Source organism: Aeromonas sp. 130281, assembly GCF_056642115.1.
In genome coordinates this window covers 513,069-569,945 of the sequence record NZ_JBWVQS010000002.1, presented here as the reverse complement: position 1 = coordinate 569,945, position 56,877 = coordinate 513,069, and the positions used below count along the sequence as shown (strand labels likewise).

Sequence of the window (56,877 nt, the reverse complement as noted above, 5' to 3'; positions counted from 1 at the left end):
CCCGCCTGCCCCTGTCGGCGCTCAAGGCCTTTATTTGAGTCCATTTGAAGCCGTTTTTTGCCCATCTTGGCAAACGATGGAAAAACGATTTCCCGCCGCCAAACTCCAGAGGGGAACGACGGCAGGGAGATGTGACCGGGGGCGCAAAACTCTGGTAGAATACGCCCCGTTTAAACGAACTGGTAACTTCGACTAATGACAGACAACAGCCAAATCAAGGTGATCGTCGGCATGTCCGGCGGCGTGGATTCTTCCGTCTCGGCCTACCTGCTCCAGCAGCAGGGTTATCAGGTCGAAGGCTTGTTCATGAAGAACTGGGAAGAAGACGACACGGACGAGTACTGCTCCGCCTCCCAGGATTTGGCTGATGCCAAGGCCGTCTGCGACAAGCTGGGCATGAAGCTGCACACCATCAACTTCGCCGCCGAGTACTGGGACAACGTGTTCGAGCACTTCCTGGAAGAGTACAAGGCAGGGCGCACGCCGAACCCGGACATCCTGTGCAACAAGGAGATCAAGTTCAAGGCGTTCCTGGAATTTGCCGCCGAAGAGCTGGGCGCCACCTACATCGCCACCGGCCACTACGTGCGCCGTGACGACAGCACGGGCCGCCCACGCCTGCTGCGCGGTCTGGACACCAACAAGGATCAGAGCTACTTCCTCTACACCCTGAGCGAAGCCCAGGTGGGTCAGAGCCTATTCCCGGTCGGGGATCTGGAGAAGCCGGAGGTGCGCCGCATCGCCGAGCAGCTCGACCTCATCACCGCCAAGAAGAAGGACTCCACCGGCATCTGCTTCATCGGCGAGCGCAAGTTCAAGGACTTCCTGGCCAAGTTCCTGCCCGCCCAGCCCGGCCCCATCGAAACCGTGGATGGCAAGGTCATCGGCGAGCACCAGGGGCTGATGTACCACACCCTGGGCCAGCGCAAGGGGCTCGGCATCGGCGGCATGAAGGATGCGACCGAAGAGGCCTGGTACGTGGTGGACAAGGAGGTGGAGCGCAACACGCTAGTGGTGGCGCAGGGGGAGCATCCCCGCCTCTACTCCGACGGCCTGATCGCGAGCCAGCTGCACTGGGTGGATCGCACCCCGATCCGGGCGCCGCTTCGCTGCACCGTCAAGACCCGTTACCGCCAGCAGGACATCCCCTGTCTCATCCAGCCCATCGACGATGAGACCATCAGGGTCATCTTCGACGAGAAACAGGCTGCGGTGACCCCGGGCCAGTCCGCCGTCTTCTACGACGGGGAAGTCTGCCTGGGCGGCGGCATCATAGAACAGCGTTTCAGCCATCCGGTTTGAATCCTTAACAGAAGGCAGCAGACGTGAGCGACAAATTCCAAGACAGAACAATGGCTTTCGCTGGCATCTGCCAGGCGGCCTATCTGGTGCAGAAGGTAGCCCGTGACGGCACCTGTGACGAGGCCTCCCTGCGCGAGAGCCTGCAAAGCGTGCTGGTGACCAATCCCAAGCAGCCGCTGGAAGTGTTCGGCAGCCACCTCGCCATCCGCGACGGTTACCGCGCCCTGGTGGAGCAGCTGGGGGCCGACGGCAGCCAGAAGAACGCCGAGCTGACCCGCTACGTGGTGAGCCTGATTGCGCTGGAGCGCAAGCTGGCCAAGCGCAAGGACATTCTCAACATGCTGGGGGAGCGGATCGGGCAGATCGGCCGCCAGCAACAGCATTTCGATCTGCTCGACGAGCAGATCCTGGCCAACATGGCGAGCATCTACAGCGATCTCATCAGCCCCATAGGGCCGCGCATCCAGGTGGCGGGCACCCCGCTGTTCCTGCAGCAGCCCCTGGTGCAGCACAAGGTGCGCGCCCTGCTGCTGGCAGGCATCCGTGCCTGCGTGCTGTGGCGCCAGCTTGGCGGCAGCCGTACCCAGATCATCTTCGCTCGCAAGAAGATGGTGGAACTGGCCAAACGTTTCTAAGAATCGGCTCGAGCTCCGTCGTGAGAGGCCGGAAGCAAGGTGAAGAGCAGCGCAGGTACCGGAGTTTATGTCGATAAATAAGGATGCCGAGCAGCACATGAGCCTTGATAACGGTCTCGTAACAGGAGCGCGAGTTGATGAGAATCCCCCACACCAATCATCAGGAGTTCACCCCATGGAGCTGTCCGCGCTGACTGCTGTTTCCCCGATTGACGGTCGTTATGGCGACAAGGCCGATGCCCTGCGTCCCATCTTCTCCGAATTCGGTCTGCTGCGTTTTCGCGTCGAAGTCGAGGTGCGCTGGTTGCAAAAACTGGCCAGCCACGCCGGGATCCCGGAAGTCCCTGCCCTGAGTGCGGCCGCCAATGCCGTGCTGGACGGCATAGTCCTGAACTTCAACGAAGCGGACGCCGCGCGCATCAAGCAGATCGAGCGCACCACCAACCATGATGTGAAAGCGGTGGAGTACTTCCTGAAAGAGAAGGTGGAAGTGAACCCGGAGCTCGCCGCCGTCAGCGAATTCATCCACTTCGCCTGCACCTCTGAAGACATCAACAACAACTCCCACGGCCTGATGCTGAAGACCGCCCGCGACGAGGTCATCAAGCCCTATTGCGAGAAGCTGATTTCCGAGCTCAAGCGCCTGGCCGTTGAGTACCGCGACATGCCGCTGCTGTCACGCACCCACGGCCAGCCGGCGACCCCGAGCACCATGGGCAAGGAGATGGCCAACGTCGCCTATCGCCTGGAGCGCCAGTACAAGCAGATCATGGCGGTGGAGATCCTCGGCAAGATCAACGGTGCCGTGGGCAACTACAACGCCCACGTGAGCGCTTACCCTGAAGTGGACTGGCACCAGTTCTCCGAGGAGTTCGTGACCTCCTTGGGCCTTTCCTGGAACCCCTACACCACCCAGATCGAGCCCCACGACTACATCGCCGAGCTGTTCGACGCCATGGCCCGCTTCAACACCATCCTGATCGACTTCGACAGGGACGTGTGGGGCTACATCTCCCTGGGTCACTTCAAGCAGCGCACCGTGGCCGGCGAAATCGGCTCCTCCACCATGCCGCACAAGGTCAACCCCATCGACTTCGAGAACTCCGAAGGCAATCTGGGTCTGGCCAACGCCGTATTCCAGCACCTGGCCTCCAAGCTGCCCATCTCCCGCTGGCAGCGTGATCTGACCGACTCCACAGTGCTGCGCAACCTGGGGGTGGCCGTGGGTTACTCCCTGATTGCCTATCAGGCGACCCTCAAGGGCATCTCCAAGCTGGAAGCGAACGCGGACGCCATGGCCGCCGATCTGGACGCCAACTGGGAAGTGCTGGCCGAGCCCATCCAGACAGTGATGCGCCGCTACGGCATCGAGAAGCCCTACGAGAAGCTCAAGGAGCTGACCCGTGGCCGCCGCGTGGATGCCGAAGGCATGCGCACCTTCATCGATACCCTGGAACTGCCCGAGGCCGTCAAGGTCGAACTGAAGAAGCTGACTCCGGCCAACTACCTCGGTCAGGCCCAGCGTCTGGTCGATCTGCTGAAGTAAGCGGCCAAACCGAACCGGCGGGGGCTCTGTCATGACGGCAGGGCCCCCGTTGATTTTGGCCCATTCGATAGCGTCACAGGCTATCGGGCCATTTCAGAGCCCTTGCCCAAGCCCGATTTGGGCAAGATCTCTCACAAGATACGAGAAGCACCATGTACGAACTCAATCTGGATATTGCCCACTTCCTCGAGCACTACTGGCAGAAGCGCCCGCTCCTCATCAAGGGCGGCTTCACCGACTTTCAGGATCCCATCAGCCCGGACGAGCTGGCTGGGCTCGCCATGGAGGAGGTGATCGAATCGCGCCTGGTGACCCGCTTCGACGGCAAGTGGGCCGCCGAACACGGGCCCTTCGAGTCTTATGACCACCTGGGGGAAGAGAACTGGACTGTGCTGGTACAGGCCTGCAACCACTGGGCCCCCGAGGTGCACGAGCTGGCGCTGCCGTTCCAGTTCATCCCGGGCTGGCGCTTTGACGATGTGATGGTGAGCTTCTCCACCCCTCACGGCGGCGTCGGCCCCCACATCGACAACTACGACGTCTTCATCACCCAGGGCCAGGGCAAGCGTCACTGGCGGGTCGGCGATGCCAAGCCCCTCGAGGAGTTTGCCGCCCACGCCGCCCTGCTGCACTGCGAGCCGTTCGAGGCGATCATCGACGCCATCATGGAGCCGGGCGATATCCTTTACATCCCGCCCGGATTCCCCCACGAGGGCTACGCCATCGAGCCCTCCCTGAACTTCTCCGTGGGCTTCCGGGCTCCTGATGCCAAAGCGCTTATCTCCTCGTTTGCCGATCACCTGATCGACAACGATCTGCGCACCGAGCGTTACGGCGACCCGGACCTCAAGCCCCGCGCCCGTCACGGCGAGATCCAGCCCCATGAGCTGCACCGCCTGCGGGAGCTGATGCAACAGGCCCTGGATGACGAGACCCTGTTCAAGGAGTGGTTCGGCACCATGATCTCCGAGGCCAAGCACGATCTGGACGTGAGCCCCATGGAGCCTGACTACAGCGCCGAGGAAGTGGCCGACCTGCTGACCCAGGGCGAGCCCGCCATCAAGGTGCCGGGCCTGCGCTCCGTCTGGTTCAGCGGCGAGAGCCGTACCTGCTACATCGACGGCGAGGCCTGGACCCTGCCGAGCGAGGATGCGGCCGCCATTTCGCTCTTGTGCGACAAGGACATCATCACCCAGGCCGACATGGTGGAACTCGCCGATCAGGCCGGTTTCCTGCAACTGCTGACCCGTCTCATCAACCGCGGTTACTGGTTCTTCGGCTAAGCCTGCGCAAAGGCGCGTCCCCTGGGTGGGGGACGCGCCTGGTCGAAAGCTGGTGCCTCTCCTGCGTGGTGGCGGTCCAATGACTACACTGGGTGACGGCCAAAGGGGGAAAGGGGCCCTGCCCCGTCGCCGGCGCGCTCATCCCTTGTTTGTCATTTAACTACATGGGATCGGGTCATCGACGGGGGCGAAAAATGGGAACCAAATGGCCTCACTCGCGGAAAATCAATTATTTTAGCCCCTAAAATCAGCTGTGAGCGAAAACGTTATCTTTCAAATTGAGGCGTTTTTAGCTCAAAACGTTGTTTCTGGATCATAAAAAGTATCCAAAAACTGGTGTATATTGCACGGCGGAAACTCCTTAACCATGAAGACTGACATGAAAAAGACCAAAATCGTCTGCACCATAGGTCCCAAGACCGAATCCAAAGAAATGCTCGGCAAGATGCTCGACGCCGGCATGAACGTCATGCGCCTGAACTTCTCTCACGGTGATTACGAAGAGCACGGCACCCGTATCCGCAACCTGCGTGAAGTGATGGCCGAGACCGGCAAGCACGCAGCCATCCTGCTGGATACCAAGGGTCCGGAAATCCGTACCATGAAGCTGGAAGGTGGCAACGATGTCTCTCTGGTCGCCGGCCAGACCTTCACCTTCACTACCGACCAGACCGTGGTTGGCAACAAAGACAAGGTCGCCGTGACCTACGCCGGCTTCGCCAACGACCTGCGCGTCGGCAACCGCATCCTGGTTGATGACGGCCTGATCGGTCTGGACGTCATCGAAATCACCGAGCGCGAAGTCATCTGCAAGGTGCTGAACAACGGTGATCTGGGCGAGAACAAGGGCGTCAACCTGCCGGGCGTCTCCATCAAGCTGCCGGCCCTGGCCGAGAAAGACAAGCGTGACCTCATCTTCGGTTGCGAGCAGGGCGTGGACTTCGTTGCCGCCTCCTTCATCCGCAAGAAAGAAGATGTGCTGGAAATCCGTGAGCACCTGAAGGCCCACGGTGGCGAAGCCATCCAGATCATCTCCAAGATCGAAAACCAGGAAGGCCTGGACAACTTCGACGACATCCTGGCTGTCTCCGACGGCATCATGGTTGCTCGTGGCGACATGGGTGTGGAAATTCCGGTTGAAGAAGTGATCTTCGCCCAGAAGATGATCATCACCAAGTGCAACAAGGCACGTAAAGTGGTCATCACCGCCACCCAGATGCTGGATTCCATGATCAAGAACCCGCGTCCGACCCGCGCCGAAGCTGGTGACGTGGCGAACGCCATCCTGGACGGTACCGACGCCGTCATGCTGTCCGGCGAATCAGCCAAGGGCAAGTACCCGCTGGAAGCCGTGACCATCATGGCCACCATCTGCGAGCGTACCGACGCCGTGATGCCGTCCAACCTGTCTGCTGCCAACGACAGCAACAAGCTGCGCATCACCGAAGCCGTTTGTAAAGGTGCGGTCGAGACCTCCGAGAAGCTGGACGCCCCGCTGATCGTGGTTGCCACCGAAGGCGGCAAGTCTGCCAAGGCCATTCGCAAGTACTTCCCGAAAGCCTGGATCCTGGCCATCACCACCAACAAGAAAACTGCTGCCCAGCTGGTCCTGACCAAGGGTGTGGTTGCTCACGTGGTTGACAGCATCGCCTCCACCGACGATTTCTATCGCATCGGCAAGGAAGCGGCACTGCAAAGCGGCATGGGTCTGAAGGGTGACGTGGTCGTCATGGTCTCCGGTGCCCTGGTACCGAGCGGTACCACCAACACCGCCTCCGTTCACGTACTGTAATCAGTCCTGAACCATTGAAAACGGCGCCTTGGGGCGCCGTTTTTTTTATCTCTCCCCCCTGCTGCCTCCCTCGCGCCGGTGCTAGAATCCACGCGGATTTCCCCCCAGTGGGAAACCTCCCGAATCTCGCATAATCACCCGGACGTTTTATGCCCTCAATACAGTTCAGAAGAGCCTCGGCCACCCTGTTGCCGCTGCTCTGTTTACTCATCAGCCTCTGCGCACCGCAAGCCATGGCGCAGGATCTGCCCCAGCGCGCCACCGTACAGCGGGCGCTCGATGCCCTCGGCAAGTCAGAGACCCTCACCGTCAGCCAGCAGGCGGATCAGAAGTTGCTGACCGACACCCTTGCCCTGCTCGACAGCATCGAGAAGGAGCAGGCCAAGGCCAAGGCCCTGGCACAGCGGGTTCGCTCCCTGCCCGGCGAAATGAAAGAGATAGGCGCCAAGATAGACTCCCTGGCCCAGGACAAGGGTCCTGAGCAGCTCAGGAGCGAATACGCCAGCATGAGCCTGGCGGAGCTGGAGAGCCGTCAGCCGGAGGTGCTGGCCAACATGCAGGATGCCCAGGAGGCCCTCGGCACCATAGGCAGCCAGATCACCAGCCTGCAGACCCTGCCGGAGCGGGCCCAGGCCAACATGAGCCGCGCCTATCAACGCAGCCAGGAGATCCGCACTCGTCTGAACTCCGGGGACGGCGTGAGCAGCGCCGAGAAGATGAAGCTCAATACCGAGCTGGCGTTGCTGGACTTGCAACTGGCCAACCTGCAAAAGGATCTGGACAACCGCACCAGCATGCAGGATCTGGCGGTCAAGCAGCGCGACTACCAGAGTGCGCGCCTCGCCCATGAAGAGCAGAAACTGCAGGCCCTGCAGGAGCAGAGCAGCGCCAAGCGCCTCGGCGACACCGAGAAGGCCGCCGAGCAGACCGGCGAGCTGGTCGCCACCCAGAACAACCCGCTGGTGCAAAAAGAGCAGGAGATCAACCACCAGCTCAGCCAGCAGCTCATCAGCGCCACCACCAACCTCAACCTGCTCGCCCAGAAAAACCTGCAGGCCAAGAGCTGGCTGGAGCGCGGCACCCAGACCGAGCGCAACCTGAACGAACAGGTGCAGATGCTCAAGGGCAACCTGCTGCTGTCACGCATCCTCTATCAGCTCTACCAGCAGCTGGAGGCTGCCCCCTCCACCCTGGTGAAGAACCTGGAAGAGCAGATAGCCGACCTGCACCTGGCCCAGTTTGAACTGAGCCAGCAACGGGATCAGCTGTTCCAGAAGGGCCAGTATCTGGACAACCTGATCGCCAACAGCAGGGAGACCGTCAGCGAAGAGGACAAGGCCATCCTGGTCAAGCTGATCGACACCCGCATCAGCCTGCTCGATCAGCTCAACCGCCAGATGGATGCCCAGCTGACCAACGCCATCAGCCTGCAGCTCACCCAGCAGCAGCTGACGCGCATCTATGCCTCCATCGAATTCACCCTGCAACAGCACATCTTCTGGGTCAGCAGCAACAAGCCCATCGATGGCAAGTGGTTCATCAACTGGCCGGGCCATGCCTACAAGCAGGCCTCCGACTGGGTGCTCAAGCCGGACTGGCAAGGCTGGGGCGACATGCTGCTGGCGGTCTCCCTGTTGGCCCTGCCGCTGCTGCTGGTGGGTGGCCTGCTGCTGTGGAAACGCCCGACCCTGGTCAAGCGCCAGCAACGGATCGCCAAGGATCTCGGCCGCTTCCGCCAGGACAGCCAGTGGCACACCCCGCGCGCCCTGCTCTACACCGTATTGCAGCGCCTGCCGGGTACCCTCTTCATCCTGGCCGCCGGCCTGCTGCTGGCCTATTGCGGCCTGCTGAGCCCGCGCCTCATCTTCCAGATCACCCTGAACCTGGCACTGGGCTACCTAGTGTTCAGCGTCTACCTGTCGGTGATGCGCCCAGGCGGCATCGGCGAGAGCCACTTCCGCATCCCGCGGGACGAGCTGCAGGCCAAGCGCAACAGCATGCGTTACCTCTGGCTGCCCCTGCTGCCCCTCATCATGCTCTCGACCAAGGCGGTGGTGGAGCCCTCATCGCTGGGCAACGACGTCATCGGCCAGGCGCTGACCATGCTGCTGCTGGGGCTGACCGCCTACCTGGTGCTGCCCATCTCCCGCGCCCGCATCAAGGGCGAGGCCAGCATGCTGCAGACCATGACGGCCGTCGCCCTGGCGCTGGCGCCGGTGGCCCTGATGGTGCTGGCGGCGCTCGGCTACTACTACACCGCCCTGAAGCTGACCGGTCGCCTGATCGAATCCTTCTACCTCATCATCATCTGGAGCCTGGTCTATCGCACCGCCCTGCGTGGTCTGGAGCTGGCGGCCCGCCGTCTGGCCTACCGCCGCGCCGTCGCCAAGCGCGAGCACAAGCCTTCGGAAGATGCGGAAGGGGGCGAGGCCATCGAAGAGCAGCCCATGGATCTGGAGGAGGTCAGCCAGCAGTCCCTGCGCCTGACCCGCATCATGCTGCTGCTGGTGTTCGGCGTCGCCTTCTACTGGCTCTGGTCCGATCTGGTCGCTGTCTTCACCTACCTTGACAGCGTGGTGCTGTGGCACAAGAGCGAGGGCACGGGTGCCAACGCCGTGCTCTACCCCATCAGCCTGAGCGATGTGCTGACCGGCCTGTTCCTGTTCGGGGCGGCCCTGTCGCTGGCCCGCAACCTGCCAGGCCTGCTGGAGGTGCTGGTGCTCTCCAAGCTGCGCCTCGCCCAGGGCACCGCCTACGCCTTCACTACCATGCTCAACTATGTGCTGATCGGGATGGGCTCGCTCACCGCCCTGGCCATGCTGGGAGTCCAGTGGGAGAAGCTGCAGTGGCTGGCCGCCGGCCTCTCGGTCGGTATCGGCTTCGGCATGCAGCAGATCGTCTCCAACTTCATCTCCGGCATCATCATACTGTTCGAGCGCCCGGTGCGGATCGGGGACACCGTCACCATCGGCACCATCTCGGGCACGGTCAACAAGATCCGCATCCGCTCGACCACCCTCACCGACTTCGATCGCAAGGAGGTGATCATCCCGAACCAGCAGCTGATGATAGAGCGGCTGATCAACTGGTCCCTGTCCGATACCGTCACCCGGGTCATCGCCCGGGTCGGGGTGGCCTATGGTTCGGATCTGGAGCTGACCCGCAAGCTGTTGATGCAGGCGGCCACGGAGAACAGCCGGGTCTTGAAAGACCCTGCCCCCATCGTCTACTTCCTCACCTTCGGCCCCAGCACCCTGGATCACGAGCTGCGCTTCTTCGTGAGCGAGCTCGGGGATCGCAACCCGGCCATCGATGAGCTGAACCGCCGCATCGACGTACTGTTCCGTGAACACGGCATCGACATCGCGTTCAACCAGATGGACGTCCACATCAAGAACCGGCAAGGGGACGAGCAGAAGATAGAGTCCCGCCCGAGCCTGCCGCCGCCCAATGGTGGCAAGCCGGCCTGATGCCGACCTCCTGCCCCTGCAAACAGGCTCCTCATTGGAGCCTGTTTTTTTACCCGGGCTGCCGGCCTTGAAAGCGGGAGCAGGCCCCCAATATAGGGAAGACAACGGAATGTCACCCACGAGGATCTCATGGACTATCTCTACGCCGTGGTGCTCTTTGCCATCTCGGCATCGGTCACCCCGGGACCGAACAACATCATGGTGATGAGCGCCGGCGCCAACTTCGGGATCAGGCGCAGCCTGCCGCTGCTCATGGGGATCTGCGTCGGCTTCACCCTGATGCTGTTGCTGGTGGGGCTGGGCTTCGGCCAGCTGTTCACCCTCTTCCCCAGCCTGCACTTCGTCATCAAGTGTGTCGGCACCCTCTATCTGCTCTATCTCGCCTGGCTGATTGTCCGCTCCGCCGACGAGGTGACGGGAGACGCCTCTGCCCGCCCCCTGGGATTCCTCAAGGGTGCCCTGTTCCAATGGGTCAATGCCAAGGCCTGGGTGGTTGCCACCGGCGCCATCGCCGCCTTCACCAGCGCAGGGGCCGACTTCCATCAGCAGAACCTGACCATAGCCCTGACCTTCTTCATCGTCTCTTTCCCCTGCGTCGGGCTCTGGCTGCTGTGCGGCACCCTGCTCAAGCGCTGGCTGACCAATGCCCTCGCCCGCCGTCGGTTCAACCATGCCATGGCGGCCCTGCTGGCCCTCTCAGTGGTGCCCGTCATCCAGGAGATCCTGAGCCGGCCCTGACGCGACCGCATGAGGCTGTGGATAGCGGGCGCCATCCATGGGACCATGCCTTATCTCCCAGCCCCTCGCGGGCACCCTTTTTCTCTGGAGCGTGCAATGGAACAAGTGGTGTATGTGGCCAACCCGGTGAGCGGGTTGATCCATGTGTTTCGACTCGAGGACGGCGAGCTGGTCCCGCTGCAGGAAGTCCAGACCGGCGGCGAGGTGCAGCCCCTGGTCATCAGCCCGGACCAGCGCTGGCTCTATGCGGGGGTGCGCCCCGACTTTCGGGTGCTGAGCTACCCCATAGCCGCGGATGGCCGGCTCGGGACGCCCAGCTCGGCGCCGCTCGATGGCAGCGCCTCCCACACCTGCACCGATGAAACCGGGCGCTTCTTCTTTGCTGCCTCCTACGCCTTCGACCACCTCAGCGTGTCACCCATGGATGACGCAGGTCGGGTGCTGGCCCCCCACCAGCGCATCGACCGGCTGATGGCCGCCCACTCGGTGACCCTGCTGACAACCAGCCAGGGTCACCAGGAGCTGCTGGTCGCCTGCCTCAAGGAGGATGTCATCCGCCGCTTCACCCTGGGAGAGGATGGTCAGCTGAGCCCCCATCCCCTGGGTGACATCCACACGGCCCCCGGCGCCGGGCCTCGCCATCTGGCGCTGCACCCCACCAACGGCGATCTCTACTGCCTCAATGAGCTCGATGCCACCCTCAACCGCTACCACAGGGAGGCGGATGGTCGCATCGGCGCGCGGGAGAGCCTGGACATGCTGCCCGAGGGTTATCAGGGAGAGCGCTGGGGGGCCGACATCCACCTGACGCCGGATGGGCGCTTTCTCTACACCAGCGAGCGGGCCAGCAGCCTGCTCAGCCTGTTCGAGGTCGACCAGGGGGACGGCGCCCTGACCCTGCTGGGCCACTTCCCGACCGAAGCCTGCCCCCGTGGTTTTGCCATCGACCACAGCGGCCACTATCTGATCGCCACCGGGCAGAAGTCCCACAGCGTGGCCGTGCACCGCATCGCGGCGCAGACGGGCGAGCTCAGCCTCTCGTCCCGCCAACCCGTGGGGGAAGGGGCCATGTGGGTGAGGGTATTGGCGCTGGACAAGCCCGCCTAGCGAGGTTTAAGGCCGCAGAAATGCGCGCGGCGCTCTGATGAGCGCCGCGCAGTGAACACTTGTGTCCGGGCCTTATCTGCTGCCGTTGAGCTCATCGTCAGGCCAGTACTTGTAACCCTGCATGGTGGCCTGCGCCGCCAGCCCCTGCTCGGTGAGCTGGTACATCTTCACCTTCTGGAAGTCGGCATTGGCCGCCTCGCTGACCACCACCTTGCCATCGTCCGCCGACTTGGCGGCCAGATCCGCCTGGGCGCTGGCATCGAACCCTGTGGTGATGAATCTGTCCAGGGCGGCGGCATCGTTGAAGATGATCACGGCCTGGAATTTCTTGATCCCCATGCCGATCCCCATGCCGGCGGTCGCCATCTTCATGTAGGTGTCGCGACCGGTGCGGTTGTCGCGGAGCACCCCATAGCCACTGCCGGCACTCAGTACCAGCAGGTTGTTGTTCACATTGGTGAAGACGGCATAACCCTTGGATCTTGCCACCTCCTGTCTGGTGCTCCCATCCTGACCATACAGGGTGGAGAGGGTCTGCTGGCGCATCTGCTGAATGTGGTTGCGTTGCTCGGCGGGGGTATCCCCCTTGGCACAGCCAACCAGCAGCAGAACGGCCAGTATATGAGTCCATAGACGCATGTCATTACTCCTTCGTGTCTCATGTGCGGGGGCTGAGGGGGCCTCCCGATCCGGAACCGGATCAGAGGGCCATCCGACCCGCTATCAGCGTTCACCGTCCGGTGCCCCGGGGCGCTGGCCAGATACAAGCCCCTCTTCGCGTCAGTATAACCAGCGCCACTGAACTTCTGCTGACCCGGCAAGCAGCGGGGTCCCGCCACTCGGGGCTTTCGGTTGCATGATCCCGCTGCACCGCCAACGGCTGCCCTACCCCTTGGTCACCTCGCCGAGAAACTCGGTGAAGCGCCGCCAGGACTTGGCATCGGCATCGGCGCGGTAATTGTCCGAGCCAAAGACGCTGAAGGCATGGGGGGCGCCGCTGTAGCTGGTCGCCTCGTGCTTCACCCCGGCGCTCTCCAGCTCGGTGATGAGGGCCGCGAACTGGCCAAGGGAGACCGCCTGATCCGCGCTGCCATGCTGGATCAGCAGGCTGGCCCTGGTCTGCTCGTAGTTCTGGCCGGCCGGGGTCTCCAGTCCCCCGTGCACGCTGACGATCCCCTTGAGGCTGGCGCCGCTGCGGGCCAGCTCCAGCACGGCGGCGCCGCCAAAGCAGTAGCCCATCGCCACCGCATTGTCGAGGTGGCCGCCCTGTCTGCCCGCCTCGGCGAGCCCGGCCTGCAACAGCTTGCGCATCCTGGCCCTGTCCTGATAGAGCGCCCCGGTGAGGCGCTTGCGCTCTTCCACGGCGGTCGGCCTGACGCCTGCTCCGAACAAGTCCACCGCGAACACGCTGTAACCGAGGGCCACCAGCATCTCGGCCCGCTTCACCTCGTAGCCCGTCAACCCGTCCCAGTCGTGCACCAGCACCACCAAAGGTGCCTGCTTGTCGGCGGCGGCCAGGTAATAGCCTTCGAAGGGCTGACCGTCGACCTGGTAGCTCACCGCACCGGCCTGGGCCACGCCCCCCCAGATAATCCCCAGCAGGGCCAGGATCCATCTCGTCTTCATGTTCGTCTCCTTGACTGTGAACAACGCCCCTGATTGTAGTCGCCAGGCCGAACCCGATGGGTCAAGGCGCTCGCGGTGAGAGGCCACAAAAGCAAGAGGCCACCCAGGGGTGGCCTCTTGTCATCGGTATGGTGCGTCCAGGATCAGTCCTTGGCCGACTCCATGGCACCCTCTTCGGAGTGCTGGGGCAGGATGAGGTTCAGCAGAAAGAGAGAGGCCACCCAGGGGTGGCCTCTTGTCATCGGCATGGTGCGTCCAGGATCAGTCCTTGGCCGACTCCATGGCCCCCTCTTCGGAGTGCTGGGGCAGGATGAGGTTGAGCAGGATGGCCGCCACCGAGGCCAGGCCGACGCCCGCCAGGGCGAAGTCACCTATCTTCATCTCCAGTGCACCCACACCCACTGTCAGGGTCACGGCGACGATGGCGATGTTGCGGGCCAGCCCCAGATCCACCTTGGACTCCACCAGGGTCTTGAGGCCGATGGCGGCGATGGATCCGAACAGCAGCAGCATGATGCCGCCCATCACCGGCATGGGGATGGAGGTGAGCAGGGCGTTGAACTTGCCGAAGAAGGCCAGAATGATGGCGAACACCGCGGCCCAGGTCATGGTGACCGGGTTGAAGTTGCGGGTGATCATCACGGCACCGGTCACTTCCGCATAGGTGGTGACGGGGGGGCCACCGATGAAACCGGCGAAGCAGACGCCGATGCCGTCACCGGCCAGGGTGCGGTGCAGGCCAGGATCCTTGGTGTAGTCCTTGCCGGTCACACCGCCGATGGCCAACACGCCACCGATGTGCTCGATGCAGGGGGCGATGGCCACCGGCAGCATGAAGAGGGCCGCGGCCCAGTTGATCTCCGGGGTCTCGAAGTGGGGCAGTGCCAGCCAGGGGGCATTGATCATGCCATCGAAGCTCACCTGGCCCATCAGCACGGCGGCCACATAACCGGCGATGACGCCGGAGAGGATGGGGATGAGCTTGATCCAGCCCTTGCAGAACACGGCCGCAATCAGGGTCACCGCGAGCGAGATCCCCGCCAGGGTCAGCGCGGTGGCAGGGGCCACCACCTGCTCGGCCCCGGCACGGCCCATGGCCATGTTGCAGGCCACCTGGGCCACCGACAGGCCGATCACCATGATCACCGGACCAATCACCACAGGGGGCAGCAGCTTGTGCACCAGACCCATGCCGCGCACGCGAATGATGGCCGCCAGGATGAAGTACATGAAACCGGCGGCAAACAGACCGAACATGGTGGAGGGCAGGCCCCAGGTCTGGGTGGCATAGATGATGGGGGCGATGAAGGCGAAGCTGGAGCCGAGGAAGATCGGGACCTGGCGACGGGTGCAGAGCTGGAACAGCAGGGTGCCTACACCGGCGCCAAGCAGGGCCATGGAGGGGTTCAATCCGGTGAGCAGGGGCACCAGAACCATGGCACCAAAGGCGACAAACAGAATTTGCAGCCCGGCGACGCTTTGCTTGACCAAGGAAAACATGGGTATCCTTAATTTTTTGATAACTGACAGGGATAATTGACACTTTTCAGTCATCACAAGACTTTTTCAAGGCATGAGATGCGCCATTTGGCGTCATTCGTTACCTTTCACTGCTTGGGGAGGGCATGAAACTGGCTTTTTAGGCGGGATTCGTTGCTACAAGCATCGAGTATGCGATTTTACGCACTTTTGTGGCCGACGCCAATCGTTTTTCTGGCCGAATGTGATGACAAGGCTTTCAGCCCGGGCCGCCATTCACCGCCTGCTGCGGGCGCAGGTTCGAAAAAGGGTGGCATCCGCCGCCCCTCGCCCCTGTGGTGGCCGGGAGCAAAAAAAACGGGGTGGCAGTGCCACCCCGTCGCGATTCCCGTCCCGTGTCAGACCCGGCGATAGGGCAGATAGACAGGCTCCCACATGTGGCTCAGGATGTGCTGCTGCAGATCCTGGCCAATCAGCGGGTGGGAGGGGTCCCGGCGCACTATATCCTTGAGCACCGCAGTCGCCACGTGTACCGAGATGTTGCGCAGCTCGCTGATCCTCGGGTAGACGGTGCCCCGGGCGAGATCCGCCTCATCCACACACTCCGCCAGCGCGAAGGCCGCCGTGGTGAAGATATCCGGGCTTATCTCGCGGATCTGGCTGACGATGGCGGCCAGCCCCACACCGGGGAAGATGAAGACGTTGTTGCCCTGGCCGATCCGGAACGTCTGGCCCTCATGGTGCACGTCCTTGAACGGGCTGCCGGTGGCGACGATGGCGCGGCCCTGGCTCCAGCGGAAGATGTCTTCCGGCAGCGCCTCGCAGTTGGCGGTGGGGTTGGAGAGGGGGAACACCATGGGGCGCTCGCAGTGGGCCAGCATCAGCTGGATATGCTCCTCCTGGAAGGCGCCACCGGCCCCGCTGGTGCCGAGCAGCACGCTGATGGGCACGTGGCGCAGCACCTCGGTCAGCCCCGCCTTGCCCTGCAGATCCCACTGGGCCAGCAGCAGGCCCGGCTTGGCGTAGCGGCGCTTGTATTCATCCAGCCCCTCGCGGTTGTCGCACACCAGCCCCTGGGTATCCAGAATGTAGATGCGATCCCGCGCCGCCTGCGGGTCCAGCCCCTCGCGGATCATCCCCGCGCAGATCTGATCCGCCACCCCGACTCCGCCGGCCCCGGCCCCATAGACCAGGTAGTGCTGCTGGCCCAGGGTCTCCCCCTTGGACTTGACGGCGCCTATGATGCCCGCCAGCACCACGGCCCCTGTGCCCTGGATGTCGTCGTTGAACGAGGGCAGCGTCTGCTGGTAGCGGGAGAGGTTGTTGAAGGCGTTGGACTTGCTGAAGTCCTCCCACTGCAACACGGCGTTCGGGAAGTGGCGCTTGACCCCGGCCACGAACTTGTCGATGAAGTCGTCGTACTCCTTGCCGCGAATGCGGCGATGGGGCTGACCCAGGTACATGGGGTCGTCCAGCAGCGCCTGGTTGTCGGTGCCCACATCCAGCGCTATGGGCAGACAGCAGGCGGGGTGGATGCCGGCCCCCAGGGTATAGAGGGAGAGCTTGCCGATGGGGATGCCCATGCCCCCCACCCCCTGATCGCCGATGCCGAGGATCCCCTGGCTGTCGGTGACGACTATGATGCGCACCGCCTTGGCGTCCATGTGCCGTGCGAGGGAGCCCATGTCATCGACATTCTTCGGGGTGATGTAGAGGCCACGGGGCTTCTGGAAGCGGTGGCTGAACTCCTGGCACGCCTTGCCCACGGTCGGGGTATAGATGTAGGGAGTCATCTCCTCCACGTGGCGCGACAGCAGGGCGTAGAACAGGGTCTCGTTGCGATCCTGCAGGGCCCGCAGGTTCTGGTACTTCTCGATGTCACTGCAGGCGCTCAGGAAGCCCTGATAGACCCGATCCAGCTGGGCCTCGAAGGTCTGCACCTGGGGCGGCAAGAGGCCGTCGAGCTCGAAGTCGGCCCGCTCCTGTTCGGTGAAGGCGGTGCCCTTGTTGAGATTGCGATCGTTGAGCAGATCGGTGCCTGTCAGTGCAACGGGGCGAAAGTCCTCTCCCTGTGCGTCTTTCCACAGCAGATATTGTCCGGTAGCCATAGTCATTCTCTTTGATTTACATGAAGTTGCCATTCGGCAGGAGAGCAAGACTCAGATTGCAGGGATCATATGACGTTTGGGGATTCGGTTTTGTGAGCTTGGGCATACCCTGCGGCCAAAGCCCCCTCTCCTGCCGGACTCATGGCCGCCGGGCTTGCCCCGGCGGGGCGCTTGGCGCAAGATCGGCAGACATTCGATGCCGCCAGCGCCTTTGCCAGAGCAGACGCTGAACACGCGGCATATCACCTCACAGACCCCTGGAGCCCCATGAGCCGCAGCGACCTCCCCTTCCCCGTCTCCGCCGTGATCCTGGCCGGCGGCCGTGCCACCCGCATGGGGGGCGACGACAAGGGCTGGGTGCCCCTGGCGGGCAAGCCCCTGATAGTCCATGTGCTGGAGCGTCTGCGCCCCCAGGTGGACGAGGTGCTGATCAACGCCAACCGCAGCGAGGATCGCTACCGGGCGCTGGCCCCCGTCGTCGGCGACGCGCAGGCCGACTTCCAGGGGCCGCTGGCGGGCATGCAGGCTGGCCTGGCCGCCGCCCGCCACGACTGGGTGCTGTTCGTGCCCTGCGACGGCCCCGCCCTGCCCCGGGATCTGATGGCCCGCTTTCGCGCCGCCATGACGGCGCAGAGCGAGCTGGTGGTGGCCCACGACGGCCAGCATCTGCAACCCGTGGTCGCCCTGCTCCATCGCGCCCTGCTCCCTTCACTGCAACTGGCCCTGGCAGAGGGAGAGCGCAAGACCGGGGCCTGGTTTGCCCGCCACCGGATGACGGTGGTGCCCTTTGCCGACCAGCCCGATGCCTTCGTCAACCTCAACAGCCCGGCCGAGCTCGCCGCCTACGAGGCGAGCCTGCCGCATCAGGAGCCGCTGGCGGGGGGCGTGCGACCATGAGCGCCCCACCCCTGCTCGGCTTCGTCGCCTGGAGCGGCACCGGCAAGACCACCCTGCTGGAGCGCCTCATTCCCCTGCTCGGCCAGCGCGGCCTGCGGCTCGGGGTGCTCAAGCATACCCATCACCACTTCGACATGGACAAGCCGGGCAAGGACAGCCATCGCCTGCGCCAGGCCGGTGCCCGCCAGGTGATGGCGGCCTCCTCCCTGCGCCACGCCCTGATCTGCGAGACCCCGGAGCAAGAGCCCTCCCTGGAGGCGCTGCTGGCCCGCTTCGACTGGGCGCAGCTCGATCTGCTGCTGGTCGAGGGGTTCAAACATCGCCATTTTCCCAAGATAGAGCTCCATCGCCGCGCCCTCGGCAGGCCCCTGCTGTTCCCGGAGGACCCGGACATAGTGGCGCTCATCAGCGATGCGCCCGAGGCAACGACCCTGCCCCAGTTTCGTTTCGAGGCTCTGGACGCCATCGCCGACTTCATCTGCGCCCGGCTGCCCCGGGATGCCAGCAGCCAGCCCACCTTGCCGCCGCTGCAGCTGCTCGCCCTGGCCCTGGAGGCCATGCCCAATCCGGCGGGGGAGGCTTGCCTGCCCGGCCATCTCAGCCAGGATGCCAACGGCTGCTTGCAGGTGCGTCCGGCAAGTGCTTTCATGCCTTCTGCCCTGCCCCCGGCCAACTGTGTGATCGAGTGCCCTGCCCGATCGGCCATCACCCAGGGTGAACGGGTCCGGATCCGCCTCTTGCCCTGATGGCGAGCGTCAGCCGGCACGGCAACACGAGATGATCAACCTGACATGAGACGACTCCCTTGCGCCTGAACACGCCGCTCTCCCGATTCGATCTGCTGATCTATGGTCGCTACCGCCTGGTCCACGGCCTGCGCATCGCCCTGGCCTTCACCCTCACCTTCCTGCTGACCCGGGAGCTCAAGCTGCCGGAGAGCACCTGGCCCCTCATCACCCTGGTGGTGGTGATGGGCCCCATCTCGTTCTGGGGCAACGTGCTCTCCCGGGCGCTGCAACGGGTGGTCGGCACCATCTTCGGCGCCGCCTGCGGGGTGGTGGCCCTCTATCTGGAGCTCTACTCCCTGCCGCTGATGCTGGTCTGGTGCAGCGCCATCATGTTCCTGTGCGGCTACCTGGCGCTCGGCAAGCGCCCCTATGTTGGGCTGCTCATCGGCATCACCCTGGGGGTCATAGTCGGCGGAGTGCCGGGAGACATAGAGACGGCGCTCTGGCGCAGCGGCGACGTCATCCTGGGATCCATGCTGGCCCTGCTGTTTTGCAGCATCTACCCCCAGCGGGCCTATACCCACTGGCGGCTGCAGATGCACGACAGCCTGCAACAGGCGCAACGGATCTATCACACCCACCTCTCCCCCAATATCCTGGAGCGACCCAGGCTGGCCCAAAGCCACGCCCGCCTGCTCACCAAGATAGTCAGCCTGCGCCCCCTGCTGGCGCCCGCCGTCAAGGAGACCCGTCTCAACAGCACCCTGTTCGAGGCCGTCCAGACCACGATGCGCAACACCTTCTGCACCCTGGAGATGCTGGCCAACACCTACTGGCGCGATCGCCAGAGCCACTTCCTGATGCAGAGCCACCCCGGCCTGCGTGCCTGCCAGCAGGCCACGGAGGCGGTGATCATCCAGCTCGCCCTCATGCTCAAGAGCGGCGACAGCAGCGCCGCCGAGCAGGCCATCGCCCGATTGCAGGCGGCCGCAGCCGAGGTGCAGGCCGAGGTGCGCCCTGGGGCCGACGACGAGGCCACCATCAGCGGCTACCTCTGGCTCAACCTGCAGCTCACCGAACAGATAGCCCACCTCCACCGCCTGCTGGGACTGGTGATGAACCCGCCCCGCAGTCAGGGCAGCAAGGCGGGCTAACAGAACGCCCCGCAATGCGGGGCGTTCTGTCTTTGGTCTCCGGCCCCTCGGGCCATGACGGCGCCGTCGGCTTTAACCGGCCTGTGCCAGGGGCTGTTCCGGGGTGAGGTAGAGGGAGAAGTCCCGGATCCCCGCCTGAAGGGCGGCGAAACAGTCGGGATCGATGGCGCTGCCCAGATGCTCGGCCATCATCTCCAGCGCCTGGGGCACAGGGATGGCGTCCCGGTAGGGGCGCTTGGCGGTGATGGCATCGAAGATGTCGGCTGTGGTGATGATGCGCGTCTCAAGGGAGATCTCCGCCCCCTTGAGTCCCTTGGGGTAGCCCTTGCCGTCCAGCCGCTCATGGTGGGCACCGGCCACCTGGGCCAGCTCCTCGAAGGCGCCGATGCGGCTCAGGATCTCCTCGGTATAGGCGGCATGCAGCTGCACCGCCGCCCACTCCTGCCCATCGAGCTTGCCCGGCTTGTCGAGGATGGCGTTGCTCACCCCGAGCTTGCCCACGTCGTGAAGCAGGGCCCCCCGCTTGAGCCAGCGCCGTCTCGATGCAGACAAGCCCATCTGGGCGGCGAGAATATCGGTGTAGAGTGCCACCCTGCCACTGTGACCCGCGGTATAGGGGCTCTTGGAGTCCACCACCTGACCGAAGGCCGCGGCGATTTCGTCCAGATAATCCTCATTGAGCGCCACCTCCCCCTGACCTGCCGGGTGGTCGAAGACCCACTCGGTCAGCCTGGGATCCATCAGCCCCTGCCAGAACGCCTCGTCGGCCAGCGCCTCAAACTCAGCGACCAGGGCGGGATCAAACCAGCTGCCGCTGCGCTCGCGCAGCTCCCTCTGCGCCGCATCCGGCCCTGCGGCGGCATGAAACACATCCACCACCTGACAGAGCAGGGCAATGCGGGAGAAGAGCGGGATCGCCTCCCCCGCCAGCTGCAGCGGCCGCCCCTTGCCATTCCAGTGCTCATCGAGGGAGAGGATGCCGTTGGCCACCTCGTCACTGAAGCGCAGCTGGCGAGCGATGTCCGCCCCCCGGTGACAGCGGGTCTGGATAAGCTCGTTGGCTATCTGATCGCCGTTGCGAAAGATGTGGAACAGGCTGCGAAAACGGCCGAGCAGATCCGCCTGCAAGCCGGTGTGACCCAGCACGAAGTTGACCACCTCGGAGAGGGAGCCATCCACCAGCTTGAAGTCGCGCTTGAAGTGAAGATCGTCGGTGAGATAGAGCTCGCAGATGCGGGCGGCATTGCTGCTGCACCCCAGATCCTTGAGCAGCAGGGTGTAATAGAGGTCGTGGCGCTGCCGGGCATCCAGTCCCAGCCGCTCCCCCAGACGGGCACCTATCCAGCAGCAGCGGATGCAGTGTCCTCGTGGTTGACCCTCGGTCATGTCCAGGGCATGACTGAGGGAACCAATCAATTCAGCCAACCGCAATCCTGTCACCGCCATAGCCTGCTCTCCCTTAGACATAATGGCGATCTTGCCAGCCGCTTGTTTATACCCTTTTCAGATGGAAAAAGATCGGCTTTCTGAAGAAGTTACACCTCCACCTTGCCTGCACCTGCCTTTTCGTCCAGCTGCTTGCGGGTCAGGGTCGAGACCAGCTTGTCGTCCAGGTAGATGTCCAGCAGCTCGCCGCGCATCTCCCCGCGCATCATGTCGCGATGGCCGTCGATGTAGTGGATCTCCATCTGGGCCGTGCGCTCGTCCGGGTAGCTCACCTTCACCTCGCGCACCCCTTGCGGCAGCATGGCGAGCGGCACCTTGTTGAGGGCCGGGTCCAGATGCTGGTTGACCTTGATCACCGCATCGGCCTTGTGATCCACCAGGGCCGGGGACTTGCCGGTGATGGGGTTCTTGCCAGACCAGAATTCGATGGTGTTGAACACGAACAGATCCGCCGTCGCCGCCAGGCCATAGACGGGGGAGAGCAGGACGAAGACACCGGCACGGCCGTAGCGATTGTCCACCACGCTGAGGTTGCCCTTGGTCACCATGGAGGAGAGCCCCATCTGCCCCATGCAACCGCCGAGCCCCATGCTCGCCACCGTCCCCAGCAGCAGGGCCAGGGCCCTGCCTTTCTGTCGTACTGCCATTGTTCTCTACCCGCTCAATGAAAAATGAGGCGGCAGCCTAAACAAGGGGGCGGGGCGCCACAATTCACAAGGCCGGGGTGGTACAGCCAGGGTTCAGCTTGGTGGCTCGTTCGCTCACTCTTTTGGCGATCTCGCCAGAGGGTGTCGCAACCGCAGGTGGCTCAGATGGAGAGTGCCGAGACCGTCTGGGAGACCCGGCTCGCCTCCTGGTGGATGTCGTTCATCAGCTTGTCCACCTCGCTGATTTGCTGCTTGCCGAGTTCGGCGCTGCCCGCCACCCCGGCCATGTCGTCGGTCACCCTGGCGGTCAGCTCGCGGTTCTTCTGCACCACCTTGGCTATCTCGGCGGTGGAAAGGGAGGTGCGGGCCGCCAGCTGGCGTACCTCGTCGGCCACCACGGCAAAACCCCGTCCCTGCTCCCCCGCCCGCGCCGCCTCGATGGCGGCGTTCAGAGCCAGCAAATTGGTCTGATCGGCGATGGCGCTGATGGTCGAGACGATGGCCTCTATGCTCCTGGACTGCTCGTTGAGCTGGCCGACGAGGGCGATGGCCTGATCCACCTGGGCGGCGATGAGGGAAGAGGTATCGACCACGGCGCGCAGCAGCTCGGCCCCGGCCTCGGCGCTGCAGAGGGTCTCCTGCGCCGTGCTGTGGGCGAGGCGGGCCGCTTCCCGGGTGGCGTGGTTCTGCTCGATGCGGGCCGTGATGTCGCTGGCGAACTTGACGACCTTCACCACCTTGCCGCTCTGATCCCGGATCGGGTTGTAGGTGGCCTCCAGCCAGACGGCATCCCCCCGGCTGTTGTGGCGCATGAAGAGACCGGACTTGAACTGGCCACGGGCCAGCTCCTCCCAGAATCTGGGCTGCTCGCGCAGGAAGGCCTCATCGCAGAAGATCCTGTGATGCTTGCCCGCAATCTCGTTCAGGCGATAGCTCATGGTGTCCAGGAAGTTGGCGTTGGCGTCGATGATCTCGCCGCTCGGGGTGAACTCTATCATGGCCCGGGAGCGGTCCAGCGCCTGGGAGAGCGCCTCCAGATGTTGCAGCCGCTGATGCCGGGCCGTCACATCGCTGGCCAGCTTCACCACCCGGGTCACCCTGCCCTGGGTCTTCACCGGGAAATAGCTCGCCTCCAGCCAGCGGGTCTCCCCCTGCCTGTTCACCCGCTCGAAGGTGCCGGACTGCGACTCCCCCTGGGCGAGGCGGCGCCAGAACTGCTGATAGTCGGTGGAGCCGGTCCAGCCCTCGGGGCAGAGCAGGCGGTGGTGGCGCCCCTGCAGCTCGCCCGCGCCATATCCCATCAGGCTCAGGAAGGGCTCGCTGACCTCCAGGATCTCCCCGTCCGGACTGAAGATGATGGTCGCGGCACTGCCCTTGATCGCCTGGGCGAAGCCCTGCTCTTCCTCGAGCCGGGCTTGACAGGCCTGCAACTGCGCCTTGAGTTTGTGATTGAACATGACACTCCTACCTCGTTGACGATCCGGATCGGCACCACAGCCTCCCCCACTGACTGTATCGGCCCCGCGAGTCTCAAGATGAGTGGTCAGATGACCTTGGACCACGGGGCGCGCAGTGTAGAGAAAAGCAACGCCGCCGCCAAGAGCGCCAGTACGTAAAAGAATCGACTCAGGATCACTGCGCCTCGCTCAGGGCGCCGGACACCACTCCAGGCAGGCCGGGTTGGAAACAAAACCGAGCCGCTCGTAGAGCGGACGCCTCTGCTCGCTGGCGTGCAGCCACAGCTTGCCCAGTCGCTGTTCCCGGGCATGGGCCGCCATGGCATCGAGCAGGACGCTCGCCATGCCCCGCTTGCGCCAGGCCGGCCGGGTATACATGTTGAGCAGATAGGCCTCGCGCCCCGCCAGGTTGCCCGGATAGGGGGGCCGCACGAAGAGCGCCAGGGTGCCGCACGCCACCGCTTCCCCGTCGACCTCCACCAGCCAGGAGCGGGCGCTGCCCTCTTCCTGCGCCCGGGTGAAATAGGCCAGCGTCGCCTGCCAGAGGGCGGGGTCCTCATCGGGCCGGGCAAGCTCCCCCACCTCGCAAAAGAGCGCCATGCGAAGATGCACCAGGGCGGGAATGTCGGCGGCCAGGGCCTCGCGAACCATCATCTGTCTCTCCTTGGGTGACATGACAGGAAGGGGCCCGCAGGCCCCTTCATCTGGCAGCCACGTTAATGGCCGCTGCGCCCCTTTGCAAGGCGCCAGCTGTCCAGCGACAGGGGGCCAGCCCCCCACACCGCCAGGGTCAGCAGCATCCAGCCCCACAGCTGGTGATCGTGAAAGCCCCCCGCCCACAGGGTGGGATAGGAGATGACCGCCATGGCGTTGAAGCCAAACAGCAGCAAGGCGACCGGACGGGTGAAGAGCCCCGCCAGCAGGAAGAGCGGCAGCAGCAGCTCGGTCGCGGTGCCCGCGTAGGCCGCCCACTGCCAGGGCAGCAGGGGCACCTGATACTCGAACTCGAACAGGTAGAGGGTGGAGTCCCAGGCCGTGAACTTGAGCCAGCCGGATCGCAGGAAGACGGCGGCGACCCAGAGCCTGGCCAGTAGCAGCAGGGCGCCGCTGCACCAGGGCAGGATGCGCTCGGCAAAGAGGCCAAGCGGCTTGGTGAGAGTCTGTGTTGTCATGGGGCAAGCTCCAGATCGACCAGCAGATCGAGGGTGATGAGGTGGGTCAGGTGCTCGGCCATGGCCGGCTCCCGGGCCAGCAGGCTGGCCAGCGGCCTGCCCTGCTGGCAGCCCTGCAGCAGGCGCCAGGCGGCGGCATCCAGGGGGATGGGCTCGACCCTGTGGCCGGGGCGTTTTTTCAGGGCCAGCCAGCAGGGGGCATCCAGCTCGCTGACCGTCTCCCCGCCGTGCAGGGCCATCTGCCAGAGCGCCAGCACCGGATGGCGGCTCTCGAGCAGCAGCAGATCGCAGGCGGGATGCAGCACCAGTCGATCCCACTGGGTCGGGGCAAGGGCGGCGAGCCGCTCGGCGGGCCAGCGCCTGGACTCTGGCGCCAGCAGGGCGGCGCGCTCCAGCTGCCACTCGAAGCGGGCCAGCTCCCCGAGCCAGGGCAGAGCCCGGGTGGTGGGCAAGCCTTCGAGCCAGGCGCCAAAACCCTCCCCGTAGTCCATGACGCTCCCCTCCTCCAGGGGCTCGGCCAGCACTAACCCTCGCGCCGCCGCCTCAAAGAAGGTCTCCCCCACCATGGCGCGTACCGCGGGATAGCTGCTGGCGAGCACCTCGGTGAGGCCGAGGATGAAGTTGTTGCGATAGATCTGCAGCAGGGCCTCGGGGGCAAAGCGCCCCGGCTGGATGCGCGCGAGGATGGCGTCATCCTCCCCGAGCAGACCGCTCGCAAAGCAGCTTTGCAGGGAGGCCAGCTCAGACATGGGCGGCCTCCCGGGAGGTTAGCTGCGCCGCGCTCAGTATGGCGTCGGCGCGTCCGGCCTCTTCCAGCAGCACAGGCAAGGGGGGTATCTCCAGATCCCACTCGATCAGGGTGGGGATGGCGCTAAGCCCGCAGACTTGCCGATAGAGCGCCCACACCGGCTCGGCCACAGGGGCGCTGTGGGTGTCGATATAGAGGTGCCCCTGGGGCAACTCCTTGTCGGTAAACCCGGCCAGGTGGATCTCCCCGACCGTCCCGAGCTCGATGGTGGCCAGGTAGTCGGCACAATCCAAGCCGTGATTGACGCTGCTGACATAAAGGTTGTTGAGATCGAGCAGGACGCCGCAGCCGCTGCGCCGCGCCAGCTCCGCCAGAAATTCAGCCTCCCCCATCTCCCCGGGCAGTTGCAGGTAGGAGGAGGGATTCTCGATGAGCAGTTGCCGGCCCAGGGCCTGCTGCACCCGCTCTATCTTGTCGCTCATGTGCGAGAGGGCCTCGCGGGTGTAGGGCATGGGCAGCAGATCGTTGAAATAGCGCCCGCCTATGCTGCCCCAGCTCAGGTGCTCGGAGACCCGCACCGGCGAGATGGCCGCCACCAGGGCCGCCAGCTGGCGCAGGTGCGCAGGGTCGAGCGGGTCGGCGGAGCCAAGCGACATGCCGACCCCGTGCAGGCTGACAGGGTAGTGCCCGGCGAGCTCGGCCAGCACCTCGAAGCCCTTGCCGTGGCGCTCGAAGTAGTTTTCGCTGTGCACCTCGAGCCAGCCTACCCCGGGCAGGGTCTGGCGGATCTCGTCATAGTGGGGGGGGCGTAAACCTATACCGATCAAGGGGTTCATGGCGGGGCTCTCTCAAAAGATGAGGGCCATGATGTGGCGGGCGCCACACCATGGCACAGTGCTTACTTGGGTTGCAGCGACCCGCCAGCGAGCTTCTCGCACAGGCCCTTGGGCACCACCACGAAGGCATCCCCCTGGGCATCCATCTTGGCGGTACCGGCGCAGGAGCCGCCCTTGGTGGCGCAATCGTTCTTGCCCGCCTTGACCACGCCGTAGCACTTCTCCTTGTCGTCCGCCGCCATGACTGGCGCGGCGATGAACTGGGCACCCAGGGCCAGCAGACCCGTCATGGCAGAGGCAATGGCAGTACTCTTTTTCACGTTCATGTCCATATTCCTTATTGTCGTGAGTGGTGTCTCCGGCGCATCTCATCCGGTTACGTCCAATAGAACCGGACGAGGGGAGAAAAGATTTCCCCAAAATTGAAAAAAACCTGAAAAAAACCTGAAAAAAAGCCAACAAAACACCAATAACATATTGTTTTTAATGGATATAAATTTAATCAAAAAATGGGGGATATGCGGCGGCCCGGCCATCCCTTATCAAGGGGCCTTGCGCCGCCCTTGCCAAGGACGCCGGGATAACGCCCACCTTGCTCCGCCACCGCACAGCCACCACAACAAGAGAGGGGCACATGGCCCCTCTCTTTTCCCAGACGAGCGCCTTCCCGAGGCGCTCGCTCACCCCTTGCCCCCGGGCTCAGGTGGTCTTGACACACTTTTGCACGAAGCTGTTCTTGGCCGCCCCGGCGAGCTTCTTGTCGGCGGCTGCCTTCTCGCACTGGGCCGTCTTGTCGGTGGCGGCGTCCGTCTTCACGCACTTCTGGATAAAGCTGTTCTTGGCCGCTCCGGCCAGCTTCTTGTCGGCGGCCGCCTTCTCGCACTGGCTCGCCTTGGTGCTGGCCGAGGCATCCTTGACGCACTTGCCCACAAAGTTGGTCTTGGCGGCGCCCGCCAGCTTCTTCACCGCGGCCTGCGCCTCGCACTCCTGCTGTGCCGCGCTGTGGGCCGTCCCCATACCGAACAAAAATACCGTCATCAGGATGGCAATGAATTTCATCTGGCAAACCCTCGTTGTTGATTTGACTGTGATTCTGGCGACAAAGGGACAAGGCTCAGCGCCCCTCTCCTTTCAGGTTGCACTATAGTCGCCCCGTTTGAAGACAACCAAGCCGCCCCCTGTGTTCCGCCAGAGGCGGGAGCGGGCGCACCTGGGGGAGCGTGACCAGAATGCCCGCTCTTTTAGTCTCTTTTGTGAACAATGGCCCTATAGTGTCTTGAGTCCCTCTACCCAAAGGTGCCCCATGAACGCTCCTCGCCCCCCCAGATGCACACTGTCACTGCCCATCTTCATCCCGGGTCTGCTCTTCATCCTCGGGCTGCTGGCCGTCTGCTCCCTGGCGCCGGAGGCGGCCGCCCGCTTCTTCGGCAGCGGCCAGAGCTGGATAGCCGATCACTTCAGCTGGTTCTATGTGCTGGTGGTCGGCATGTTCCTGATCCTGCTGCTGGTGCTGGCCTTCAGCAGCTACGGCAACATCCGGCTCGGGCCGGACGACGCCAGGCCCGAGTTCAGCTTCACCTCCTGGCTCGCCATGCTGTTTGCCGCCGGCATGGGCATAGGGCTCATGTATTTCGGGGTGGGCGAGCCCATGACCCACTTCGTCTCCCCGCCCCAGGCGACCCCCCTGACCCCGGTTGCCGCCCGCGAGGCCATGGTCACCACCTTCTTCCACTGGGGCTTTCACGCCTGGGCCATCTACGCCATCGTCGGTCTGGTGCTGGCCTACTTCGGCTTTCGCTACAACCTGCCCCTGACCATACGCTCGGGCCTCTACCCCATCTTCAAGGAGAAGATCCACGGCCCGCTCGGCCACGCGGTGGACGTCTTCGCCCTGGTGGGCACCATCTTCGGCATCGCCACCACCCTAGGTTACGGGGTCTTGCAACTGTCGGCGGGGATCACCCGGCTCACCGGCATGGACACCTCGGGGGAGCTGTTCCGCTTTGGCCTCATCGGGGTCGTCATCGCCCTGGCCGGTCTGTCGGCGGTCACCGGGCTCGACAAGGGGGTCAAGCGCCTCTCCGAGCTGAACCTCTTCCTCGCCATAGTGCTGCTGCTGTTCGTGCTGGTGGCCGGCCCCACCCAGTACCTGCTGGGGGCCCTGTCCGAGAACATAGGCAACTATGTCTCCTCCTTGAGCCAGCTCACCTTCCGCACCTTCACCTACAGCGAGACCCGCCAGGCGGGCTGGTTTGGCAACTGGACCCTGCTCTACTGGGCCTGGTGGATCTCCTGGTCCCCCTTCGTCGGCCTCTTCATCGCCCGCATCTCCCGCGGGCGCACCCTGCGCGAGTTCATCCTGGGCGTCTTGTTCGTGCCCACCGCCTTCAACCTGCTGTGGATGACGGTGTTCGGCAACGCGGCCATCTGGGCCAGCCAGCAGGAAGGGGGCCAGACCCTGATCGACTCGGTCGGCAACATAGACACCCTGCTGTTCAACTTCTTTGACCTCTTGCCGGGGGCCGACATCACCTCGGCGCTGGCGGTGATCCTCATCAGCGTCTTCTTCGTCACCTCCGCCGACTCGGGGGCCTTCGTCATCGACAACATCGCCACCCAGGGCAAGGAGGGCTCCCCCATCTGGCAGCGCCTGTTCTGGGCCCTGCTGCTCGGTGTCACCGCGGGCACCCTGATGAGCACGGGGGGGCTGGCGGCGCTGCAATCCATGACGCTCATCGCCGCCCTGCCGTTCGCCTTCATCATGGTGCTGCTCTGCCTCGGTCTGGTGCGCGGCCTCATCGCGGACAAGGAGCACTCGGCCAGGCGCCTCTCCCCCGCCACCGATTTCTGGAACGGCAAGCAGTGGCGCACCCGCATGGATCACCTGCTGAGCCCCTCCACCGAGGAGGATACCCGCAGCTTCCTGCAGGAGACAGCCCTGCCCGCCCTGACCGCCCTGTGCCGGGAGTTCGAGGCCCGCGGGCTCACCAGCCGGGTCGAGCAGGATGCGGATCAGTGCCACCTGCTGGTGCCTCAGGAGGGACGACGGGACTTCTGCTACGGGGTGCGCATCGAGGCCCGCCCCGCCCCCGCCTTCAACCCCCTGGAGGCGACCCACAACCACGATCCCGAGGCCCGCATCTTCGAGCCCATCACCTTCTTCGCCGACGGCCGCGCCGGTTACGACATCCAGTACCTGACCCGGGACGAGCTGAGCGCCGATGTGCTGCGCCAGTACGAGCGCTATCTGGTGCTGAGCCAGGACCAGGGGCAGGATCTGCTGAGCGGCGCCCCCGAACATACCCCGCCCGAAACCGGGGCCTGATGGCGCTGTCATGGGCAAACGGGTAACGCCCTGGCCCGACAGGAGAGCAGGAGCCCAACCCGAGCAATAAAAATCCCCCATCTAGGGGGATTTTTATTGGCAGTCATTTGGCTAGTTGACGGAAACCCACGGCACGCCCCTCTGCCATACCCAAAACTGTAATTGTTGAGCTGGCGCAAAAAACGCAGATCATCCTGATAGTTGCGTCACTTTCTGACTGGTTTGCGTATGAGGCTTGAGGATATGCTGGTCATTCGGCGCCTACAGCACCATCCGGGCCCCGCCCGCTGGTCGATGGAGCGCATTGGAAGCTGTAATCCAGGGGCGGTAGCGTGGATTTTGTCTGCCATCCTCAGGGGCATTGGGACATAGGTTGGTGCTCAACGAAGTGAAGAAAAGCCCAGCAGACGAAAAATGAGTTCTGTAATAATAAAATTTATACACTTCCATCAATCAAATAATTAACCACTAACTTAATGATATAAATGACATTTACCTCATTACTTGTAGGCATATAAAGTAACACAATGACCAGCCCCCTCTAAACAATTAGACAACCTAGCACCACATTGGCCTAAAAACATGACCAAGGATTATTAATGAAAGATATTGACAGGATAAATAATGAGTATCTTAAATATGGATACAAAGAATTTAAACATGATATAAAAAATGGTTTTTTATCATTTCTCTATACCTCTGGGCCTTTTAGAAACGTTGAGATAATAAAATTAAAGACCGAATCAAACACGAATGCCTTTGAATCTGAACTGAAAAAAATGGGATATAACACTTTAGTTATAGAAAAACATTCTGCAACAAATGAGCGACTTTTCAACAGTTTCTTTCATGTATCAGACTATCGAGAAAAGATAACATATGATTATCAATCATACACAAAATCAATAAGCGAGAAGTATAGCGATACACACGCATATGAATATTTAAAAGCGCCATACATTATTGATGGAAATATTGGTGTATCAGACATACCACATGAAATATTATCAAGACTTAACATACCAAAACCAATACTTTTCGTAGTGGAAGCTGCGGCTGGCTTTGGTAAAACCAGTTCCGCTTATGAGTTGGCATCGCAGATAAATAAAATTTCAGAAAGAATACCATTACTTGCTGAACTATCAAAAAATCGACAAGCTAGAATATTTAAACATATTCTCTTGGATGAAATTGATAAATCATTTTTAGGCTTAACATCCGGTCTGGTTAAAAGTGAAATAGAAAATGGTAAAATAATAACCATCCTAGATGGCTTCGATGAACTACTAAAAGATGACAATAAAAATGAAAGTGACTTCGTAAACAAAGAACCTATGCTTGAAACTATTGGTGATTTTTTACATGGCACCGCAAAAATAATATTAACAACCAGGAGAACGATGCTCTTTGATGGTGATGACTTCCATACTTGGGCAGAAAAAAACAATGCTAACTTTCAATTAGTCAAGATACAAATCAATGAACCATTGGTTACAGACTGGCTAAATAAAGAAAGATATGAAATGTTACAGAAAGCTAACGTAGAAATCGATTCTATTGCTAACCCAGTAATGCTTTCATTCCTCAGATATATATCCACTGAACGATTGCAGGATATTTTTTCCAGCCCAGAGAGTTTGGTTGATAACTATTTTGGATTTATACTTGATAGAGAGCAATACAGACAAGACCTTAAAATGCCAGCCTCAAAACAAAATGAGATAATAGATATAGTAGCATCTGACATGATATTAAATGACTATCGTGCCGAAGAAAGAAGCTATATTGTTGAACTCATCAAAATAGAGGGTGAAGATCTAATAGATGAATGCATTGATACATATGCTGCCACCGAAAGACCTACTTCTGATGCTATATCAAATAAACTCGCTAGCCATGCTTTCTTCGATAGAAGCTCAAGAAATCCAACTAAAATAGAATTTATTAATGAATTTGTATTTGGGCACTACGTTTCAAGATTTTTAAATGCAAACACTGAATGGATAAGTGATGATTGGAAGATAATTGGCCCGGCCATACTCTCATTTAGAACAAGATCAAAAGAAAATAGAATTAAACTATGGGACAGATTAAAAACATCTCTAGAGTTTGTCACTACAACGAGAAAATCTAGGACACCCACCTTTCTGTGCCAGCCATTACTCGGCTGGCTAGCTCTCTCATCACACACTGCTCCTCCAAGAACCCGCTAGAGATCGGGTAAGCAAGCGATTTTTACTTGGTGAAACCTGGGACACCCACCTTTTTGAGCCAGCCATTACCTGGCTGGCTATCTCTCTCATCACACACAGCTCCTTCAAGAACCAGCTAGAGAACGGACAAGCAAGCGATTTTCACGTGGCGGGCCGCGTGTTCAGAAAGCAAAATCTGGGACACCCACCTTTATCAGTAAGTCATAACCAGGTCGGTTATCGCCATGGTGATGAATGGAGGGACGAGGAGCCAGGGTCAGAAACGACAATCAGGTCGCTCTGGCGCGAAAAATCCTTATTCAGACAACGCTATGCTCGGCATCGGATGACATGCCGGGGTTTGATATTAAGCGGGAGCAGTGATTCAAACAGGCGGCTGGTGACATCGTTGCTGACCACAGTGCTGCGCAAACTGCTGACAGTGGTCTTTGTCACCCACCACTCTGATGCCCTGGCGCCTGAACAGTGTCACTTGTTTCAACCAACGGGCACCATCAAGGCCCAATCGCGCCAGAATGGGAGCCAGGTGAGCAGGAATATAACCCCGCTTGTCAGCTCTTATAGCGCGACCTGTCCAATCCACCAGCATTAGATAATCGGTAAAGGCATAAGGCAGGCCCTCCGGTTGGGCTTGGCTTGCGAATGGCAGCAACAAAGGTGGCAATGGCGCGTCTGGTTGCTCTCCCTCAAAGCGTTGCTTGATGCTGGTGTAATCGCTCTCCTCAGGTCGGTCCGCCAATGCCGCCCGTATCGGGTTGAGATCAACGTAGGCCATGCAGGCCAGCAGGGCTGATTCGGTGAGCAGAGCCTGACTCTTGAAGCGCCCTTCCCAGAAATGGCCCTTGCAGCCATCTTCCCGATTCGCCTGCCGTGCCAGGTTTTCATTGAGCAGCCGCACAAACCAGCTGATGGAATAAAGCCGCTCCCGCCACTGCCCTATCAGTTGTTGCACCACAGTCCGTTCGGGCTCAATCAGGGATTCGCCCTGATACCAGCGCCGCACCAACAGCGGCCACTGGAACAGTGCCGCCCAACGTTCGGCCACCTCCCGCTCACTCCAACTTGCTGCGGTGTCGGGCTCCACTTTGAGCACCAGGTGATAGTGGTTGCTCATCACCGCATAAGCGCAAATACCGATGGCAAACAGTCGCGACAGTTGACCCAACTTGTCGACCACCCATTGACGACGATGCTCGTAACTCTGACCAGAATGGGCATCTTCCCCGCACAGAAACGCTCGCCGCACGCAGCGGCTGACCACATGGTAGTAACAAAAACCTGGGACACCCACCTTTCTGAGCCAGCCATTGCTTAGCTGGCTATCTCTCTCATCACACACAGCTCCCCCCAAGAACCCGCTAGAGATCGGGTGAGCAAGCGATTTTTACTTGGCGGGCCGCGTGTTCAGACGTGGTAATACCTGACACCAAAAAAATGCCAAGGGGGTAAAACGGGATCTAACGGATTAACAAGGTGGCTGGTGACATCGTTGCTGACCACAGTGCTGCGCAAACTGCTGGCAATGCTCCCTGTCACCCACCACTCTGATGCCCTGACGCCTGAACAGTGTCACTTGTTTCAACCAACGGGCACCATCAAGGCCCAATCGCGCCAGAATGGGAGCCAGGTGAGCAGGAATATAACCCCGCTTGTCAGCTCTTATCGCGCGACCTGTCCAATCCACCAGCATTAGATCGAAACCTGGGACACCCACATTTCTGAGCCAGCCATTGCTTAGCTGGCTAGCTCTCTCATCACACACTGCTCCCCCAAGAGCCCGCTAGAGATTGGGTAAGCAAGCGATTTTTACCTGGTGGCCGCGCGTTCAGACGTGGTAATGCCTGACACCACACAAATGCCAAGGGGGGGGTAAATCGGGATCTAACGGATTAGCAAAGTGGCTGATGGCATCGTCGCTGGCCGCAGTGCCAGGCAAACTGCTGGCAGTGGTCTTTGTCACCCACCACTCTGATGCCCTGGCGCTTGAACAGTGTCACTTGTTTCAACCAACGGGCACCATCAAGGCCCAATCGCGCCAGAATGGGAGCCAGGTGAGCAGGTATATACCCCTGCTTGTCGGCTCTTATCGCGCGACCTGTCCAATCCACCAGCATTAGATAATCGGTAAAGGCATAAGGCAGGCCCTCCGGTTGGGCTTGGCTTGCGAATGGCAGCAACAAAGGTGGCAATGGCGCGCCTGGTTGCTCTCCCTCAAAGCGTTGCTTGATGCTGGTGTAATCGCTCTCCTCAGGTCGGTCCGCCAATGCCGCCCGTATCGGGTTGAGATCAACGTAGGCCATGCAGGCCAGCAGGGCTGGCTCGGTGAGCAGGGCCTGACTCTTGAAGCGCCCTTCCCAGAAATGGCCCTTGCAGCCATCTTCCCGATTCGCCTGCCGTGCCAGGTTTTCATTGAGCAGCCGCACAAACCAGCTGATGGAATGAAGCCGCTCCCGCCACTGCTCTATCAGTTGTTGCACCACAGTCCGCTCGGGCTCAATCAGGGATTCCCCCTGATACCAGCGCCGCACCAATAGCGGCCACTGGAACAACGCAGCCCAACGTTCGGCCACCTCCCGCTCACTCCAACTTGCTGCTGTGTCGGGCTCCACTTTGAGCACCAGGTGATAGTGGTTGCTCATCACCGCATAAGCGCAAATACCGATGGCAAACAGTCGCGACAGTTGGCCCAGCTTGTCGACCACCCACTGGCGACGATGCTCGTAACTCTGACCAGAATGGGCATCTTCCCCGCACAGAAAAGCTCGCCGCACGCAGCGGCTGACCACATGGTAGTAAGGCGTATCTTGCAGGCTGATTTGACGTGAACGGGCAATGGTCATGGCTCACCCCCTGGGCTGTGACCTCTCAAGCCAAGTACACGACTAAACCGCTGTCAAAAAGGTGGGTGTCCCGATTTAAGGTGTAGGGTGTCCCGATTTAGGGTGTACCGCCATCAGGCCACGTACGGGGTGAGCAAGTCATGGCTGCGCAAGTGCTGATGCCCCCAGAAAGCCATCAGCAGTACTAGGGCACCGGCACATAGAACAACGAAGAAACCGGCCCGGACGCCTCCTTCATCCACGACCTGACCAGATACCGCCGCCCCCAGGGCAACCCCGACGTTCAGGCCGGCCAGCAGCCAAGTCATGCCCTCGGTCAGGCGATGCTCAGGGACCAGACGTTCGACCAGGGACATCGCCACTATCATGGTGGGGGCAAAAAACAGTCCGGCGATCAGCACGGCAACCGCCAGCGCGGGAATGCTGCCCACCAGCAGCAGCGGCAGCGTGGTGATGGACGTCGCCAACCCGCCCAACAGCAGCAGGCGATGCAACGGGGTTTGCAGCTTGAGTGCCCCAAACAGCAGCCCCGCCAGACAAGAGCCTATGGCGTAGGCCGACAGCACCAGACTGGCCGCCGCCGGTTGACCCCGTTGCTCTGCAAAGGCCACGCTGACGATGTCCACTGTGCCGACGATGACCCCCATCGCCATCATCAGCGACACCAGCAAGCGCACACTCACCAGCCGGATCACTGTGCCCGAATCTTCGGTGGTGGCGCCTTGCACCTCGATCGGCGGCTCGGTTTCGCGCTGCACGACCAGGGCGGAGACCCCCAGCATCAACAGCAGCGCCGCCGCCATCGGGCCAGCCTGAGGGAACAAGATCACGCAAAGCCCCACCGACAATGGTGGCCCGGCGATGAAGGTGACTTCATCAAGTACGGTTTCCAGCGCATAGGCGGTCTGCAAGCTCGGCTGTTCCCGGTAGATGGCCGTCCAGCGTGCCCGTATCATGGCCGACATGCTTGGCATGAAGCCGGCAAGCAAAGCACCGATGAACAGGGTCCAGTCGGGGGCTTGCCACCATGCGCTGACGAGCAGGAGCAACAAGCCGATGACGCTGATGGCAGTGGTCACAGGCAGCACCCGACCCTGCCCAAGCCTGTCCACCAGCCGTGAAATCTGCGGCGATAACAGGGCATAAGTCAGCACAAAAGCCGCCGACACGGCCCCCGCCAAGGCATAGCTGCCACGCAGTTGCGCCAGCATGGTGATGATGCCGATACCTGTCATGGGCAATGGCAGCCGGGCCAGCAAGCCCGCCAGGGCAAAGCCCTTGCTACCGGGGGCGGTAAAAAGGGTGCGATAAGGGTTGGTCATCTCGATTTCTCCATAGGGTTCTGCTTGTCACGGCATCGCTGTGCCGTGACAATACATACATTGCGTATGAATAAAACATACATACGCACTGAATGTAAACAAAGATACGCATCGTATGTAAGGAGAAGACTATGGCTCGCCGCACCCGCGCCGACATGGAAGCAACCCGCGCCACCTTGCTGGCGACGGCCCGCAAGGTGTTCAGCGAACATGGCTATGCCAGCACTTCGATGGACGATCTCACCGCACAGGCCAATCTCACCCGAGGTGCGCTCTATCATCATTTCGGCGACAAGAAAGGATTGCTGGCGGCGGTCGTAGTGCAGATCGATGCCGAGATGGATGCCCGCCTGCAGTCCATCTCAGATAGCGCCGAGGATCCCTGGGACGGCTTCTGTGCACGCTGCCGAGCCTATCTGGAAATGGCACTGGAGCCCGAGATCCAGCGCATAGTGCTGCGTGATGCCAAAGCGGTGCTGGGGGGAACCACACCGGAAGCGCAGCGCCACTGCATCGCCTCGATGCAGCAGCTAATCCACCGATTGATCCAGCAAGATGTGGTGGTCGAAGCCGACCCTGAGGCGCTGGCATCGCTGATCTACGGCAGTCTGGAGGAGGCGGCGTGCTGGATTGCCGAAAGTGAAGAAGGCAGTGTGCGCCTGGCTCGAAGCGTAGCAGCCCTTGAGTTGCTGCTACGCGGGTTGCGAGTGAGGTAGGGATCTGGGACACACAGCTTTATCAGTGTCAAAAATGTGGGTGTCCCAACTAACCCCTCCAACTAACCCCTCCTCCTCCAACTTATCCCTCCCAACTTTCCCCTAATCGTTTGCAGGCCGATCGCCGGGCTGCTGCACCGCCAGCAGCGTTGTACCGTAGGAGTTGTCCACTGTGCAGCGCCACTGACCGCAGGGCTCTTTGCGAAACACATAGGTGGCGCGGCGGGTTTCATCAATCCAGCCCTCGCCGCCCGGGTAGCGCAGCCGGGTCTCCATGATCACCAGGGCGTTGTCGGCCCCCTCTATCACCTCCATGGCCCCCTGGGTCACCTCAAGGCGGCCGTCAAAGTACTCGGAGATGGCGGTGAAGGCGCGGCGGATGGCGGGAATGCCGCGCACCACCATGCCGGGTTTGACCACCAGGGCTGCGTCCTCGGCGTAGAAGGTCATCAGGGCGTCGAAGTCGCGCCGGGAGATGGCGGCGTCACAGGTCTCGATCAAGGTGCGAAGGGGATGCTGGCTCATGTCGTGCTCCTTGTTTCAGGGTCATTATCCAGGGCGGGGTTTCCCGCCCTCTGCCAGAAATAAAAAATCCCCCGCTCTCGTGATAAAAGCGGGGGATCTTCAGCGTCTCATGGCGACTTAGCCGAGCAGGAAGGCCTTGAGGCGGCCAAAGTCTGCGGGCAGGTTGTGGGAGAGCAGCGGCAGCGCGGCATGCTTGGCAAGCGGGCCCGGCAGCGGCACATCCAGATTCAGGATCTCGTCCACCGACTCCTTGAACTTGGCCGGATGGGCGGTGCAGAGGAACACCCCCACTTCATCTTCAGCCAGCTGCTCGTTCAGCAGATCCCAGGCAATGGCGCCGTGGGGCTCGCACAGGTAATCGAGCTGATGCAGGCGCTGCAACGCATCGCGAGTCTGGGCATCGTCACGCATGCCTGACCCCAGGGTCTCCAGCGCCCAGCCTTCCCGGCGGCACAGCTCTTCCACCCGTGGCCAGTTGTTGGGGCGGCTCACGTCCATGGCGTTGGAGAGGGTCGCGACCGTCTGGTGCGGCTCCCAACTGCCGGTTTTCAAGTAGCGCGGCACTGTGTCATTGGCGTTGGTGGCGGCGATAAAGCGCTTCACCGGCAGCCCCAGCGCCTTGGCGATAAGACCCGCGGTGAGGTTGCCGAAGTTGCCGGACGGCACGCTGATGACCGCCTTGGCGCGATCGGCCTTGGGCAGCTGGGCCAGGGCCTCGAAGTAGTAGCAGACCTGGGCCAGCAGGCGGCTGATGTTGATGGAGTTGGCGGAGTTAAGGCCAATCGCCTTCTTCAGCGCCTCGTCGTCGAAGGCATCTTTGACCAGCGCCTGGCAGGCATCGAAGTCGCCGTCGATGGCGATGGTGCGGATGTTGCCGCCCAGGGTGCAGAACAGCGCCTCCTGCAGCGGGCTTATCTTGCCCTTGGGGTAGAGAATGACCACCTCGATCCCCTCCAGGCCGTAGAAGGCGTGGGCCACGGCGGCGCCGGTGTCGCCCGAGGTGGCGGTGAGTATGGTGATCTTGTCGTTGGTGCGGAAGGTCGCCAGGCACTGGGCCATAAAGCGACCGCCGAAGTCCTTGAATGCCAGGGTCGGGCCGTGGAAAAGCTCGAGGGCATAGGTGCCGTCTTTCAGCTTCACCAGGGGCGCCGGGAAGGTAAAGGCAGCATTGATCAGCTCGCTCACCTTAGACTTGGGCACTTCGTCCCCCAGCAGGTGGCTGATGATACGCGCGGAGCGCTCGGCGAGCGGCAGCGCCAGCAGGGCATCCACGTCGTCCAGGGGCGCGATGGTTTCGGGGAAGAAGAGCCCCTGCTCGCGGCCCAGACCCTGGCGCACCGCCTGGGCGAAGCTCACCTGTTCACTCTTGTCCTTGATATTGTAAAGATTCATAGCTCGCTTCCTGTTACCCGTGCCCCGGCCATGTCGAGTTTGCAAACCCGGGCAAATCCATCTTCGTTCTGCACGAAATGTGCGTCCATCCAATCTTTCATGCGCTCGGCCTGGGCCAGATCCTTCATCACCACGAACACGCTGGGACCTGAGCCCGAGATGCCGGTGGCCAGCGCCCCGTTCTGAGCGGCCTGGGCCCGCACTTCGGCAAAACCTTCAATGAGCGCCGCGCGGTACGGCTCGGCAATCACGTCCTTCAATACGCTCGCCGCCAGCCCCTCCTGCCCGGTGTAGCTGGCATGCACGAAGGCGGCCAGCCGGCGGCCATAGGTGAGGCAATCCTGACGGCGATACTGGGCCGGCAGAATGGCGCGGGCGGCGGCGGTGGAGACCACTGTCCCCGGATAGCAGACCACCCAGTACCACTGCTCAAACACCGGGATACCCTGGCTGATGACGCCGTGCTCTTCCAGCACCAGCTGCATGCCGCCGAGATAACAGGGGGCGACGTTGTCGTAGTGGACGGAGCCGGAGATCTTGCCTTCCATCTCCCCCATCAGCAGCAGCAGGTCGTGTTCATTGAGGGGGGCGCCGTGAAAGGCGTTGAGGCCTTCGAGTGCCGCCACCACGCTGCAGGCGCTGGAACCCAGACCCGAGCCCACCGGCAGGTTCTTCTCCAGCACCATCTCCAGCGGCTTGAGTCTCAGGCCGCGCTTCTCCAGGGCCTCGCCATAGGCAAGCCAGCAGTCATGGAGGATGTTCTTCTTTGGATCATCCGGCAGCTTGTGGGCATAGCGGCCCACGGAGGAGAGGGCAAACGCCACATCGGCCGCCTTCACCTGGACGCGATCCCCGAGCAGGGAGCCATCCACGGGGGCGAGCGCCGCCCCCAGTACGTCAAAGCCCACGCTCAGGTTGGCGCTGGAGGCCGGGGCATAGGCGACCACGCTGCCGCCCTGCGCCATGGCATCTTGTTCAAAATCGGGGTTCATCGCTGAACTCATGTTACAGCTCCTGCTTCCAGTTCTGGGTGCGCAGCACGTCGGCGAAGACACCGGCGGCGGTCACTTCGGTCCCTGCGCCATAGCCGCGCAGCACCAGGGGGATGGGCTGGTAATAGGTGGAGAAGAAGGCGAGCGCGTTCTCCCCGTCTTTTACCTTGAACAGGGGCTCGTCGGCACCGACCGCCTTGATGGCGACCTTGCACTTGCCACCCTCGATGGAGCCGACGTAGCGCAGCACCTTGCCTTCCCGCTGGGCGGCCGCGAACTGATCGCGGAACCAGCCGTCGGCTTCCGGCAGGCGGGCCATAAAGGCTTCCACGTCGCCGCTCACATCAAAGCCCGGCGGCAGTGCCTGCTCCACTTCCACATCACAGAGCTCCAGCGCCATGCCGGCCTCGCGGGCCAGGATCAAGAGCTTGCGGGCCACGTCCATGCCGTTGAGATCGTCGCGGGGATCCGGCTCGGTGAAGCCGTTGCTGCGGGCGATTTGGGTCGCCTCGGAGAAAGCCATGCCCTCATCCAGCTTGCCGAAGATGAAGGAGAGTGAACCGGACAGCACGCCGTCGAAGGCGCGCAGCTTGTCACCTGCCTTGATCAGGTTCTGCAGGTTCTCGATGACCGGCAGGCCGGCGCCCACGTTGGTCTCGTACAGGAACTTGCGGCGGGTCTGACGGGCGGTGCGGCGCAGCGCCTTGTAGTAATCCAGCGATCCGGTATTCGCCTTCTTGTTCGGGGTGACCACGTGGAAACCGGCGGCCAGGAAGTCGGCGTACTGGACGGCAACGGCCTCGCTCGAGGTGCAATCGACGATCACCGGGTTGATGAGGTGACTCTCTTCCACCAGCTTCTTCACCGCCTCCAGGCTGAAGCTGTCACGGGCTTCCACCAGTTGCTCACGCCAGTTGGCGAGGCTCAGACCATCCTTGTTGACCGCCATCTGGCGGCTGTTGGCGATACCGACAACCCGCAGGCCGGTGCCCTGCTCGGCCAAGACCGGCTGCTGGCGGGCAATCTGATCCACCAGGGCCGCGCCGACGCCCCCCACACCGACCACGAAGAGATCGATGAACTGCTGGCTGCCGAAGAAGTTCTGGTGGCAGGCCTTGATGGCTTCCGCCACCTTGCGATCCCGCACCACGGCGGAGATGGAGCGCTCGCTCGAGCCCTGGGCGATGGCGACTATGTTGATGGAGGCCTGGGCCAGAGAGGTGAAGAAGCGCGCCGCCATCCCCTTGGAGGTGCGCATGCCATCCCCGATGAGAGAGATGATGGCGAGATCTGTCATGATCTCGAGCGGATCCAGCAGCTGGTTCTTGAACTCCAGCTCGAACTCGCGCTCCAGCACCTTGCGGGTCTTGTCGCTGTCATAGCTGTGGATACAGAAGCTGACGCTGTACTCGGAGGATGATTGGGTGATCAGCACTATGCTGACCCCGGCGCGGGAGACGGCGGAGAAGATGCGACCGGCCATGCCCACCATGCCCTTCATGCCGGGGCCGGAGACGTTGAACATGCACATGCCGGAGAGATCCGAGATGGCCTTCACTTTCAGGTCATCATCCCCCTGCTCGACGCCGATGAGGGTGCCCGGCCCCTGGGGGTTGAAGCTGTTCTTGATGAGGCAGGGAATGTGGAACTGGGCCACGGGGGCGATGGTTTTCGGGTGCAGCACCTTGGCGCCGAAATAGGAGAGCTCCATCGCCTCTTTATAGGAGAGGGTTTTCAGCAGGTAGGCATCCGGCACCAGGCGCGGGTCGCAGTTGTAGCAGCCTTCCACGTCTGTCCAGATCTCGCAGCATTCGGCATCCACACAGGCGGCCAAGACGGCGGCCGAGTAGTCGGAGCCGTTACGGCCCAGCAGCACGGTCTCGCCCTTGTCGCTGCCACCGGTGAAGCCCGGCATCAGGTAGAGGCAGTCGGAGCGCAAGCCCTTGGCGGCAAAGCGCAGGCGGGAGGCCTCGATGTCGACGTGAGCCTCCAGATAGCCGCCGTCGGTGACCAACAGCTGCTCCGGCACGATGAGATCTAGTTCGAGGCCGCGCACCCGCAGCAACTCGTGCATGAAGGCGATGGAGAGGTTCTCCCCCCGGCTCAGGATGCGGGCCTGGACGTTGTCCGGGCAGAGCCCCAGCAGGCGGATGCCCTGCATCAGGCGCTCCACCTGATCCAGCTCGGCGGTGAGACGAGCCTGCAGCGCCTTGTCATCCAGCGCCGGGTAGGCTGCCTTCAAGCCCGCCAGCAGGCGGGAGAAGATGCCGTTGATCTCGAACAGGGTACTGCTTGCATCCATGCCGCGACTGGTCTGCTCCACCAGGGCGACCAGGTGGTTGGTCACCTTGGCCGGTGCCGACAGCACCAGGGCAACCTGGGATTGGCCGTGGGTGTTCACCGCGATATCGGCGACCCGTAAGAAACGCTCTGCGTCGGCCAGTGACGACCCGCCAAATTTCAACACTCTCATCGCTTTCTCTCCCTGTAAATCTATGAAATTCAATCTAAAAACCAATCCAACAAAAAGGCCCGTACTGGGTGGGTACGGGCCTTTTAAGATTTCTGTGCTTGTTCGTCAGCGCATCAACCGGCCCCAGTGCCACCTGTGGTGGTACCGGTAATAATGGTGGTGGTGATGATGTTGGTGAATAGCTGCATGACGAACACTCTTGAACGAAACTGGTTGTTAGCAATACCTTGCCGGACCTTGGGCTGTCAACCTAAACCTCCTTGCCAAACTTGCGGGCGAGGTCTTTGCAGAGCAGATGCAGCATATTCAGATCCCGCTGCGGCAGCATGGGCACTCGGTCCATCACCCATTGATGCAGCTTTTCATCCTGAGAAACTCCGAGTTCACCAAGCAATTCTGCTGTTTTTGATTTGAGTACGCGAACCTGCCCGGCACCATCAATATTTTCTGCTACTGCCTGGGGTTCGTCCAGCAGGGGACTCATCTCGTAGGCATACAACATGATCGCCTGCCCCAGATTCAAGGAGGGATAACTCACCTTGAGGGGCAGATAGCTGATGAGATCCACCTGGGCAAGCTGTTCGTTGGAGAGACCCGACTCCTCGCAACCGAAGACGATGGCCACCTTCCCAAGGGAGGGCTTGGCGCGGATCTGATCGCGGATCTCGGCCGGGGTGAGGTAGTGCTGATAGCGGCCGCGCTGGCGGGCCGTGGTGGCGACCACCAGATCCATGTCGGCCAGAGCCGCTTCCAGGGTGTCGAAGGCTTCTGCCTCGGTCAGGATCTCCTGGGCGCCATGGGCGACCCAGCTCGCCTCCTCCTCTTCGTGTACCCGGCTCCCTACCAGTCGCATGGCATCGAAGCCCATGGTTTTCATGGCGCGGGCGGCCGCACCCACGTTCGCCGCGCGAGCGGGGGCCACCAGTACAAAATAGAGTTTCATCGGGTATCTCCTGAACAGGGCCAGCGCCGCGAACTGCAGCAAACCGCTGGCAAAACAGGGGCGCAATCTACCGTTTATCCCCGAACATTGCCACTTGAACAGATGTTTGGATGTTGCCATAGTGGCCGGACGAGTGGGTCCCCGCCCTACCGGCACAGACGCCATGGGCCCGATACATCACAAGGAAGAGAGAGATGCAGCAGCCATTGGAACAGGCGGTCGCCGAGACGATCTTGCAGCGTTTCGAATCGTTTTACAGCCGCTTTCTCGAGATAACCCAGGGCAGCAAGAGCCGCTTCGAGAACAGCGACTGGTTGGGGGTGCAGCTCGCCGGGCGCGAGCGCATTCGCCTCTATGATCATCACGTCGGCGCCACCACGGCCCTCATCAAGCAGATGATGGGGGAGCAGCTGCCGACCCAGGCCCTGCTCAAGCAGGTGAAGGGGGCCTTCAGCGATCTGCTGCCCCGCTGCGAGAACTTCGAGGTGGCAGAGTCCTTCTTCAACTCCGTCTATCGCCGGATCTTCCGCCATCGCAACATCCGCGACGAGAACCTCTACATCCACCCCTTTCGCAGCCGGGGTGAGCACCCGGACTTGAGCGCCTTGCTGCGAGTCTATCGCACCGACCTTGCCCACCTGCCCCAGACCCTGAGCCAGCTGCTCGGGGATTACAGCTTCACCCTGCCCTTTGAGGACAAGCAGCGGGACATCATCGACATTCATCGCCATCTGGCGGAGAGCGGCCCGACCATACTGCACGAGGAGCCGTTCGCCATCGAGCTGCTCAAGGAGGTGTTCTACCGCAACAAGGGGGCCTATCTGGTGGGGCTCATTCGGGTGAAAGGCGAGGTGCATCCCTTCATCCTGCCCCTGCTCAGCACGGGCCAGAGCATCTATGTGGACACCGTCATCTTCGAGCCTGAGCTGGCCTCCATCGTATTCGGCTTCGCCCGCGCCTACTTCATGGTCTATGCCCCTGTGCCGGCCCTGTTCGTGCTCTTCCTGCGCCAGATCATGCCCCGCAAGCCGGACTACGAGATCTACAACGCCATCGGTTGCCAGAAGCACGGCAAGACCGAACTCTATCGTCACTACCAGCAGCACCTGGCCCAGAGCCGGGAGCAGTTCGTCATCGCACCCGGCATCAAGGGGATGGTGATGAGCGTGTTCACCCTCCCCTCCTACGACGTGGTGTTCAAGGTGATCAAGGACGAGTTCACCCCACCCAAGGATGTGAGCCACGAGCAGGTGAAGGCGAAATACCGGTTGGTGAAACAGCACGACAGGGTGGGCCGCATGGCCGACACCCAGGAGTTCACCAACTTCGAGTTTCCCCTGGACCGCATCTCCCCCGAACTGCTGGCCGAGCTCAAGTCGGTGGCCCCCTCGGCGCTCACCATCACCGCCGACAAGCTGGTGATCAAGCACCTCTACACAGAGCGCAAGATGATCCCGCTGAACCTCTATCTGGATCAGGCGGACGAGCATCAGACCCGGCTCGCCCTGGAGGAGTACGGCAACGCCATCCGCCAGCTGGCGGCGGCCAACATCTTCCCCGGGGACATGCTGTTCAAGAACTTCGGCGTGACCCGCCACGGCCGGGTGGTGTTCTACGACTACGACGAGATCTGCTACATGACGGAGTGCAACTTCCGCCAGATCCCGCCGCCGCGCTACCCGGAGGACGAGTGGAGCGCCGAGCCCTGGTATTCGGTGGCCCCGAACGACATCTTCCCCGAGGAGTTCGCCACCTTCCTGCTGCAAAAACCCCAGGTGCGGGAGATCATGATGCAGCTGCACAAGGAGCTGTTCGATGCCAACTACTGGAAGATGCTGCAGGGCAACATCAAGGAGGGGGTGTTCGAGGATGTCTATCCCTACAGGCGCAAGAAGCGCTTTCGCTTTCAGCGGGGGGGATGAGCCCGGCTGAAACAGCAAAAAGGGACGCCGTGGCGTCCCTTTTTCTGGCGTCAGGCTGCGACAGCCCCTGACGACAAACCCGCTTATTTCACCGCATCGAAGGTCAGCAGCGTGGCCTTGTCGGCATCCTTCAGCACCAGCTGTTTGCCGCTTATCTGGAAGCTCGCCACCTTCTCCAGCGTCTGCAGGTAGCTCATCTCCTTGCCGGCCAGCTCCCCTGCGCACATCATGCGCGTCGAGCCCATGGCGCCCAGCGTCAATACCCCGTCGCCCTGCTGGGTGATGCCGCCAAAGTAGCGGTTGCAGCCGCCCTTGCCCGCCACCTTGTCGCCGGCGACCTGCAGGGTGAAGGTATCACCGCTCGCCCCTTGCAACTGCCAGGTGGATGCTTGCAGCTCTGCCAGGGTGGAACCCGTTGCCATGGCGCAGCCTCCCAGGGCCAGCGCGGCCAGCAGGGTCAGTTTCTTGTTCATGAGTTCACCTCGTGATGGAGAAAGTCGTGAAGACACAGAGTGAGGGGGCCTGTTTATCACGACTCTGGCGCCGATTAAAACTCTTTTATTGTGATCGGGGTTCCCTTTACTCCCTGCTGGCATGTGCCATGCTTGTAGTCCTGTTCGGACCCAGGGAGGGGAAACGAATGGTCAAGTCTCTCGTTATCGCGCTCGCATCAAGCCTCGCCTTTTCGGCCCAGGCTGCCGACTGGAGTCTTCTCCAGACCGAATCAGACAGCCAGCTCTACGTGAAAAGCTATTCCGGCGTATTGCTCGGCAACCAGACCCATACCGGCGACCATTTCGATATCTGGCTCATCAACACCGGCTACCAGTATCCGGTAGAGGATGACATCAGCCTCTACATGGAGGCCGGACCCGCGGTGGGCCGCCACAGCGAACAGGCCGGCTTCAATATCAGCTCGGGGGTGCGCTACCGCCTCTCCCCCTCCCTCAACATCGGCAGCCAGCTCAAGCAGCTGGAAGTGAGCAAGGCCAGCACCCTGGTGGAGCTCAACAGCAGCCTGCTGGTGACGCCGCAGCTGGCCATCACGGCCAACTACGGCCTCCGCGCCTTCAGCACGGAGCACTTCCTCACCCTGGGGGTGGGGTTCAACTTCTGAGGGCTCAGAGGAGCCTGGCGCCGCTGACCAGCACGCCATTGAGATCGGCGTAGACATAGTCCCCTGGCGCTATGCTCACCCCGGCAAACGACAGCACCACATCCAGCTCCCCCTGTCCGCGTTTCTCGGTCTTGACCGGACAGGGCGCCAGCGCCTTGACCCCGAGCGCCAGCGTCGCCAGGGTGCCCACATCCCGCACGGCGCCGTGGATAAGGATCCCTTCCCATCCCTGCTCCACCGCCTTGATGGCCAGCTGATCCCCCAGCAGCGCCCGGCGCAGGGAGCCGCCCCCGTCGATCACCATCACCTTGCCATGACCTGGACGGTTGACCAGTTCGCGCACCAGGCTGTTGTCCTCGAAGCAGGAGAGGGTGACCGCCTGGCCGTAAAACAGCGGCTTGCCGCCATAGTCGTGAAACAGCGGCTCTGCCACCTGCAGGGCATCGCCATGTTGATCGCAAAGGTCGGGCAGTAGATCCAGCATTGTCAGCATCCTTCCATGGAGTGAATGAGTCCGCTCATTCTTTCATCATGTGGACAGGCTGACAATCCAGCAAGCAGCCGCTATCCCCGTATGGTGTGAGGCCCATTCAGCCTCTCACCATGCAGAGGTTCTGAGAGTCCAGCGAGACGCCAGCTTGCCAAGGTGGCATGGCGCCCCCTTCAGCAGGACGGGCACCAGCCAGAGTTCGCCCTCCTCCACCCAGTAGAGGGCATTCTGCCCGAAGCGGGCGGCCAGTCGAATGGCCTCGGCCCGAGGAAGACGCAGCAACAGGGACGCCTCCTGCCAGCGCTCATCCGGATCGCTGCCCCACACGGGCCCCATCACCAGGGCATCGGCAAGCTGACGTGACAGGGCGCGTTGACGCCGGGCGTTGCGGCGCATCCCCAGCCACCGACTCGCCGGATTCCAGGCCGTAACGATGGCGTAGGCAGGCCAGGGGGGCGGAGCGAAGGGGGCAATAAAACACACATTTCTGTAGTTTTCCCACAAAGTCATGTCAACCACATGTTGCATCCCATTACATTTCTTAAGGGCGAAAAAGCGGGCCAGCCCAAGTATGATGCAGCGAACCTCGGGATTGACTTATATCAAACCTGAGTTAAAAAGTTGCTATCTGACGGCAAAGAGTGTTGTTATGCGCCTGTTAACTGATAAAATGCAGCAACTTTTGTAATGGACTACCCTTCCAGGCTTCTCTCGATCAGACTTGTTGAGAGCCTATGTGCGGCACAGGGATGTTTGCCAACATAGATACCAAATTCGCGATGATTCGACCTGATATTCATACCCAGGATGACGTAATAAATTTTCAGGACCGGTCGGATAACGCCAAAGAGTGTTAAAATTTCGATAATTAACTGATAAGAATCTGGGAATACTCATGCAAACACCACATATTCTGATCGTCGAAGACGAGCTGGTCACCCGCAACACCCTCAAGAGCATCTTCGAGGCCGAAGGCTACATAGTGCTGGAAGCCAACAATGGCGACGAGATGCACCAAGCCCTGACCAGTCACACCATCAACCTGGTGATCATGGACATCAACCTGCCGGGCAAGAACGGCCTGCTGCTGGCACGCGAGCTGCGTGAAGATGACAACATCGCCCTGATGTTCCTGACCGGCCGTGACAACGAAGTGGACAAGATCCTGGGGCTGGAGATAGGCGCAGATGACTACATCACCAAGCCGTTCAACCCCCGCGAGCTGACCATACGTGCCCGCAACCTGCTGAGCCGCACCATGAACGTGGCCGCCGGTGGCGAAGAGAAGAAGCTGGTGGAGCGTTACCTGTTCAATGGCTGGGCGCTGGACATCAACAGCCGTGCCCTGGTCAGCCCGGCGGGCGACATGTTCAAGCTGCCCCGCTCCGAGTTCCGCGCCATGCTGCACTTCTGCGAAAACCCGGGCCAGATCCAGACCCGTGCCGAGCTGCTCAAGAAGATGACAGGCCGTGAGCTCAAGCCCCATGACCGTACCGTGGATGTCACCATCCGCCGCATTCGCAAGCACTTCGAGAGCGTGGGCGACACCCCGGAGATCATCGCCACCATTCATGGCGAAGGCTATCGCTTCTGTGGCGAGCTGGAGCAGGAATAATCCCTGCCCGGTGAAGCGAGAGGCGCCTGCGGGCGCCTCTTCTGTTTCCGGCCGCCGTCACCGCGCGGATCCACCAAAACAAAAAGCCCACTCAGTCGAGTGGGCTTTTTGCATGAAAGCTGGAGCGGGCAGCGGGAATCGAACCCGCATCATCAGCTTGGAAGGCTGAGGTAATAGCCATTATACGATGCCCGCAAGGCATCAGGAACGCAGCAGATACAAGGCATGGAATCGGCGTCTGAAGAGACGTGCCAGAAGGAGGCAGCAACGAGACGGGACAGGTACCGGGTATCAGAATGTGGAGCGGGTGATGGGAATCGAACCCACGTATGCAGCTTGGGAAGCTACCGTTCTACCATTGAACTACACCCGCGTCAGTGGCCTCTACTATATGCATTTTGCCGGCGAGCGCAATCACCGCCTTCGTGTTTTTTGCCATAAATCAAGCTGTTCGGCCAACTATTGAGCATGCAGCTGCTTTTTCAAACAAAGACGTTCACACTCCCGGATCTGCGAGGTTGCCAAGCCGTGGGGGCGACGATAGTCTTGCGCCACTCGACCGAGGAGGGTGGTAATGGACAAGAACAAGCAGAAACATCTCTATGGCTGGTTGCGCAAACAATCTGGCCATGGCCGGCGCTGGATCGGTCTTTCCATTGGGCTCGGCATGGGTCAGGGCATACTGATGGTGATGCAGGCCTGGCTGCTGGCCACCCTGCTCCACGGCTTCATCATTGAGGGCACCACACCCGAGCAGTCCATTCCCCTCTTCATTACCCTGCTGCTGGTGACCCTGACCAAGGCCGCGCTGGCCTATGGCCGTGAGGTGGCAAGCTTCAGGGCGGGCAGTGCGGTGCGCCAGGCCATCCGCGAGCTGGTACTCACCCGCCTCGCCCGCCTCGGCCCTGCCTATATCCAGCGCCGCCCAGCCGGCAGCTGGGCCAGCCTGCTGCTCGAGCAGATCGAAGAGATGCAGGAGTTCTTCTCCCGCTATCTGCCCCAGATGGCCATAGCCGTCTTCATCCCCCTGGTGATCCTGGTAGCCGTGTTCCCGGTCAACTGGGCCGCCGGTATCATCTTGCTCGGCACTGCGCCCCTCATCCCGCTCTTCATGATCCTGGTGGGTGTCGGCGCCGCCGATGCCAACCGCCGCAACTTCCAGTCCCTGGCGCGGCTCTCCGGCCACTTCCTCGATCGCCTCAAGGGCTTGCGTACCCTGCAGCTCTTTATGCGCACCCAGGCGGAGGGGGAGGCCATTCGCGACGCCTCGGAAGATTTTCGGGAGCGCACCATGGAGGTGCTGCGGCTCGCCTTCCTGAGCACGGCCGTGCTGGAGTTCTTCGCCGCCATCGCGGTGGCCCTGGTGGCGGTCTACTTTGGTTTCTCCTACATAGATCACCTCAACTTCGGCAACTATGGCGTCAAGGTAACGCTCTTTACCGGCCTGTTCGTGCTGTTTCTCGCTCCCGAGTTTTACGCACCGCTGCGGGAACTCGGCGCCCACTACCACGCCAAGGCGCAGGCCATAGGCGCCGCCGAGCAGTTGCTGGAGTTTCTCGAGGCCGAGGTCAGCGAACCGGCCTCTGGGAGTGCCCCCTTCCAGGCCGATGGCCCCATCAGGGTGGAGGCCCGCGCCCTGGAGGTGCTGAGCGCCGAGGGCAAGGTGCTGGTCGCCCCCATCGATTTCACCCTTGAGGCAGGCACGCGCACAGCCCTGGTCGGGATCAGCGGGGCCGGCAAGAGCTCCCTGGTCAACGCCCTGCTCGGCTTTGCCCCCTATCGCGGTTCGCTCCGTGTCAACGGCCAGGAGCTCGCCGAGCTGGACATGAGCCAGTGGCGGCTGCAACTGGGCTGGCTCTCCCAGAACCCCCAGCTGTTCCACGCCTCCCTGAGAGACAACCTGCTGCTGGCCAGGCCCACGGCCAGCGACACCGAGCTGGAAGCCGCCCTGGTGCGGGCCCAGGCCTGGGAATTTGCCAGGGAGAAGGGATTCGACTATCCGGTCGGGGATCAGGCCGGTGGCCTCTCGGTTGGCCAGGCCCAGCGCCTCGCCCTGGCCCGCACCCTGCTCAAGTCCACCCAGTTGATGGTGCTGGATGAACCCACTGCCAGCCTGGATCGTCACTCCGAACGCGCCATCATGAGCACGCTCGAAGACGCTGCGAAAGGCCAGACCCTGCTGATGATCACCCACCGCCTCGATCAGCTCAGCCAGATGGACAACATACTGGTGCTGGAGCGCGGCCAGCTGGTGGAGCAAGGCCACTTCGCGCAACTCTGCCAGGCACAGGGGCCCTTCGCCCGTCTGCTATCCCAACGTTCAGGGGATTCTCTCGATGACTGATCTACTGCCGTTCCTGCGTCTCTACCGCCAGCACTGGCTCAGCCTCTCCCTCGGCCTGCTGCTGGCCCTGGTCACCCTGGTGGCCGGGATGGGGCTGCTCTCCCTCTCAGGCTGGTTCCTCTCCGCCGCCGCCGTGGCGGGGCTGGCGGTCGCCAGCCGGGACACCTTCAACTACATGACCCCGGCCGGCGGGGTGCGCTTCTTCTCCATAGTGCGCACCGCCAGCCGCTGGGGTGAGCGAGTGGTGAGCCACGACGCCACCTTCCGGGTGCTCACCCGGCTGCGGGTCTGGTTCTGGCAAAGGCTCTCCCCCCTCTCCCCCGGCACCCTGGCCAGTTTTCGTCAGGCGGACCTGCTCAACCGTCTGGTGGCCGACATCGACGCCATGGATCACGTCTACCTGCGCCTCGTCACTCCCATAGGAGCGGCCCTGCTCAGCTGTGCCGGGCTGGTGTTCTTCCTCTCCTTCTTCGACAGCCGCCTGGCGCTGACCCTGGGGGCCATACTGCTCTTTGGCATGCTGGCCCTGCCGCTGGTGTTCTATTTCGCAGGCCGGTCGCCCGGTCGTCGACTCATCGCCGAGAAGTCCACCATGCGCACCCGCATGGTGGATTACCTAGACGGCCATGCCGAGCTGCAGATGTTCGCCGCCGCCCCCAAGGCGCTGGCCGAGCTGCAACAGGCCGAGCAGGCCCTGATCCAGGCCCAGGCCCGCATGGCCAGGGTGAGCGGCCTCGCCAGCTTCTCGGTCCAGCTGCTCAGCGGCTGGACCCTGACCCTGATGCTGTGGCTCGCCGGTCACGGCGTCGGCGGTGGCACCCCGGATCCCATCACAGCGCTCATGGTGTTCGCCACCCTGGCGAGCTTCGAGGCGCTGCTGCCCCTGGCGGGCGCCTTCCAGCACCTCTCCACCAGCCTCACCTCGGCCCGTCGTCTCAACGAGATACTGCAGGAGGCCAAGGCGCCAGAGTGGGGAGAGGAGCAAGCCCCCGCGACTCAAGGCGCCTTGCAGATACAGGATCTCCACTTCGCCTACCCGGGCCAGGACGGCCCGGTGCTGCGAGGCTGTACCCTGCAACTGAACCCCGGCGAGAAGCTGGCGCTGCTGGGGCAGACAGGGTGTGGCAAGTCCACCCTGATGGGGCTGCTGACCCGGGAGTGGACGGCGCAGACCGGCGAGATACTGCTGGATGGCAAGCCCCTGACCCGGTATGGCGAAGGGGCACTGCGTGCCTCCTGCTCGGTGGTGAGCCAGCGGGTGCATTTGTTTGCCGATACCCTGCGCGGCAACCTCAAGCTGGCCGCCCCCGACGCCAGCGACGAGCGGCTGATCGAGGTCCTCACCCAGGTGGGTCTCGCCACCCTGCTGGCAGGGGAAGATGAAGAGGCCGAGAGCGGACTGGACGCCTGGCTCGGGGATGGCGGCCGCCCCCTCTCCGGCGGCGAGCGCCGCCGCATCGGCATCGCCCGCGCCCTGCTGCACGACGCCCCGCTCTGGCTGCTCGATGAGCCCACCGAAGGCCTCGACAGCCAGACCGAGCGGGAGATCATGGCCCTGCTGCTCAAGCTGGGGGCAAGGCGCTCCCTGCTGCTCATCTCCCACCGCCTGCTGGGGCTGGAGCAGATGGACAGGGTGGCCCTGATGGAAGAGGGCAAGATCCGCCTCTGCGCACCACACCACGAGCTGCTGGAAGATGACTACTACCGCAGCCTGCACCAGCGGCTGGCTCCCGCCTGATGAAAGCCAATGAACAAGGGGCAGGGATCTGCCCCTTGTCTTGTGGAGAGTGCCAAGATCCCCGTCACAGCTCGCCTCCCGGGCGAAAAATGGGACTGGTCGCAGGCAGCGACTGACCCCTATAATGGCCCCCTCACTGTTCAACAAGACCTCGACATGAAACGCCTGATCCTGATGATGCCCCTGATTGCCTCCGGTTGTGCCGACTTCGCCTTCAACAGCAATCTGGACAAGGAAAACTTCGACGAGTATTTCAAGCCGGGCGGCGTCCGGATCTATGAGCAGAACCAGCTCGCCGACCTCAACTACCTCTACCTCGGCACAGTCGAGGGCGAGTCCTGCCAGGCCGACGCCAATCAGGCGGTGCCCAATGCCGGCGAAGCCCGCACCCTGGCCCGCCGCCGCGTGGCCGACATGGGCGGCAACGGCGTCAGCTTCGACAAGTGCGCCGAGTTCAGCGATGTGCCGGGCTGCCTGAAGCAGGTCATCTGCTACGGCCAGGCGCTGAAAGTGGCCGAAGAGAAGTAAGGTCTCGACATGGCCCTCGCCATCGTCCGCCTCGGCAGCCCCCGTCTCCCCGATGAGGGGCTGCGCATCGGCACAGTGCGCCGCCCGCCCCGCGGCGTGCCCAAGAGCGATTTTGCCAGCCAGGATTGGTACGACGTCTGGTTCCCCAACCTGGCCCCCAGCGCCGAGACCATGAAGCTCGGTCAGGCCGCCGAGACCCCGGCCCAGTGGGCCACCTTCTGCAAGCAGTACAAGGCCGAGATGGCGAGCCCCGCTGCCCGCCACGATCTGGCGCTGCTGGCGGCCCTCTCCCGTACCACCAACCTGTCAGTGGGTTGCTACTGCGAGCAGGAGTCCCGCTGCCATCGCGCCGTGCTCAAGGCACTGCTGGCAGAGTGCGGCGCGCTGCTGCGCTGACGCCAGGACAAAGAGGGCACCCTGCCCTCTCTCGTTTGCCTCTGCGCCCCCCCTGCCGACCTATGACGGTGAAAGCTCCCGCACCCGCTGTCGCAGCGCCGCCTCTTCGGCCAGGGTCATGCCCGCCGTCGTCGCCTGCTCGTTGCTGGCCAGCCACGCCACCAGATCGGCCACCGTCTCCTCCAGCGGCCGGAAGTTCAGGCCGTGGACGATGGCAGCCTCGGCGCTGATGCTGCCATAGCCGGCAAACTCGGCCTGGGTGTTGGGCAGCAGCGTGGGATAGCTCTGCCAGGGTTCGACCCCGGCCGCGATCAGGGCAGGCCAGGGGGCCCACTCCGGTTGCAGGGGGGAGGCAGGCATCAGGCGGGCCGCCAGACGCTCCACCCAGTCCACCAGCAAGATGCCGGGCTTGACGAGGTTGAAGCAGCCCTCCAGCCGCTGCTCGGCGGCCCGCAGCACGAACTCGGCGCAGTCGCGCACGTCCAGGTATTGCAGCCTGTCCTGCCCCTCCCCCGGCAGCAGCCAGGGTCCTCCTTGCTGCACCCGTTGCACCCACCAGGCCAGGCGACCGGTCGGGTCGAAGGGGCCGCACAGCACGCCGGGACGCAGTATGCAGAGCCGCTCCCCCCAGCGGGCCCGATACTCGGCCTCGCACAAGACCTTGAGCGGACCGTAGCCGCTGGCTGACTCGCCGGGAGCCACCTGGTGCAGCGGCGCCGACTCGTCCATCTCGGGCCGGGCGAAGTCCCGATAGACGCTGATGGTGGAGATGAAGATGAGCCGCTCGCAGCGCCCGAGCAGGGCCGTCGAGAGGCTGGCCGCCTGGACTGGGTCATAGCAGCAGGTGTCGATGGCCAGATCCCAGTGCAGTCCCTCCCCCAGCAAGGGATCCAGGCACTGATCCCTGTCTCCCTGCAGCTGGGTCAGCTCGCGCCAGTCAGGGTGCTGGCGGTGACCCCGATTGAAGAGCGTCACCTCATGACCCCAATCCAGGGCCAGCGAGGTGAGGTGGCGGCCCAAAAAGCCGGTGCCGCCGATAATAAGCAGTTTCATCCCTGTCTCTCCTGTGCGCCGCGGTGCCATGACCCCGGCCAATCCCTGTTCTTCCCCCACCCTACGCAAGTTGACGCCAGGGCACAGCCTCGGATGCCGCGCTCTGCGACCGGGATCACAGGGGCCCATGACTGTGGCGACGCCTGCGTTTTCGGTCCGCCTGTGCTACATTGCCGGGGTTTTTAGCCAGGATCCGCCATGAAGTTCGACATCGACACCCTAGGGATCATCCGCTCTCCCTACAAGGAGAAGTTCGCCATCCCCCGCCAGCCCGGCCTGGTCAAATCGGCCCGCGCCCGCCTGGAGCTGCTGCCTCCCTACGATCAGCCGGACATGCTGCGCGGCATAGAGCAGTTTTCCCACCTCTGGCTCAGCTTCGTGTTTCACCAGACCATGGCCCAGGGCTGGCACCCGACGGTGCGTCCGCCGCGCCTCGGCGGCAACGAGCGGGTCGGGGTCTTTGCCACTCGCTCCACCTTCCGCCCCAATCCCCTCGGCCTCTCCGTGGTCGAGCTGCACGGGGTGGGCCGCGAGCGGGGCAAGCTGTGGCTCGACCTCGGCGCCGTGGATCTGCTGGACGGCACCCCCGTGGTCGACATCAAACCCTACATTCCCTATGCCGACAGCCTGCCCCAGGCCCGGGGTGGCTTCGCCCCCGAGGCCCCCACTCCGCCGCTGGCGGTGAGCTTCAGCCCAGAGGCGGAGCAGCAGCTCATGCCCTGGCTCAAGACCCACCCCGAGCTGCGCCAGCTGGTGAGCGAGGTGCTGGCCCAGGATCCCCGTCCCGCCTACAAGAAGGGCAAGCCGGACGACAAGGAGTACGGGGTCAGGCTGTTCGAGCTCAATGTGCGTTTTCGCATCCGCGAGCCAGACTGCCTGGTGTCGGCCATAGAGCCCGCCTGATCCTCTCCTCGCCAGCCCAGGCCCATAAAAAAACCACCCGCTCGGGTGGTTTTTTGCTGCCGCCGCCGGATGGCGGCACTCAGCGGCGCTGCAACAGCAGGCTGCCGATGGAGTAACCGGCGCCGAAGGAGCAGAGCACCCCGCGGGCCCCGCTCGGCAAGTCCTGGTTGAACAGGTGGAAGGCGATGACGGAGCCCGCCGAGCTGGTGTTGCCGTAGCGGTCCAGGATCACCGGTGCCTCCTGCTGGCTGGCGTCGTGGCCCAGCAGCTTGCGGCCGATGAACTGGTTCATGGTGAGGTTGGCCTGATGGAGCCAGAGGCGGTTCAGCTCCCCCGCCTGCCAGCCCTGCTCCCCCAACTGTTCCTCTATCTGTGTGCACACCAGGGGCAGCACCTCCTTGAACACCTTGCGCCCCTGCTGGCGGAACAGCTTGTCATCCCCATAGCGGGTACGCGGGCTGAAGCGGTTCAGGAAGCCGAAGTTGTTGCGGATGTTGTTGGAGTACTGGGTCACCAGCTTGCTGGCCACCAGTTGCCAGGGGTTGGCCACCTTGCAATCTTCTTCCCGCTCCAGCAGCACGGCGGTGCAGGCGTCGCCGAAGATAAAGTGGCTGTCCCTGTCGCGGAAATTGAGATGCCCAGAGCAGATCTCGGGATTCACCACCAGGGCCAGTCTGGCGGTGCCGGCCGCCAGCAGATCCGCCGCCGTCTTGATGCCGAAGGTGGCGGAGGAACAGGCCACGTTCATGTCGAACGCCATGCCGCTCGCCCCCAGATAGTGCTGCAGCTCGATGGCCAGCGCCGGGTAGGGGCGCGGCATGTTGGAGGCCGCGACGATGACCAGATCTATCTCCCCCGGCTCGCGACCGGCGGCGATCAGCGCCTGCTCGGCGGCGGCCACCGCCATCTCCACCATGATGGAGGGCTGGTCATCGGGGCGCTCCGCCAGCAGGGGCTGCATGATGTCCGGATCCAGCACCCCCTCCCTGCTCACCAGATAGCGGCTCTTGATGCCGGACGCCTTCTCGATGAACTCGCAGCTCGAATGCTGCTTGGCGGGCAGCTGGCCCGCGTCGATGGCGGAGGCATTCTCCTCGTTGTAGAGATCCACATACTGGTTGAAGGCCGCCACCAGCTCTTCATTGCTGACGGCAAAGGGCGGGGTATAGAGGCCTGAGCCACTGATTACGATAGAGGTCATCTTTGCTCCTGGCCGGGTGCAATCCCGGCTTGTCTGTTTTTTAGGGTTCAGGGGGTCACAGCTGGTCGATCGCGGCGGCGAGACCAGCCAGGGTCAGCGGGTGCATGCGCCCGCCAATCACATCATTCATCAGCCTGATGGAGGGGTGCCAGAGCCACTCCTGCCTGGGGACAGGGTTGATCCACACCAGCCGGGGGAAGTGGTGCTGCAGTCGCTCCAGCCACACCTGGCCGGGCTCCTCGTTCCACTGCTCCACGCTGCCACCGGGCCAGGTGATCTCGTAGGGACCCATCTTGGCGTCCCCCACCAGGATCACCCGATAGTCGCTGCCGTAGGTGCGCAGCAAGCTCAGGGTGTCGACACGCTCCTGGGCGCGGCGGTTGTTGTCCTGCCAGACGACGTCATAGAGGCAGTTGTGAAAATAGAAGAACACCAGGTGCTTGAACTCGTGGCGCAGGGCACTGAAGAGACGCTGCACCTCGGCCACGTGGGCATCCATGGAGCCCCCCACATCGAAGAACACCAGCAGCTTGACCCCGTTGTGGCGCTCGGGTCTGAGCTTCACATCGAGCCAGCCCTGGCGGGCCGTGCTCTGGATGGTGTCGTCGAGATCCAGCTCCGAGGGATTGCCCTTGCGCACCCAGCGCCTTAGCTTGCG

General features: G+C 62.3%; 49 protein-coding genes, 2 tRNA genes and 1 pseudogene (2 of these 52 running past the window's edge). 23 read left to right on the top strand and 29 right to left on the bottom strand.

The features are described from left to right. The 9 genes from AC1IN8_RS09535 to pgl form a co-directional block, all read left to right on the top strand. A protein-coding gene (locus AC1IN8_RS09535; RefSeq protein WP_265435422.1) for an NUDIX hydrolase crosses the window boundary here: on the top strand, positions 1-38 show its 3' end. It extends 430 nt beyond the left edge of the window; only the last 38 of its 468 coding nucleotides appear in the window; its start codon lies off the left edge, out of view; it ends in the stop codon at positions 36-38. A 157-nt stretch (positions 39-195) separates the two neighbouring features. Further along, positions 196-1,302 (top strand): tRNA 2-thiouridine(34) synthase MnmA, encoded by a 1,107-nt coding sequence (gene mnmA / locus AC1IN8_RS09530; protein WP_005328710.1) that lies wholly within the window; start codon positions 196-198, stop codon positions 1,300-1,302. 23 nt (positions 1,303-1,325) lie between these two features. Beyond that, complete coding sequence (gene hflD, locus AC1IN8_RS09525; protein ID WP_139439358.1) at positions 1,326-1,937, top strand: high frequency lysogenization protein HflD; 612 nt, start codon at positions 1,326-1,328, stop codon at positions 1,935-1,937. 175 nt (positions 1,938-2,112) lie between these two features. Next, the gene (gene purB, locus AC1IN8_RS09520) at positions 2,113-3,483 is read left to right on the top strand and encodes an adenylosuccinate lyase (protein ID WP_139439357.1); all 1,371 of its coding nucleotides are present in this window, start codon (positions 2,113-2,115) and stop codon (positions 3,481-3,483) included. Between the two features lie 152 nt (positions 3,484-3,635). After that, positions 3,636-4,766: a ribosomal protein uL16 3-hydroxylase gene (locus AC1IN8_RS09515; RefSeq protein ID WP_202046792.1), complete on the top strand. Its 1,131-nt coding sequence runs from the start codon at positions 3,636-3,638 to the stop codon at positions 4,764-4,766. Positions 4,767-5,145: 379 nt separating this feature from the next. Next, complete coding sequence (pykF, locus tag AC1IN8_RS09510) at positions 5,146-6,558, top strand: pyruvate kinase PykF (RefSeq protein ID WP_202046793.1); 1,413 nt, start codon at positions 5,146-5,148, stop codon at positions 6,556-6,558. Positions 6,559-6,707: 149 nt separating this feature from the next. Next, the gene (gene mscK, locus AC1IN8_RS09505) at positions 6,708-10,028 is read left to right on the top strand and encodes a mechanosensitive channel MscK (protein WP_319913281.1); all 3,321 of its coding nucleotides are present in this window, start codon (positions 6,708-6,710) and stop codon (positions 10,026-10,028) included. A 129-nt stretch (positions 10,029-10,157) separates the two neighbouring features. After that, a complete protein-coding gene (locus tag AC1IN8_RS09500; RefSeq protein WP_479758717.1) occupies positions 10,158-10,766 on the top strand; it encodes a LysE family translocator in 609 nt (202 codons plus the stop codon). Between the two features lie 96 nt (positions 10,767-10,862). After that, entirely contained in the window at positions 10,863-11,873 is a 1,011-nt protein-coding gene (pgl, locus tag AC1IN8_RS09495; RefSeq protein WP_479758716.1) for a 6-phosphogluconolactonase, read from the top strand. A gap of 72 nt (positions 11,874-11,945) precedes the next feature. On the opposite strand, the gene AC1IN8_RS09490 is transcribed toward pgl, so the two are convergent. The 4 genes from AC1IN8_RS09490 to AC1IN8_RS09475 form a co-directional block, all read right to left on the bottom strand. Then, positions 11,946-12,512, bottom strand: coding sequence for a lipid-binding SYLF domain-containing protein (locus AC1IN8_RS09490; protein WP_265435429.1), 567 nt, complete (start codon positions 12,510-12,512; stop codon positions 11,946-11,948). A 246-nt stretch (positions 12,513-12,758) separates the two neighbouring features. Then, complete coding sequence (locus AC1IN8_RS09485; RefSeq protein WP_479758715.1) at positions 12,759-13,499, bottom strand: dienelactone hydrolase family protein; 741 nt, start codon at positions 13,497-13,499, stop codon at positions 12,759-12,761. Between the two features lie 261 nt (positions 13,500-13,760). Next, positions 13,761-14,999: a uracil-xanthine permease family protein gene (locus tag AC1IN8_RS09480; protein WP_162519309.1), complete on the bottom strand. Its 1,239-nt coding sequence runs from the start codon at positions 14,997-14,999 to the stop codon at positions 13,761-13,763. A gap of 377 nt (positions 15,000-15,376) precedes the next feature. Then, positions 15,377-17,086: an NAD-dependent malic enzyme gene (locus AC1IN8_RS09475; protein ID WP_202046802.1), complete on the bottom strand. Its 1,710-nt coding sequence runs from the start codon at positions 17,084-17,086 to the stop codon at positions 15,377-15,379. A 267-nt stretch (positions 17,087-17,353) separates the two neighbouring features. On the opposite strand from AC1IN8_RS09475, the gene mobA reads away from it, so the two are divergent. The 3 genes and pseudogenes from mobA (at position 17,354) to AC1IN8_RS09460 (ending at position 19,865) form a co-directional block, all read left to right on the top strand. Then, positions 17,354-17,983: a molybdenum cofactor guanylyltransferase MobA gene (gene mobA, locus AC1IN8_RS09470; RefSeq protein WP_479758714.1), complete on the top strand. Its 630-nt coding sequence runs from the start codon at positions 17,354-17,356 to the stop codon at positions 17,981-17,983. After that, positions 17,980-18,465 (top strand): annotated as a pseudogene (mobB, locus tag AC1IN8_RS09465) (molybdopterin-guanine dinucleotide biosynthesis protein B); the annotation flags it as partial. The gene mobA and the pseudogene mobB, both read left to right, overlap by 4 nt. Positions 18,466-18,788: 323 nt before the next feature. After that, the gene (locus tag AC1IN8_RS09460) at positions 18,789-19,865 is read left to right on the top strand and encodes an FUSC family protein (protein WP_139439346.1); all 1,077 of its coding nucleotides are present in this window, start codon (positions 18,789-18,791) and stop codon (positions 19,863-19,865) included. A 72-nt stretch (positions 19,866-19,937) separates the two neighbouring features. Here AC1IN8_RS09460 and AC1IN8_RS09455 read toward each other — a convergent pair whose 3' ends face one another. The 9 genes from AC1IN8_RS09455 to AC1IN8_RS09415 all read right to left on the bottom strand — a co-directional run bounded on the left by AC1IN8_RS09455 (position 19,938) and on the right by AC1IN8_RS09415 (position 27,230). Next, positions 19,938-21,311 (bottom strand): HD-GYP domain-containing protein, encoded by a 1,374-nt coding sequence (locus AC1IN8_RS09455; RefSeq protein WP_479758763.1) that lies wholly within the window; start codon positions 21,309-21,311, stop codon positions 19,938-19,940. 89 nt (positions 21,312-21,400) lie between these two features. Beyond that, the gene (locus tag AC1IN8_RS09450) at positions 21,401-21,958 is read right to left on the bottom strand and encodes a DUF3332 domain-containing protein (protein WP_265435435.1); all 558 of its coding nucleotides are present in this window, start codon (positions 21,956-21,958) and stop codon (positions 21,401-21,403) included. 161 nt (positions 21,959-22,119) lie between these two features. Next, on the bottom strand, positions 22,120-23,415 hold the full coding sequence (locus AC1IN8_RS09445; RefSeq protein WP_479758713.1) for a methyl-accepting chemotaxis protein: 1,296 nt from the start codon (positions 23,413-23,415) through the stop codon (positions 22,120-22,122). Positions 23,416-23,604: 189 nt separating this feature from the next. Then, on the bottom strand, positions 23,605-24,069 hold the full coding sequence (locus AC1IN8_RS09440) for a GNAT family N-acetyltransferase (protein WP_479758712.1): 465 nt from the start codon (positions 24,067-24,069) through the stop codon (positions 23,605-23,607). A gap of 62 nt (positions 24,070-24,131) precedes the next feature. Further along, positions 24,132-24,587, bottom strand: coding sequence for a DoxX family protein (locus AC1IN8_RS09435; protein WP_479758711.1), 456 nt, complete (start codon positions 24,585-24,587; stop codon positions 24,132-24,134). Then, complete coding sequence (locus AC1IN8_RS09430) at positions 24,584-25,336, bottom strand: HvfC/BufC family peptide modification chaperone (protein WP_479758710.1); 753 nt, start codon at positions 25,334-25,336, stop codon at positions 24,584-24,586. The genes AC1IN8_RS09435 and AC1IN8_RS09430 overlap by 4 nt, the downstream gene beginning before the upstream one ends. Then, positions 25,329-26,171, bottom strand: coding sequence for an MNIO family bufferin maturase (bufB, locus tag AC1IN8_RS09425; RefSeq protein WP_479758709.1), 843 nt, complete (start codon positions 26,169-26,171; stop codon positions 25,329-25,331). Before bufB ends, AC1IN8_RS09430 begins: the two co-directional genes overlap by 8 nt. 62 nt (positions 26,172-26,233) lie before the next feature. Next, positions 26,234-26,497 carry a BufA1 family periplasmic bufferin-type metallophore gene (locus AC1IN8_RS09420; RefSeq protein WP_139439338.1) on the bottom strand — a complete coding sequence of 88 codons (264 nt, stop codon included), beginning with the start codon at positions 26,495-26,497 and terminating at the stop codon, positions 26,234-26,236. Between the two features lie 373 nt (positions 26,498-26,870). Next, positions 26,871-27,230: a hypothetical protein gene (locus AC1IN8_RS09415; protein ID WP_479758708.1), complete on the bottom strand. Its 360-nt coding sequence runs from the start codon at positions 27,228-27,230 to the stop codon at positions 26,871-26,873. Positions 27,231-27,474: 244 nt separating this feature from the next. Between AC1IN8_RS09415 and AC1IN8_RS09410 the strand changes: the two genes are divergently transcribed. Continuing rightward, on the top strand, positions 27,475-29,496 hold the full coding sequence (locus AC1IN8_RS09410; RefSeq protein ID WP_479758707.1) for a BCCT family transporter: 2,022 nt from the start codon (positions 27,475-27,477) through the stop codon (positions 29,494-29,496). A 599-nt stretch (positions 29,497-30,095) separates the two neighbouring features. Continuing rightward, positions 30,096-31,709 carry a hypothetical protein gene (locus AC1IN8_RS09405; RefSeq protein ID WP_479758706.1) on the top strand — a complete coding sequence of 538 codons (1,614 nt, stop codon included), beginning with the start codon at positions 30,096-30,098 and terminating at the stop codon, positions 31,707-31,709. Between the two features lie 364 nt (positions 31,710-32,073). Here the strand turns inward: AC1IN8_RS09405 and AC1IN8_RS09400 are convergent, their stop codons facing one another. The 3 genes from AC1IN8_RS09400 to AC1IN8_RS09390 form a co-directional block, all read right to left on the bottom strand. Continuing rightward, on the bottom strand, positions 32,074-33,000 hold the full coding sequence (locus AC1IN8_RS09400; protein ID WP_479758762.1) for a transposase: 927 nt from the start codon (positions 32,998-33,000) through the stop codon (positions 32,074-32,076). A 598-nt stretch (positions 33,001-33,598) separates the two neighbouring features. Next, the gene (locus tag AC1IN8_RS09395; protein ID WP_479758705.1) at positions 33,599-34,549 is read right to left on the bottom strand and encodes a transposase; all 951 of its coding nucleotides are present in this window, start codon (positions 34,547-34,549) and stop codon (positions 33,599-33,601) included. Between the two features lie 113 nt (positions 34,550-34,662). Beyond that, positions 34,663-35,871, bottom strand: a complete 1,209-nt coding sequence (locus AC1IN8_RS09390; protein ID WP_479758704.1) for an MFS transporter — start codon at positions 35,869-35,871, stop codon at positions 34,663-34,665. 131 nt (positions 35,872-36,002) lie between these two features. Here AC1IN8_RS09390 and AC1IN8_RS09385 point away from each other — a divergent pair, with 131 nt between their 5' ends. Next, positions 36,003-36,587 (top strand): TetR/AcrR family transcriptional regulator, encoded by a 585-nt coding sequence (locus AC1IN8_RS09385; RefSeq protein WP_319913265.1) that lies wholly within the window; start codon positions 36,003-36,005, stop codon positions 36,585-36,587. 102 nt (positions 36,588-36,689) lie between these two features. Here AC1IN8_RS09385 and AC1IN8_RS09380 read toward each other — a convergent pair whose 3' ends face one another. From AC1IN8_RS09380 to AC1IN8_RS09360, 5 genes are all read right to left on the bottom strand, one after another. Continuing rightward, complete coding sequence (locus AC1IN8_RS09380) at positions 36,690-37,112, bottom strand: YybH family protein (RefSeq protein ID WP_479758703.1); 423 nt, start codon at positions 37,110-37,112, stop codon at positions 36,690-36,692. A 117-nt stretch (positions 37,113-37,229) separates the two neighbouring features. After that, positions 37,230-38,504, bottom strand: a complete 1,275-nt coding sequence (thrC, locus tag AC1IN8_RS09375; protein WP_479758702.1) for a threonine synthase — start codon at positions 38,502-38,504, stop codon at positions 37,230-37,232. Further along, entirely contained in the window at positions 38,501-39,469 is a 969-nt protein-coding gene (gene thrB, locus AC1IN8_RS09370) for a homoserine kinase (RefSeq protein ID WP_479758761.1), read from the bottom strand. The genes thrC and thrB overlap by 4 nt, the downstream gene beginning before the upstream one ends. A 40-nt stretch (positions 39,470-39,509) precedes the next feature. Then, positions 39,510-41,969, bottom strand: coding sequence for a bifunctional aspartate kinase/homoserine dehydrogenase I (gene thrA / locus AC1IN8_RS09365; protein ID WP_479758701.1), 2,460 nt, complete (start codon positions 41,967-41,969; stop codon positions 39,510-39,512). Between the two features lie 250 nt (positions 41,970-42,219). Next, positions 42,220-42,912, bottom strand: a complete 693-nt coding sequence (locus tag AC1IN8_RS09360; RefSeq protein WP_479758700.1) for a tRNA/rRNA methyltransferase — start codon at positions 42,910-42,912, stop codon at positions 42,220-42,222. A 194-nt stretch (positions 42,913-43,106) separates the two neighbouring features. Here AC1IN8_RS09360 and aceK point away from each other — a divergent pair, with 194 nt between their 5' ends. After that, entirely contained in the window at positions 43,107-44,834 is a 1,728-nt protein-coding gene (aceK, locus tag AC1IN8_RS09355; RefSeq protein WP_479758699.1) for a bifunctional isocitrate dehydrogenase kinase/phosphatase, read from the top strand. A gap of 83 nt (positions 44,835-44,917) precedes the next feature. Here the strand turns inward: aceK and AC1IN8_RS09350 are convergent, their stop codons facing one another. Continuing rightward, on the bottom strand, positions 44,918-45,307 hold the full coding sequence (locus AC1IN8_RS09350; RefSeq protein ID WP_319918190.1) for an META domain-containing protein: 390 nt from the start codon (positions 45,305-45,307) through the stop codon (positions 44,918-44,920). Positions 45,308-45,474: 167 nt separating this feature from the next. Here AC1IN8_RS09350 and AC1IN8_RS09345 point away from each other — a divergent pair, with 167 nt between their 5' ends. Next, complete coding sequence (locus AC1IN8_RS09345) at positions 45,475-45,951, top strand: hypothetical protein (RefSeq protein WP_479758698.1); 477 nt, start codon at positions 45,475-45,477, stop codon at positions 45,949-45,951. Between the two features lie 4 nt (positions 45,952-45,955). Here the strand turns inward: AC1IN8_RS09345 and AC1IN8_RS09340 are convergent, their stop codons facing one another. Together AC1IN8_RS09340 and AC1IN8_RS09335 are read right to left on the bottom strand one after the other, a co-directional pair. Beyond that, positions 45,956-46,435 carry a putative 4-hydroxy-4-methyl-2-oxoglutarate aldolase gene (locus AC1IN8_RS09340; protein ID WP_479758697.1) on the bottom strand — a complete coding sequence of 160 codons (480 nt, stop codon included), beginning with the start codon at positions 46,433-46,435 and terminating at the stop codon, positions 45,956-45,958. 114 nt (positions 46,436-46,549) lie between these two features. Continuing rightward, complete coding sequence (locus AC1IN8_RS09335; protein WP_479758696.1) at positions 46,550-46,951, bottom strand: DUF3293 domain-containing protein; 402 nt, start codon at positions 46,949-46,951, stop codon at positions 46,550-46,552. 385 nt (positions 46,952-47,336) lie between these two features. Here AC1IN8_RS09335 and arcA point away from each other — a divergent pair, with 385 nt between their 5' ends. Then, positions 47,337-48,056 (top strand): two-component system response regulator ArcA, encoded by a 720-nt coding sequence (gene arcA / locus AC1IN8_RS09330; RefSeq protein WP_010673581.1) that lies wholly within the window; start codon positions 47,337-47,339, stop codon positions 48,054-48,056. A 120-nt stretch (positions 48,057-48,176) separates the two neighbouring features. On the opposite strand, the gene AC1IN8_RS09325 is transcribed toward arcA, so the two are convergent. Together AC1IN8_RS09325 and AC1IN8_RS09320 are read right to left on the bottom strand one after the other, a co-directional pair. Next, positions 48,177-48,251: transfer RNA gene (locus AC1IN8_RS09325), tRNA-Gly, on the bottom strand. Positions 48,252-48,355: 104 nt separating this feature from the next. After that, positions 48,356-48,429, bottom strand: a tRNA-Gly gene (locus tag AC1IN8_RS09320). A gap of 201 nt (positions 48,430-48,630) precedes the next feature. Here AC1IN8_RS09320 and cydD point away from each other — a divergent pair. The 4 genes from cydD (at position 48,631) to AC1IN8_RS09300 (ending at position 53,062) form a co-directional block, all read left to right on the top strand. Next, positions 48,631-50,400, top strand: a complete 1,770-nt coding sequence (gene cydD / locus AC1IN8_RS09315) for a heme ABC transporter permease/ATP-binding protein CydD (RefSeq protein ID WP_479758695.1) — start codon at positions 48,631-48,633, stop codon at positions 50,398-50,400. Continuing rightward, positions 50,393-52,138, top strand: a complete 1,746-nt coding sequence (gene cydC / locus AC1IN8_RS09310) for a heme ABC transporter ATP-binding protein/permease CydC (RefSeq protein ID WP_479758694.1) — start codon at positions 50,393-50,395, stop codon at positions 52,136-52,138. Before cydD ends, cydC begins: the two co-directional genes overlap by 8 nt. A 156-nt stretch (positions 52,139-52,294) precedes the next feature. Beyond that, on the top strand, positions 52,295-52,666 hold the full coding sequence (gene rcsF, locus AC1IN8_RS09305; protein ID WP_005325859.1) for an Rcs stress response system protein RcsF: 372 nt from the start codon (positions 52,295-52,297) through the stop codon (positions 52,664-52,666). 9 nt (positions 52,667-52,675) lie between these two features. Next, complete coding sequence (locus tag AC1IN8_RS09300; RefSeq protein WP_479758693.1) at positions 52,676-53,062, top strand: DUF488 domain-containing protein; 387 nt, start codon at positions 52,676-52,678, stop codon at positions 53,060-53,062. Positions 53,063-53,122: 60 nt separating this feature from the next. Here AC1IN8_RS09300 and AC1IN8_RS09295 read toward each other — a convergent pair whose 3' ends face one another. After that, positions 53,123-54,115, bottom strand: a complete 993-nt coding sequence (locus tag AC1IN8_RS09295) for an NAD-dependent epimerase/dehydratase family protein (protein WP_479758692.1) — start codon at positions 54,113-54,115, stop codon at positions 53,123-53,125. A gap of 198 nt (positions 54,116-54,313) precedes the next feature. Here AC1IN8_RS09295 and tsaA point away from each other — a divergent pair, with 198 nt between their 5' ends. Continuing rightward, positions 54,314-55,018: a tRNA (N6-threonylcarbamoyladenosine(37)-N6)-methyltransferase TrmO gene (gene tsaA / locus AC1IN8_RS09290; protein ID WP_479758691.1), complete on the top strand. Its 705-nt coding sequence runs from the start codon at positions 54,314-54,316 to the stop codon at positions 55,016-55,018. 79 nt (positions 55,019-55,097) lie between these two features. Here the strand turns inward: tsaA and AC1IN8_RS09285 are convergent, their stop codons facing one another. Next, the gene (locus AC1IN8_RS09285) at positions 55,098-56,219 is read right to left on the bottom strand and encodes a beta-ketoacyl-ACP synthase III (protein WP_479758690.1); all 1,122 of its coding nucleotides are present in this window, start codon (positions 56,217-56,219) and stop codon (positions 55,098-55,100) included. Positions 56,220-56,274: 55 nt separating this feature from the next. Continuing rightward, positions 56,275-56,877 carry the 3' portion of a vWA domain-containing protein gene (locus AC1IN8_RS09280; protein ID WP_479758689.1) on the bottom strand. Its footprint extends 561 nt past the window's final position, so the window shows 603 of its 1,164 coding nt (coding positions 562-1,164); the start codon falls outside the window, past its right edge; it ends in the stop codon at positions 56,275-56,277.

Excerpts from the sequence above, each read along its gene's own strand:
- pgl (WP_479758716.1), top strand. The coding sequence starts at position 10,863 with ATGGAACAAGTGGTGTATGTGGCCAACCCGGTGAGCGGGTTGATCCAT.
- cydC (WP_479758694.1), top strand. The coding sequence starts at position 50,393 with ATGACTGATCTACTGCCGTTCCTGCGTCTCTACCGCCAGCACTGGCTC.
- mscK (WP_319913281.1), top strand. The coding sequence starts at position 6,708 with ATGCCCTCAATACAGTTCAGAAGAGCCTCGGCCACCCTGTTGCCGCTG.
- cydD (WP_479758695.1), top strand. The coding sequence starts at position 48,631 with ATGGACAAGAACAAGCAGAAACATCTCTATGGCTGGTTGCGCAAACAA.
- AC1IN8_RS09490 (WP_265435429.1), bottom strand. The coding sequence starts at position 12,512 with ATGCGTCTATGGACTCATATACTGGCCGTTCTGCTGCTGGTTGGCTGT.
- purB (WP_139439357.1), top strand. The coding sequence starts at position 2,113 with ATGGAGCTGTCCGCGCTGACTGCTGTTTCCCCGATTGACGGTCGTTAT.
- AC1IN8_RS09415 (WP_479758708.1), bottom strand. The coding sequence starts at position 27,230 with ATGAAATTCATTGCCATCCTGATGACGGTATTTTTGTTCGGTATGGGG.
- AC1IN8_RS09380 (WP_479758703.1), bottom strand. The coding sequence starts at position 37,112 with ATGAGCCAGCATCCCCTTCGCACCTTGATCGAGACCTGTGACGCCGCC.
- bufB (WP_479758709.1), bottom strand. The coding sequence starts at position 26,171 with ATGAACCCCTTGATCGGTATAGGTTTACGCCCCCCCCACTATGACGAG.
- AC1IN8_RS09480 (WP_162519309.1), bottom strand. The coding sequence starts at position 14,999 with ATGTTTTCCTTGGTCAAGCAAAGCGTCGCCGGGCTGCAAATTCTGTTT.
- AC1IN8_RS09435 (WP_479758711.1), bottom strand. The coding sequence starts at position 24,587 with ATGACAACACAGACTCTCACCAAGCCGCTTGGCCTCTTTGCCGAGCGC.
- AC1IN8_RS09430 (WP_479758710.1), bottom strand. The coding sequence starts at position 25,336 with ATGTCTGAGCTGGCCTCCCTGCAAAGCTGCTTTGCGAGCGGTCTGCTC.
- AC1IN8_RS09335 (WP_479758696.1), bottom strand. The coding sequence starts at position 46,951 with ATGACTTTGTGGGAAAACTACAGAAATGTGTGTTTTATTGCCCCCTTC.
- AC1IN8_RS09515 (WP_202046792.1), top strand. The coding sequence starts at position 3,636 with ATGTACGAACTCAATCTGGATATTGCCCACTTCCTCGAGCACTACTGG.
- AC1IN8_RS09445 (WP_479758713.1), bottom strand. The coding sequence starts at position 23,415 with ATGTTCAATCACAAACTCAAGGCGCAGTTGCAGGCCTGTCAAGCCCGG.
- AC1IN8_RS09420 (WP_139439338.1), bottom strand. The coding sequence starts at position 26,497 with ATGAACGTGAAAAAGAGTACTGCCATTGCCTCTGCCATGACGGGTCTG.
- pykF (WP_202046793.1), top strand. The coding sequence starts at position 5,146 with ATGAAAAAGACCAAAATCGTCTGCACCATAGGTCCCAAGACCGAATCC.
- AC1IN8_RS09475 (WP_202046802.1), bottom strand. The coding sequence starts at position 17,086 with ATGGCTACCGGACAATATCTGCTGTGGAAAGACGCACAGGGAGAGGAC.
- AC1IN8_RS09455 (WP_479758763.1), bottom strand. The coding sequence starts at position 21,311 with ATGGCGGTGACAGGATTGCGGTTGGCTGAATTGATTGGTTCCCTCAGT.
- AC1IN8_RS09300 (WP_479758693.1), top strand. The coding sequence starts at position 52,676 with ATGGCCCTCGCCATCGTCCGCCTCGGCAGCCCCCGTCTCCCCGATGAG.
- mnmA (WP_005328710.1), top strand. The coding sequence starts at position 196 with ATGACAGACAACAGCCAAATCAAGGTGATCGTCGGCATGTCCGGCGGC.
- AC1IN8_RS09385 (WP_319913265.1), top strand. The coding sequence starts at position 36,003 with ATGGCTCGCCGCACCCGCGCCGACATGGAAGCAACCCGCGCCACCTTG.
- mobA (WP_479758714.1), top strand. The coding sequence starts at position 17,354 with ATGAGCCGCAGCGACCTCCCCTTCCCCGTCTCCGCCGTGATCCTGGCC.
- AC1IN8_RS09405 (WP_479758706.1), top strand. The coding sequence starts at position 30,096 with ATGAAAGATATTGACAGGATAAATAATGAGTATCTTAAATATGGATAC.
- AC1IN8_RS09390 (WP_479758704.1), bottom strand. The coding sequence starts at position 35,871 with ATGACCAACCCTTATCGCACCCTTTTTACCGCCCCCGGTAGCAAGGGC.
- thrC (WP_479758702.1), bottom strand. The coding sequence starts at position 38,504 with ATGAATCTTTACAATATCAAGGACAAGAGTGAACAGGTGAGCTTCGCC.
- rcsF (WP_005325859.1), top strand. The coding sequence starts at position 52,295 with ATGAAACGCCTGATCCTGATGATGCCCCTGATTGCCTCCGGTTGTGCC.
- tsaA (WP_479758691.1), top strand. The coding sequence starts at position 54,314 with ATGAAGTTCGACATCGACACCCTAGGGATCATCCGCTCTCCCTACAAG.
- AC1IN8_RS09500 (WP_479758717.1), top strand. The coding sequence starts at position 10,158 with ATGGACTATCTCTACGCCGTGGTGCTCTTTGCCATCTCGGCATCGGTC.
- aceK (WP_479758699.1), top strand. The coding sequence starts at position 43,107 with ATGCAGCAGCCATTGGAACAGGCGGTCGCCGAGACGATCTTGCAGCGT.
- AC1IN8_RS09485 (WP_479758715.1), bottom strand. The coding sequence starts at position 13,499 with ATGAAGACGAGATGGATCCTGGCCCTGCTGGGGATTATCTGGGGGGGC.
- thrB (WP_479758761.1), bottom strand. The coding sequence starts at position 39,469 with ATGGCGCAGGGCGGCAGCGTGGTCGCCTATGCCCCGGCCTCCAGCGCC.
- AC1IN8_RS09440 (WP_479758712.1), bottom strand. The coding sequence starts at position 24,069 with ATGATGGTTCGCGAGGCCCTGGCCGCCGACATTCCCGCCCTGGTGCAT.
- AC1IN8_RS09345 (WP_479758698.1), top strand. The coding sequence starts at position 45,475 with ATGGTCAAGTCTCTCGTTATCGCGCTCGCATCAAGCCTCGCCTTTTCG.
- arcA (WP_010673581.1), top strand. The coding sequence starts at position 47,337 with ATGCAAACACCACATATTCTGATCGTCGAAGACGAGCTGGTCACCCGC.
- AC1IN8_RS09450 (WP_265435435.1), bottom strand. The coding sequence starts at position 21,958 with ATGGCAGTACGACAGAAAGGCAGGGCCCTGGCCCTGCTGCTGGGGACG.
- AC1IN8_RS09295 (WP_479758692.1), bottom strand. The coding sequence starts at position 54,115 with ATGAAACTGCTTATTATCGGCGGCACCGGCTTTTTGGGCCGCCACCTC.
- AC1IN8_RS09350 (WP_319918190.1), bottom strand. The coding sequence starts at position 45,307 with ATGAACAAGAAACTGACCCTGCTGGCCGCGCTGGCCCTGGGAGGCTGC.
- AC1IN8_RS09395 (WP_479758705.1), bottom strand. The coding sequence starts at position 34,549 with ATGACCATTGCCCGTTCACGTCAAATCAGCCTGCAAGATACGCCTTAC.
- AC1IN8_RS09360 (WP_479758700.1), bottom strand. The coding sequence starts at position 42,912 with ATGAAACTCTATTTTGTACTGGTGGCCCCCGCTCGCGCGGCGAACGTG.
- AC1IN8_RS09410 (WP_479758707.1), top strand. The coding sequence starts at position 27,475 with ATGAACGCTCCTCGCCCCCCCAGATGCACACTGTCACTGCCCATCTTC.
- AC1IN8_RS09285 (WP_479758690.1), bottom strand. The coding sequence starts at position 56,219 with ATGACCTCTATCGTAATCAGTGGCTCAGGCCTCTATACCCCGCCCTTT.
- thrA (WP_479758701.1), bottom strand. The coding sequence starts at position 41,969 with ATGAGAGTGTTGAAATTTGGCGGGTCGTCACTGGCCGACGCAGAGCGT.
- AC1IN8_RS09340 (WP_479758697.1), bottom strand. The coding sequence starts at position 46,435 with ATGCTGGATCTACTGCCCGACCTTTGCGATCAACATGGCGATGCCCTG.